This is a genomic window from Rhodosalinus halophilus (assembly GCF_003298775.1).
Classification (GTDB): Bacteria; Pseudomonadota; Alphaproteobacteria; order Rhodobacterales; family Rhodobacteraceae; genus Rhodosalinus; species Rhodosalinus halophilus.
In genome coordinates this window covers 280,091-334,867 of the sequence record NZ_QNTQ01000001.1, presented here as the reverse complement: position 1 = coordinate 334,867, position 54,777 = coordinate 280,091, and the positions used below count along the sequence as shown (strand labels likewise).

General features: G+C 70.2%; 51 protein-coding genes and 1 tRNA gene (2 of these 52 only partly in view). 24 read left to right on the top strand and 28 right to left on the bottom strand.

What is annotated here, in order from left to right; all coding sequences use genetic code 11:
• Positions 1-1,127, bottom strand: the 5' portion of a protein-coding gene (locus DRV85_RS01520) for a serine/threonine-protein kinase (RefSeq protein WP_113287653.1). It extends 340 nt beyond the left edge of the window; 1,127 of the gene's 1,467 nt are visible here — the first part of the coding sequence; its start codon is at positions 1,125-1,127; its stop codon lies off the left edge, out of view.
• A gap of 525 nt (positions 1,128-1,652) precedes the next feature.
• Between DRV85_RS01520 and DRV85_RS01515 the strand changes: the two genes are divergently transcribed.
• A complete protein-coding gene (locus DRV85_RS01515) occupies positions 1,653-2,237 on the top strand; it encodes a hypothetical protein (protein WP_113287652.1) in 585 nt (194 codons plus the stop codon).
• 225 nt (positions 2,238-2,462) lie between these two features.
• Here the strand turns inward: DRV85_RS01515 and DRV85_RS01510 are convergent.
• Positions 2,463-2,538 (bottom strand) — tRNA-Ala (locus DRV85_RS01510).
• 225 nt (positions 2,539-2,763) lie between these two features.
• Here DRV85_RS01510 and dctP point away from each other — a divergent pair.
• From dctP to DRV85_RS01500, 3 genes are all read left to right on the top strand, one after another.
• The gene (dctP, locus tag DRV85_RS01505; RefSeq protein ID WP_113287651.1) at positions 2,764-3,858 is read left to right on the top strand and encodes a TRAP transporter substrate-binding protein DctP; all 1,095 of its coding nucleotides are present in this window, start codon (positions 2,764-2,766) and stop codon (positions 3,856-3,858) included.
• 96 nt (positions 3,859-3,954) lie between these two features.
• Positions 3,955-5,268, top strand: coding sequence for a TRAP transporter small permease subunit (locus tag DRV85_RS19335; protein WP_199525752.1), 1,314 nt, complete (start codon positions 3,955-3,957; stop codon positions 5,266-5,268).
• 3 nt (positions 5,269-5,271) lie between these two features.
• The gene (locus tag DRV85_RS01500) at positions 5,272-6,627 is read left to right on the top strand and encodes a TRAP transporter large permease (RefSeq protein ID WP_199525743.1); all 1,356 of its coding nucleotides are present in this window, start codon (positions 5,272-5,274) and stop codon (positions 6,625-6,627) included.
• Positions 6,628-6,671: 44 nt separating this feature from the next.
• On the opposite strand, the gene DRV85_RS01495 is transcribed toward DRV85_RS01500, so the two are convergent.
• The 5 genes from DRV85_RS01495 to DRV85_RS01475 are packed head-to-tail and all read right to left on the bottom strand — an operon-like array spanning position 6,672 to position 11,831.
• Positions 6,672-7,526: an alpha/beta fold hydrolase gene (locus tag DRV85_RS01495; RefSeq protein WP_113287650.1), complete on the bottom strand. Its 855-nt coding sequence runs from the start codon at positions 7,524-7,526 to the stop codon at positions 6,672-6,674.
• Positions 7,523-8,971 (bottom strand): M81 family metallopeptidase, encoded by a 1,449-nt coding sequence (locus tag DRV85_RS01490; RefSeq protein WP_113287649.1) that lies wholly within the window; start codon positions 8,969-8,971, stop codon positions 7,523-7,525. Before DRV85_RS01490 ends, DRV85_RS01495 begins: the two co-directional genes overlap by 4 nt.
• Positions 8,968-9,531, bottom strand: a complete 564-nt coding sequence (locus DRV85_RS01485) for a TRAP transporter small permease (protein WP_113287648.1) — start codon at positions 9,529-9,531, stop codon at positions 8,968-8,970. The genes DRV85_RS01490 and DRV85_RS01485 overlap by 4 nt, the downstream gene beginning before the upstream one ends.
• Before the next feature lie 4 nt (positions 9,532-9,535).
• Positions 9,536-10,516, bottom strand: a complete 981-nt coding sequence (locus DRV85_RS01480; protein WP_113287647.1) for a TRAP transporter substrate-binding protein — start codon at positions 10,514-10,516, stop codon at positions 9,536-9,538.
• A 25-nt stretch (positions 10,517-10,541) separates the two neighbouring features.
• On the bottom strand, positions 10,542-11,831 hold the full coding sequence (locus DRV85_RS01475; RefSeq protein WP_113287646.1) for a TRAP transporter large permease: 1,290 nt from the start codon (positions 11,829-11,831) through the stop codon (positions 10,542-10,544).
• Positions 11,832-12,019: 188 nt separating this feature from the next.
• On the opposite strand from DRV85_RS01475, the gene DRV85_RS01470 reads away from it, so the two are divergent.
• The gene (locus tag DRV85_RS01470) at positions 12,020-12,271 is read left to right on the top strand and encodes a TFIIB-type zinc ribbon-containing protein (protein ID WP_113287771.1); all 252 of its coding nucleotides are present in this window, start codon (positions 12,020-12,022) and stop codon (positions 12,269-12,271) included.
• Positions 12,272-12,463: 192 nt separating this feature from the next.
• Here DRV85_RS01470 and DRV85_RS01465 read toward each other — a convergent pair whose 3' ends face one another.
• Complete coding sequence (locus DRV85_RS01465; protein WP_113287645.1) at positions 12,464-12,892, bottom strand: hypothetical protein; 429 nt, start codon at positions 12,890-12,892, stop codon at positions 12,464-12,466.
• Positions 12,893-13,091: 199 nt separating this feature from the next.
• Positions 13,092-15,269 carry an excinuclease ABC subunit UvrB gene (gene uvrB / locus DRV85_RS01460; RefSeq protein ID WP_113287644.1) on the bottom strand — a complete coding sequence of 726 codons (2,178 nt, stop codon included), beginning with the start codon at positions 15,267-15,269 and terminating at the stop codon, positions 13,092-13,094.
• Positions 15,270-15,568: 299 nt separating this feature from the next.
• On the opposite strand from uvrB, the gene DRV85_RS01455 reads away from it, so the two are divergent.
• Entirely contained in the window at positions 15,569-15,880 is a 312-nt protein-coding gene (locus tag DRV85_RS01455; protein WP_113287643.1) for an ETC complex I subunit, read from the top strand.
• A 90-nt stretch (positions 15,881-15,970) separates the two neighbouring features.
• Here the strand turns inward: DRV85_RS01455 and DRV85_RS01450 are convergent, their stop codons facing one another.
• Positions 15,971-16,744 (bottom strand): PRC-barrel domain-containing protein, encoded by a 774-nt coding sequence (locus tag DRV85_RS01450; protein ID WP_158540091.1) that lies wholly within the window; start codon positions 16,742-16,744, stop codon positions 15,971-15,973.
• A gap of 124 nt (positions 16,745-16,868) precedes the next feature.
• Complete coding sequence (locus tag DRV85_RS01445) at positions 16,869-18,107, bottom strand: pyridoxal-phosphate-dependent aminotransferase family protein (protein ID WP_113287641.1); 1,239 nt, start codon at positions 18,105-18,107, stop codon at positions 16,869-16,871.
• Positions 18,108-18,242: 135 nt separating this feature from the next.
• Between DRV85_RS01445 and DRV85_RS01440 the strand changes: the two genes are divergently transcribed.
• From DRV85_RS01440 to DRV85_RS01425, 4 genes are all read left to right on the top strand, one after another.
• Positions 18,243-18,938: a fused DSP-PTPase phosphatase/NAD kinase-like protein gene (locus tag DRV85_RS01440; RefSeq protein ID WP_113287640.1), complete on the top strand. Its 696-nt coding sequence runs from the start codon at positions 18,243-18,245 to the stop codon at positions 18,936-18,938.
• Positions 18,935-20,701 carry an ABC transporter ATP-binding protein gene (locus tag DRV85_RS01435; protein WP_113287639.1) on the top strand — a complete coding sequence of 589 codons (1,767 nt, stop codon included), beginning with the start codon at positions 18,935-18,937 and terminating at the stop codon, positions 20,699-20,701. The genes DRV85_RS01440 and DRV85_RS01435 overlap by 4 nt, the downstream gene beginning before the upstream one ends.
• Positions 20,698-21,174, top strand: coding sequence for a PaaI family thioesterase (locus tag DRV85_RS01430; protein WP_113287638.1), 477 nt, complete (start codon positions 20,698-20,700; stop codon positions 21,172-21,174). Before DRV85_RS01435 ends, DRV85_RS01430 begins: the two co-directional genes overlap by 4 nt.
• A gap of 95 nt (positions 21,175-21,269) precedes the next feature.
• Positions 21,270-21,749: a DUF6455 family protein gene (locus tag DRV85_RS01425; RefSeq protein ID WP_113287637.1), complete on the top strand. Its 480-nt coding sequence runs from the start codon at positions 21,270-21,272 to the stop codon at positions 21,747-21,749.
• Here the strand turns inward: DRV85_RS01425 and DRV85_RS01420 are convergent.
• Positions 21,740-24,019 (bottom strand): NADP-dependent malic enzyme, encoded by a 2,280-nt coding sequence (locus DRV85_RS01420; RefSeq protein ID WP_113287636.1) that lies wholly within the window; start codon positions 24,017-24,019, stop codon positions 21,740-21,742. The genes DRV85_RS01425 and DRV85_RS01420 overlap by 10 nt on opposite strands.
• A 279-nt stretch (positions 24,020-24,298) precedes the next feature.
• Here DRV85_RS01420 and asnB point away from each other — a divergent pair, with 279 nt between their 5' ends.
• The 5 genes from asnB (at position 24,299) to DRV85_RS01395 (ending at position 29,912) form a co-directional block, all read left to right on the top strand.
• Complete coding sequence (asnB, locus tag DRV85_RS01415; RefSeq protein WP_113287635.1) at positions 24,299-25,816, top strand: asparagine synthase (glutamine-hydrolyzing); 1,518 nt, start codon at positions 24,299-24,301, stop codon at positions 25,814-25,816.
• A 216-nt stretch (positions 25,817-26,032) separates the two neighbouring features.
• Positions 26,033-26,425, top strand: a complete 393-nt coding sequence (locus tag DRV85_RS01410) for a cytidine deaminase (RefSeq protein ID WP_113287634.1) — start codon at positions 26,033-26,035, stop codon at positions 26,423-26,425.
• A complete protein-coding gene (locus tag DRV85_RS01405; RefSeq protein WP_113287633.1) occupies positions 26,426-27,730 on the top strand; it encodes a thymidine phosphorylase in 1,305 nt (434 codons plus the stop codon).
• On the top strand, positions 27,727-28,938 hold the full coding sequence (locus DRV85_RS01400; protein WP_113287632.1) for a phosphopentomutase: 1,212 nt from the start codon (positions 27,727-27,729) through the stop codon (positions 28,936-28,938). Before DRV85_RS01405 ends, DRV85_RS01400 begins: the two co-directional genes overlap by 4 nt.
• On the top strand, positions 28,935-29,912 hold the full coding sequence (locus DRV85_RS01395; protein ID WP_113287631.1) for an adenosine deaminase: 978 nt from the start codon (positions 28,935-28,937) through the stop codon (positions 29,910-29,912). Before DRV85_RS01400 ends, DRV85_RS01395 begins: the two co-directional genes overlap by 4 nt.
• 20 nt (positions 29,913-29,932) lie before the next feature.
• Here DRV85_RS01395 and DRV85_RS01390 read toward each other — a convergent pair whose 3' ends face one another.
• Positions 29,933-30,547: a class I SAM-dependent methyltransferase gene (locus tag DRV85_RS01390; protein ID WP_113287630.1), complete on the bottom strand. Its 615-nt coding sequence runs from the start codon at positions 30,545-30,547 to the stop codon at positions 29,933-29,935.
• 129 nt (positions 30,548-30,676) lie between these two features.
• On the opposite strand from DRV85_RS01390, the gene upp reads away from it, so the two are divergent.
• On the top strand, positions 30,677-31,324 hold the full coding sequence (gene upp, locus DRV85_RS01385; protein ID WP_420820898.1) for a uracil phosphoribosyltransferase: 648 nt from the start codon (positions 30,677-30,679) through the stop codon (positions 31,322-31,324).
• 66 nt (positions 31,325-31,390) lie between these two features.
• A complete protein-coding gene (locus DRV85_RS01380; RefSeq protein ID WP_113287629.1) occupies positions 31,391-32,875 on the top strand; it encodes an SPOR domain-containing protein in 1,485 nt (494 codons plus the stop codon).
• 52 nt (positions 32,876-32,927) lie between these two features.
• On the opposite strand, the gene DRV85_RS01375 is transcribed toward DRV85_RS01380, so the two are convergent.
• Both DRV85_RS01375 and DRV85_RS01370 read right to left on the bottom strand, forming a co-directional pair.
• Positions 32,928-33,953: a hypothetical protein gene (locus tag DRV85_RS01375; protein WP_113287628.1), complete on the bottom strand. Its 1,026-nt coding sequence runs from the start codon at positions 33,951-33,953 to the stop codon at positions 32,928-32,930.
• A gap of 483 nt (positions 33,954-34,436) precedes the next feature.
• On the bottom strand, positions 34,437-36,062 hold the full coding sequence (locus DRV85_RS01370; RefSeq protein ID WP_113287627.1) for an AMP-binding protein: 1,626 nt from the start codon (positions 36,060-36,062) through the stop codon (positions 34,437-34,439).
• 76 nt (positions 36,063-36,138) lie between these two features.
• Between DRV85_RS01370 and DRV85_RS01365 the strand changes: the two genes are divergently transcribed.
• Together DRV85_RS01365 and DRV85_RS01360 are read left to right on the top strand one after the other, a co-directional pair.
• Positions 36,139-37,062 (top strand): DMT family transporter, encoded by a 924-nt coding sequence (locus tag DRV85_RS01365; RefSeq protein WP_113287626.1) that lies wholly within the window; start codon positions 36,139-36,141, stop codon positions 37,060-37,062.
• On the top strand, positions 37,059-37,703 hold the full coding sequence (locus tag DRV85_RS01360) for a sulfotransferase family 2 domain-containing protein (protein WP_113287625.1): 645 nt from the start codon (positions 37,059-37,061) through the stop codon (positions 37,701-37,703). Before DRV85_RS01365 ends, DRV85_RS01360 begins: the two co-directional genes overlap by 4 nt.
• Here DRV85_RS01360 and DRV85_RS01355 read toward each other — a convergent pair.
• The 9 genes from DRV85_RS01355 to DRV85_RS01315 all read right to left on the bottom strand — a co-directional run bounded on the left by DRV85_RS01355 (position 37,691) and on the right by DRV85_RS01315 (position 47,714).
• On the bottom strand, positions 37,691-38,512 hold the full coding sequence (locus DRV85_RS01355) for an arylamine N-acetyltransferase family protein (protein WP_113287624.1): 822 nt from the start codon (positions 38,510-38,512) through the stop codon (positions 37,691-37,693). The two genes, DRV85_RS01360 and DRV85_RS01355, sit on opposite strands and share 13 nt — an antisense overlap.
• Positions 38,513-38,682: 170 nt before the next feature.
• The gene (locus DRV85_RS01350; protein ID WP_113287623.1) at positions 38,683-40,878 is read right to left on the bottom strand and encodes a 3-hydroxyacyl-CoA dehydrogenase NAD-binding domain-containing protein; all 2,196 of its coding nucleotides are present in this window, start codon (positions 40,876-40,878) and stop codon (positions 38,683-38,685) included.
• A gap of 347 nt (positions 40,879-41,225) precedes the next feature.
• On the bottom strand, positions 41,226-42,437 hold the full coding sequence (locus DRV85_RS01345; RefSeq protein WP_113287769.1) for an acetyl-CoA C-acetyltransferase: 1,212 nt from the start codon (positions 42,435-42,437) through the stop codon (positions 41,226-41,228).
• Positions 42,438-42,450: 13 nt separating this feature from the next.
• Positions 42,451-43,086 (bottom strand): glutathione S-transferase family protein, encoded by a 636-nt coding sequence (locus DRV85_RS01340; protein ID WP_113287622.1) that lies wholly within the window; start codon positions 43,084-43,086, stop codon positions 42,451-42,453.
• Between the two features lie 348 nt (positions 43,087-43,434).
• Positions 43,435-44,586 carry an acyl-CoA dehydrogenase family protein gene (locus DRV85_RS01335; protein ID WP_113287621.1) on the bottom strand — a complete coding sequence of 384 codons (1,152 nt, stop codon included), beginning with the start codon at positions 44,584-44,586 and terminating at the stop codon, positions 43,435-43,437.
• A 26-nt stretch (positions 44,587-44,612) separates the two neighbouring features.
• Positions 44,613-44,825: a hypothetical protein gene (locus tag DRV85_RS01330; RefSeq protein WP_113287620.1), complete on the bottom strand. Its 213-nt coding sequence runs from the start codon at positions 44,823-44,825 to the stop codon at positions 44,613-44,615.
• 51 nt (positions 44,826-44,876) lie between these two features.
• The gene (locus DRV85_RS01325) at positions 44,877-46,658 is read right to left on the bottom strand and encodes an acyl-CoA dehydrogenase C-terminal domain-containing protein (RefSeq protein ID WP_113287619.1); all 1,782 of its coding nucleotides are present in this window, start codon (positions 46,656-46,658) and stop codon (positions 44,877-44,879) included.
• A gap of 34 nt (positions 46,659-46,692) precedes the next feature.
• A complete protein-coding gene (locus tag DRV85_RS01320; RefSeq protein WP_199525741.1) occupies positions 46,693-47,118 on the bottom strand; it encodes a MerR family transcriptional regulator in 426 nt (141 codons plus the stop codon).
• A gap of 218 nt (positions 47,119-47,336) precedes the next feature.
• A complete protein-coding gene (locus DRV85_RS01315; RefSeq protein ID WP_113287618.1) occupies positions 47,337-47,714 on the bottom strand; it encodes a MerR family transcriptional regulator in 378 nt (125 codons plus the stop codon).
• 125 nt (positions 47,715-47,839) lie between these two features.
• Between DRV85_RS01315 and DRV85_RS01310 the strand changes: the two genes are divergently transcribed.
• From DRV85_RS01310 to DRV85_RS01295, 4 genes are all read left to right on the top strand, one after another.
• Entirely contained in the window at positions 47,840-48,265 is a 426-nt protein-coding gene (locus DRV85_RS01310) for a PaaI family thioesterase (RefSeq protein WP_113287617.1), read from the top strand.
• The gene (locus DRV85_RS01305) at positions 48,262-48,777 is read left to right on the top strand and encodes a PaaI family thioesterase (RefSeq protein WP_113287616.1); all 516 of its coding nucleotides are present in this window, start codon (positions 48,262-48,264) and stop codon (positions 48,775-48,777) included. Before DRV85_RS01310 ends, DRV85_RS01305 begins: the two co-directional genes overlap by 4 nt.
• Positions 48,767-50,098 (top strand): MATE family efflux transporter, encoded by a 1,332-nt coding sequence (locus DRV85_RS01300; RefSeq protein ID WP_113287615.1) that lies wholly within the window; start codon positions 48,767-48,769, stop codon positions 50,096-50,098. Before DRV85_RS01305 ends, DRV85_RS01300 begins: the two co-directional genes overlap by 11 nt.
• Before the next feature lie 100 nt (positions 50,099-50,198).
• Complete coding sequence (locus tag DRV85_RS01295; RefSeq protein ID WP_113287614.1) at positions 50,199-51,032, top strand: 2OG-Fe(II) oxygenase; 834 nt, start codon at positions 50,199-50,201, stop codon at positions 51,030-51,032.
• 4 nt (positions 51,033-51,036) lie between these two features.
• Here DRV85_RS01295 and arsC read toward each other — a convergent pair whose 3' ends face one another.
• From arsC to DRV85_RS01280, 3 genes are read right to left on the bottom strand one after another with little or no spacing between them, the layout of a single operon-like run.
• Positions 51,037-51,378 (bottom strand): arsenate reductase (glutaredoxin), encoded by a 342-nt coding sequence (arsC, locus tag DRV85_RS01290; RefSeq protein WP_113287613.1) that lies wholly within the window; start codon positions 51,376-51,378, stop codon positions 51,037-51,039.
• Entirely contained in the window at positions 51,375-52,433 is a 1,059-nt protein-coding gene (locus DRV85_RS01285) for a quinone-dependent dihydroorotate dehydrogenase (RefSeq protein WP_113287612.1), read from the bottom strand. The genes arsC and DRV85_RS01285 overlap by 4 nt, the downstream gene beginning before the upstream one ends.
• Positions 52,430-52,765: a DUF952 domain-containing protein gene (locus tag DRV85_RS01280; RefSeq protein ID WP_113287611.1), complete on the bottom strand. Its 336-nt coding sequence runs from the start codon at positions 52,763-52,765 to the stop codon at positions 52,430-52,432. The genes DRV85_RS01285 and DRV85_RS01280 overlap by 4 nt, the downstream gene beginning before the upstream one ends.
• A 147-nt stretch (positions 52,766-52,912) precedes the next feature.
• Here DRV85_RS01280 and DRV85_RS01275 point away from each other — a divergent pair, with 147 nt between their 5' ends.
• Positions 52,913-54,508, top strand: a complete 1,596-nt coding sequence (locus DRV85_RS01275) for a bifunctional metallophosphatase/5'-nucleotidase (RefSeq protein WP_113287610.1) — start codon at positions 52,913-52,915, stop codon at positions 54,506-54,508.
• A 55-nt stretch (positions 54,509-54,563) separates the two neighbouring features.
• Here the strand turns inward: DRV85_RS01275 and DRV85_RS01270 are convergent, their stop codons facing one another.
• On the bottom strand, positions 54,564-54,777 hold the end of the coding sequence (locus DRV85_RS01270) for a tetratricopeptide repeat-containing sulfotransferase family protein (RefSeq protein WP_113287609.1). Its footprint extends 1,544 nt past the window's final position; only the last 214 of its 1,758 coding nucleotides appear in the window; its start codon lies off the right edge, out of view; the stop codon is at positions 54,564-54,566.

The window sequence follows — 54,777 nt, the reverse complement described above, 5'->3', positions numbered from 1 at the left end:
GCGTCGTCGAGATCGTGAAGGTCGCTCGGCGGTGCCGCGTCCGCCACCCGGCGCCGCTTCGGCGGGGCGGGCGGAATCACGGGCCGCGGCCCGTAGTGCTTCGGCATGGAGGGCGCGGGCTCCGGCTCGGGGTCGGCCTCGGCCATGTCCTTGCGCGACTGGCTGACGATCTCGGCCACCCGCCGGACCAGTTCCTTGTCGTTGCGCGCCTTCTCGAGCAGCATGCGCTGGCGGCGCTCGATGTCGATCATGTCGCGCCAGGCCTGCGCGCTCTCGAGCCGGTCCTGGGGAAAGACGCTGAGGCAGCGGTTGATCGCCTCGCAGAAATGCCTGTCGTAGCCGGCGAGCGTCTCGGGCAGCGGCGCGAGCGGATCCTCGGCGTTCTTCGCGGCCGCTGCGAGGCGCAAATGGCTGCTCGGCGGGGCGTTTCCGCTGATCAGGTGATAGAAGGTGGCCGCGAGCGCATAGAGGTCGCTGGACTGCGCCTGCCGGCTTCCCGAGATGTAGAATTCCTGCGGCGAGTAGCCGTCCTTGACCGTCATGACCTGCGACAGGACGCGGCTGACCCGACTGGCGCCTTCGCGGGCCGCGCCGAAGTCGATCAGCACGGGCGAGTCGTCCTCGGCGAGCAGGATGTTGTCCGGCGAGATGTCCCGATGCAGGATGCCGCGGTCGTGCATGTAGCTCACGGCGTCGAGAAGCTTGACCAGCAGGGCCGAAATCTCCGCAGGCCCGAGGCGCTCGGGCGTCTCCTCGATCACCTGCAGCAGATCGCGGCCTTCGACGTAGTCCATCGCCATGTAGGCCGTGCCGTTGTCGCGGAAGATCTGGTGAACGCCCACGATGTAGGGGTGGTCGAGCTCCGAAAGCGCGCGTGCCTCGCGCCCGAAGAGATCGAGGATCTTCTCGAACTCCGCCTCGTTCGAGCGCGAGCGGACATGCACCGTCCCGCTGTGCCGGCAGCACATCACGGCCGGGAAGCACTCCTTGAGCACGACCTTCCGCCCGAGGCTGTCGCGGGCGAGGTAGGTGATGCCGAAGCCGCCTGAGTTCAGGAAACACTCGATCGTGTACTGCCCCTGGCACAGCTCGGCGCCGGGGGGCAGCTCGTCCCCGTAGACCTCCACGCGGCTTTCCGCGAATTGTGTTGCCGGTTCAGACAATTCTCCACCCTGGCATCGGACAAGATTGAGGCGACAAGTGCGTTCAACCTTTGCTTGTTGATCAGAATGCGCCGAATAGTGACGGAATGAAGGCGGGAAGCGGACGATATGGCGTCATGTGCCCCCCGATCGTCTCCGGTCGGTCCCCTGCCGGGGCGAAGCGGGTGCTTCGCATCTCTCCGGCCCGCGGGCAGGGCAGTCTCCGCGCCACCGGTCCCGAGGAAGCCCCGCGGCCGGTTCCCGCACGATCGGGCGGCCGCAGCCGGCCTTTCACCGAACGCAGCATCGTGCTAGTCTGCGACAACTTGTCTCACTCCGTGCGGGCGGCGAGCTGCCGCCGCGGAGCCGATCGTCCAGGTCGCGCGACGCGTGTGCTGCTTGCGAAACAGGCGTCGTCCCCGGGCGGGCATCCGGCCGTGTCGCGGCGCGTCCATCGTCGCTTGCGGATATGTCCGGCCTCCTTCCGGACGCTGATCGAAAAGGCGCATCATGGCCACCGAACGCGACAGACCCGAGGGCCGTTTGGTCCGCATTCTCACGCCGACTCCGCATCAGGTCAGGCATCGGCTATCGGCTTTCGAGCGCAAGATCGCCGGCCGCGAGATCGATCCCTGGCACCGCGGCCTCTATTTCACTTGGATCTGGGAAGAGCTGGGCCAGAAATGGCATTGGTATGAACAGGTCTGGTTCTTCCGCGGGACGCGGGAATGGTGGCTGCTCTACGTGCCCTTCTTCTGGCGGTCGGGTTCGGAGTTCCTCGCCTTCGAGAAGCGCTTCATCGCAGAAGCGACCGAGGCGAAGGGAACGATGTCGCAGCAGGAATTCATACGCCGCGCCGAAGCTTACAAGTCCCGGCTGCAGCTCGGCGTGATACAGGGGCCGCTGGTAGGCGCGATGGCGGCGGGCGGAGGGATCGCTGCCATCGCCGGCGGGGTGCTCGACAAGATCAACACGATCGAGAGCTATCAGGACATGGTCGCGTGCGGCATGCGCGAAGAAGGCTACGAGGAAGCCTGCGTCAAGGCCGTGAACAGCGTCCTGAATAACATGGTCAAGACGAAGCTGTCCCAGTGACGGCGGCGTGCCGGACGGGCAGCCCGTCGGGGCCCGTTGCTCTGCGACACCTCTTCCCACGATCTGCGCCGCATGCCCTTGAGCGGAATGAGACGCCCGGACGGGATCAGGATGCGCCACCAGGACGGGGCGGCGGCAAGCCTCGCCGCGTCATCTGACGACAGCAGGACGCGGCAGCCTGCACGTGGCCCGGCGCGCGGATCCGGCAGATTGTCGTGGATGCGATGGTGGAGCCGAGGGGGATCGAACCCCTGACCTCGTCATTGCGAACGACGCGCTCTCCCAGCTGAGCTACGGCCCCGACGCGGCGCGGATATGCGTCGGATCGGGTGCAGGGTCAAGAGGGGCGAGAAGGCGCGGCGGCCGCGGCGGCGCGCGCCTTCGCGGCAACGACCGGGCCGGCGTCGCGCGCACGGTCCGGCGCGCTGCGGCTTTACCTGCGGGAAGCTTGGCGGTACGGTCGTGTGCGCCTTGCTTCATTGTGGGGCACAACGACCAAAAAACCGGCTCTTGGGAGGAGGACCACATGACACGACGCCCGATTTCGCGCCGGGCGGCGCTGGGCCGCGTCGCGGCCGCCGGCGCCGCCACGCTCGCCGCGCCCGCCATCGCCACCGCGCAGGGACAGACCACCACCTGGAAGATCCAGACGAGTTGGCCCGGCGGCGCCGGCCTGCAGATCTTCCGCGACTGGTGCGAGTCCATCGTCGAGAAGACGGGCGGCGAGCTCGCCTTCCAACCCTTCGGCGCCAACGACGTGGTGGGCGATTTCCAGCTCTACGACGCGGTGAAGAACGGCGTGCTCGACGCCATCAATCCCTTCACCATCTATGCGCAGGGCATCATTCCGGCGGCGGTCTTCCTGACCTCCTATCCGCTGGGCCTGCGCAACCCGCACGAGTGGGACGTCTTCTACTACAGCCTCGGCGGGCTCGACATCGCGCGCGAGCTTTTCGCCAAGCAGGGGATGCATTTCGTCGGCCCCGTCCACCACGGGCCGAACATCATCCACTCCAAGGTGCCGATCCGCTCGATCGACGACTTCCGCGGCCGCAAGATGCGCCTGCCGGGCGGCATGGTGGCGGAAGTCTTCACCGAGATCGGCGCCGAGACCACCGTGCTGCCGGGCTCCGAGATCTTCCCGGCGCTCGAGAAGGGCACCATCGACGTGGCCGACTACGTGGGTCCGGCGGTGAACTACGCGCTCGGCTTCAGCCAGGTGACCGACTACATCGTGATGGGCCCGCCGGGCTTCATGTCGCTCTACCAGCCGGTGGACCTGATGGACATCACCGTCCGGCAGGACGCCTGGGACGCGCTGTCGCCGCAGATGAAGCAGTTCGTCGAGATGGAGACGCACGTCTATTCCGACATGCACCACGCCGCGATCCAGAAGGCCGATCAGGAAGCCTGGCCAAAGTTCGAGGCCGACGGCGTCGAGATCACGCGCCTCAGTCAGGACGACGTGGAGCTGATGACCGACGTGGCCGTGCCGATCTGGTACAACTACGCGCGGCGCGATCCCGATTCCGCGCGCGTCTTCAAGATCCAGCTCGACTACATGATGTCCGGCTCGCTGGGCTACGTCGATCCGCTGATGGTGGAGGGCGAAGAGCTCTGATCGGGGCGCATCGCCCGGCCGAGGGGCCCGTGCCGGCAAGGCGCGGGCCCTTTTCGGCGGGCGCGCTCGACGCCGAGGGGCAACTGGAGGGGAGAGATGCCCGAGCTGGGTTACACATTGCCGCATTGGGCCTATTGGGTCGGTCTGATCGTCTTTCCGATCGTCGCGATGGCACTGGCCCGACGCCCGCGGCCGGAACGGCGGACCTATTCGCTGAGCCTCGGCTACATGATCCTCGTCACCGGGGGCATGCTGGGCCTGCACCGCTTCTATCTGCGCAATCTCTGGGGCTTGCTCTTCATCCCCGTCTTTCTCGCCATCCTCTTCGCCAACGCGCAGGGGCAGGACGCCCGCAGCGCCCTTTCGGACGCGAGCAACACCGTCCGGGTGGCCGAACGGACGCTCGAGCGCGAGCGCGCGCGCGTGTCCGAAGCGGAAGCCTCGCTGCCGGAGTTGCGGGCCGAGGCCGAGGCCGCCGAGGAAGGTTCCTTCGCGCTGCGCAGCGCCGAGCGGCAGCTCCAGCGCGCCGAACGCACGATCGAGCGCGGCCGCGCGACCATCGCCGAGGCCGAGGCCGAACTCGCCGAGGCGCAGCCCGTGGCCGAGGCGGCGCGCGCCGATCTCGACTACTGGGCCGGCGTGGCGCGCTGGGCCTTCTACATCCTGCTCGCGGGAATCGCGCTGGACGCGCTGCTGTTGCCCGCGATGGTCAGCAAGGCCAACGGCCGCCTCTCCACCGAGGACGAGCAAGAGGCCCAGGCGGCGCTCGAGGACGCCGAGGAGACGGCGGGCGACGCGCGCTTCGTCTCGCCCGGCTGGACTGGCTGGATCGACCGGCTGTCGCTCTTCTGCGGCGAGTTCGTGGCCTACTGGGCGGTGATCGCCGTCTTCGTCTACTACTTCGAGGTCATCAGCCGCTACGTCTTCAACAGCCCGACCAACTGGGCGCATGAGGCGATGTATCTGATGTTCGGGATGCAGTATCTCGTGGCCGGCGCCTACGCGATGCTGACCGAGAGCCACGTCCGCGTGGACGTATTCTACGCCCGGATGTCGCCACGGCGAAAGGCGATCACCGACATCCTGACCTCGGTCTTCTTCTTCATCTTCGCCTTCACGCTGCTCTTCACGTCCTGGACCTTCGCCATGGACGCGATCGCCGTGCCCTCCGGCAACGCGCTGGTCTCGGACTGGGCGCGCGGCGAGATCAGCCTGGCCGAGGTCGCGGCGAACTGGGACATGTCGCAGTGGACCGATCCCAACATCCGCTGGGGCGAGATCAGCTTCAACGAGTGGGAGATCCCGCTCTGGCCGATGAAGTGGGTGATGGTGGTGGGTGGCCTCCTGCTGGTGCTGCAGGGCGTCTCGAAGCTCGCGCAGGATCTGCGCATCGTCGTCAGGGGGTACTGAGGCATGGGTCTCGACATCGGAATCGAGCTGCTCACGCTCATCATGTTCGGCTCGCTGCTGGTGCTGCTGATGGCGGGTCTGCCGCTCGCCTTCGTCACCGGCGGGCTCGCCTGCGTCTTCCTGTTCCTGCTGGGCGACGCGCGCGCGCTCAACATCGTGCCCAGCCGCATCTTTCCGCTGATGACGAACTATCAGCTCTCGGCCATTCCGCTCTTCATCTTCATGGCGGCGATGCTGGAGCGGGCGGGCATCATCAACGAGATGTTCGACGTCATCTACAAGGTGCTGGGCAGCCTGAAGGGCGGGCTCGCGGCGGCGACGATCATTGCCTCGACGGTGCTGGCCGCGATGGTGGGCGTCATCGGCGCGGCGGTTGTGACCATGGGGATCATCGCGCTGCCCGCGATGCTCAAGCGCGCCTACGACCCCCAGATCGCCATGGGCTCGATCATGGCGGGGGGCACGCTGGGCATCCTGATCCCGCCCTCGATCCTCGCAATCATCTACGCGGTCGTGGCCGAGCAGTCGGTGGGCGAGCTCTTCATCGGGGCGGTCTTTCCGGGCCTGCTGCTGTCGGGGATGTATGTCGCCTACGTCGTGCTGCGCAGCTACATCAACCCGCGCCTCGGCCCGCCCATTCCGGTGGAAGAGCGCATCTCGGGCGGCGAGAAGATCCGCCTTCTGGGCAACATGTCGGCGCCCATCGCGCTCATCGTGATCGTGCTGGGCGTGATCTTCACCGGCATCGCCACGCCGGTCGAGGCGGCGGGCATCGGCACCTTCGGCGCCTTCATCGTGGCCGCCATCCACCGCCGGCTCGACTGGCAGACCATCCGCGAGGCCTCGCTCACCACGCTCAAGGCCTCCGCCATGGTCATCTGGATCATGTTCGGCGCGACGATCTTCGTGGGCCTCTACGTCCTCGAAGGTGGGCAGCAGTTCGTCGAGGGCGCGCTCGCGGCCACCGGCTTCGGGCCCTGGGGCATCCTGGTCGTCATGATGGTCGTGCTGGTGATCCTGGGCATGTTCCTCGACTGGGTGGGCATCCTGCTGCTCGCGGTGCCGATCTTCGTGCCGATCGTGCGCGGGCTCGGCGCGGAGTCCTTCGGGCTCGGCAGCGAGGACGACCTCGTGCTGTGGTTCGGGGTGCTCTACCTCGTGAACATGCAGATGAGCTTCCTCAGCCCGCCCTTCGGATATGCGCTGTTCTACCTGCGCGGCGTGGCTCCGCCCGAGATCCCGATGACCGACATCTTCAAGGCGGCGCTGCCCTTCCTCTTCCTGCAGATCGTGGGGCTGGGGCTCTGCATGGCCTTTCCCGGGATCATCACCTGGCTGCCGGGGATCGTCTACGGCTGAACGGAGCGCGGAGGGCAGCGCCCGGCAGACGGCGCGCGCCGCGATCAGAGTTCGCGGAGCGCGCCCCGTTGCACGCCGTCGCCCGGGTCGGCGAGGCCCAGCGTCCGCTCGATCACGCCCGTGTAGGCGAGAGGGCGCACGACGTAGGGGAAGTGCCCGCCCCAGCGAAAGCGCCATGTGACGCCGGGCCGGAGACGGGCGCGCACGCCCTCGCGCATGGGCGCGGGGATCAGCGGGTCGTCGGCGGCTTCGATGACGGTCGTCCGCGCGCCGTCGATCGCAGGCTTCCCCAGTTCGGGCGCCTGCTTGAGCGCCTTGAGGCGCATCCGGAGTTCGGGCTCCGGGATACGGCCGCCCACCTCGCCCAGCAGCAGCGCGACGAGCCCCGCCTGCTCGGGGTGCGCGGCGGCCCAGTTCTGCAGCCCGCCCGCGAAACCCTCGCGCAGCCGCTCGATCGGGGCCGCGTCGAGATCCGAGGAATAGGGCGGCCGCTGGTCGAGGCCCGCGGCCGAGGCGAGCGTGTTGGCCGCAAAGAGATGAGACACGCGGTCGGGCGCGGAATCGGCCAGCGCCTGCGCGAGATAGCCGCCGAGCGAGCTGCCGAGCACGGCGAAGGTCGCCATGCCCCGGGCGCGGGTCAGCTCCAGCAGGTCGCGCGTCCATGCGCCGATGTCGCCCGTCGCGGGATAGCTCACCGCGAGGAGGTGCAGACGGCTCTCCAGCGCCGCGATCTGCTGCCAGAAGATGTCGGCGCGGCCCAGCGTGCCGGGAATGAGCAGGAGGCCGGACGCGCCCGGCGCGCCGGCCTCGATCACGCCCCAGTCGCGGCCGCCGAGCGCGACGCGGCCCTCTGGATGCGCCGCCGCGAAGGCGTCGCGGGCCTCGATCAGGGCCGTCATCCGAGCGGGTCCGCGACGGCCGGGAAATAGTCACGCGTGCGGGTCCGGTAGGGGATCGCGGCGAAGTCCGGCGTGATGGCGCCCGGCGTTGCCACCGGCACGATGCGCGCCGCGATCGGGCGGAATCCGGCCTGGTAGTGGTTCGAGGATTTCACGCAGACGATCCGGCGGTCGGCGAGCGGGATGCCGAGGCCGGTGAAGGCCTCGGGGTGGAAGGTCTGCGTGCGGGTGTCGTTGAGCACGATGTCGATGCCGTCGGCCTCAATCCAGGCGGCCTGGCCCAGGGAGACGGGCAGTTCCCCGAAGCGCTGCGTGAGACCCGAGGCGAGCTTGCGGACCGTCACGCGCAGGTCGAGCGGGTCGCCCGACATCGGTCCGCACTTGCCGCCGAGGCGCAGATCGAGCGTCGCGCCTTCGCCCGCCTCGCGGCACATCCGCAGCGCGACCGGATCCCAGAAGATGCCCGTGGCGACGTTGCTGAGCCCCCGCTCGAGGATGGCCCGCAGCAGGAAGGTGGCGTCCGAGGGCGCCCCGCCGCCGGGGTTGTCGGACATGTCGGCCAGCACCACCGGCCCGTCGGGCGCCTGCAGGGCGAGTTCGAGCGCCTGCGCGATGTCGGCCTGCGGCTGGTGGAGCGCGTGACGCAGGCCATAGAGGTCCATCCCCACCTCGCGCGCGGTGCGCGCCGCCAGCTCCGCGTCACCGTCGGCCACGGCGAAGGCGCGCGTGCCGGTCCGCGGATGATCGCCCCAAGGGAAGCCATGGGCGAGCGAGACGGACAGCAGGCCCGGCCGCGCCTCGCGCTCGAAGAGCCGGTCCACGAAGTCGCGCATCGGCCCCTCGGGCGTGGGATAGGCGAGGATCATGCGGCAGTCGAACTCCGCCATGACGGGGTGCGTCCGCCCCTCCGCGGCATCCGCGCAGATCGCGAAGAGATCGTCGGCGCGGGCGGGGATGTCGACATGCGGGTATTCCTTGAAGGCGACGAGCGCCGTGGCGTTCTCCAGCATCGCCTCGGTCAGATGGCAGTGCGGATCCAGCGTGGCGCCGATCACCGCCTCGGGCAGCAGCGCGCGCAGGCGCGCGATCAGGTCGCCCTCGCAGTCGGGGTAGCCGTCCGCGATCATCGCGCCGTGCAGCGAGAGCAGCACGATGTCGGGCTGCGCGGTCTCTGCGTCCCGCAGGATCTCGTCGCGGTAGCCCTCGTAGACCGGCCGCACCGTGGGCCCCGCCGGCTGCGCCGCGGCGGCGAGGCTCTCGGCCACGACCCAGCCGCGCGTCTCGGCGGCCTCGCGCCAACGATGCAGCGCGCCGGTCTGGTAGCTTACCGGGTGCCGCGTCGCGTCGCCGTGAAAGACGCCCGATTCCTCGAAGGCGATGCGCCCTGTCGGCAGCGGCGAGAAGCTGTTGGTCTCGGTGATCAGCGCGGCGATCAGGACTTTCATTCGGCAGGCTCCGTGGCGGCGGGATCGGCCGGCTGCGCCGGATGGCCGTGCTGGCCGGTGGCGCGCAGCGCGAGATCCGCGGCGAGGTGGATCAGGATGAGCGTGAAGGCGAGGGGCACGGCCGAGGTGAACCATATCATGGAGACGGGGATCATCTCGGCCGTGCGGTCCAGGCTGCGGCCCAGAAAGCCGCGCGCGGGGTTCATGTTCGGGCCGTAGAGGCTGAACCAGATCACCGGCGCGGCGAAGAGGACGACGCCCAGGCCGCGCACCGTGGCCAGCGCGAGGCCCGGGCCCCCGCCGATCTCGCGCATGGCGGGAAAGAGCGTGGGATCGCTGCGCGCGCGGAAGGCGGCCGAGGCCCCAAGCATCCCCGCCCAGACCATCGCGCGGCGCGCGGCCTCCTCGGTCCAGACGGGCGGGCTGTCTAGGATGTAGCGGGCGACGACCTGCCACGCCGCCGCGCCGACCATCACGGCCACGGCCAGCACCGCGCCCCAGAGCGCGATGCCGTTGAGCATCGCCGACAGCCGGTCGAGCGCGCGCGCCGCCGCCCGCATGGCCTCAGTTCCCCGACTTGGCGGCTTCCCAGGCGTCGATCTGCTCCGCCGAGAGCGGCCAGCTGTCGTAGGCCGTGGCCGAGGCCTCGCGGAACTCGGCGCGCGCGGCCTCCGACAGCTCCGTGACCTCGACGCCCGCCTCGCGCAGCTTGCCGATCACCGCGGCCTGGGTGCCCAGCCATTCGCGGTTCGCCTCGGTCGCCGCCTCGACAGCGGCGTCCACCGTGGCGCGGTCCTCCTCGCTCAGGCCCTGATACCAGTCCTCCGACGCGATGGTGATGCGCAGGGAGGGCGCGATGCGGGCGTCGGTGAAATACCTGATGAAGTCGGTGTGCCCGAAGAGGAGCGGGACGAAGGCGGGATTTAGATAACCGTCGGCCACGCCGGTCTGCAGCGCATTGGGCACCTCGGCCCAGCTCACGATGGTGCCGGTCGCGCCCCAGGCCTGGTAGAGCTCGATCTGGCTTTCGTCGAGGGCGCGCATCCGCAGCCCCTCCATGTCGGCCACCGAGTTGACCGGCTTTTTCGTGTTGAAGATGCCGGTCGCCTCGCCGACCACATTGACCGACAGCACGCGCACGCCCGCGTCGGTGGTCGCCGCGTTGATCCGCTCGAGCATGCCGCCCTCTTCGAGCGCGCGGTCCACCTCTTCCATGTCCTTGAAGAAGTAGGGCAGCCGCAGCCCGAAGATCAGCTTGTCGATCGAGCCGACGATGTTGAGCGGCGACATGGAGACTTCCAGCAGCCCCTGGCTCACCTGGTCGAAGAGCTCGTCGTCGCCGCCCAGCGCGCCGCGCGCGAACTCCTCGGCCTCCATCCCGTTCTCGTTCAGGTAATTGACGAAGCTGTGCGCCCAGACATAGCTGCCCGACCCCTCGAGGTCCGGCGGGCTGTCGAGCGCGACCTTGACCTGGGCCTGCGCGGCCGGCGCGAGCGTCAGCGCCGCCGCGACCGTGGCGCCCTTCAGCAGATTGACGTGTCTCATCTCTCTCTCCCTTGGTTGGACTTCGCTAACCGCCTCCCGCGAGCCCGAAGGCCCGCGGCAGCCAGAGGCTGATCTCGGGCACCCCGACCAGCACCGCCAGCACCCCGATCTGCACCGCCACGAAGGGCAGCACCGCGGCGGCCAGCCGCCAGTAGTTCACGCCCGTCACCGCCGAGATCACCAGCAGACAGCCGCCGAGCGGCGGCGAGACCAGCCCGATGCAGAGGTTGAAACAGAGCACGATCCCGAGGTGCACGGGATCCGCCCCCTGCGCGAGCGCCACGGGCGCCAGCAGCGGCACCAGCAGCGCCAGCGCCACGGGGATGTCGAGCACCATGCCGGCGAGGAGGAAGAGCACGTTGAGCGCGATCATGTATTCGACCGGCCCCAGCCCCATGTCGGCCACCCATTGGCCCAGCATGTCCGGGATGCGCTCCAGCGCGGCGAGATAGCCCAGCGCGGCCGCCGCCGAGATGATGATGAAGATCGAGCCCGACAGCATCGCCGCCCGGCGCAGCGCTTCCAGCACCTCGGAGGCCGGCAGCCCGCCGTAGAAGCGACCCGCGCCCAGCGCCACCAGCACGGCCACCGCCGCGGCCTCGGTCGGCGTCATCCAGCCGAAGACGATCCCGCCCAGGATGACGAGGGGCAGCGACAGCGCTGGCAGGGCGCGCAGCAGCGTGCGCCCCGCGGGCGGCACCTCGTCCCGCTCCAGCCGCGGATGCCCCGCGGCCTGCGCCCAGACGGCGTTGACGACCATGAGCGCGCCCGCCAGCAGCAGCCCCGGGAGGATGCCGGCGAGAAAGAGCGCGGTCACCGAGGTCTGCATCAGTGCGCCGTAGAAGATCAGGATGATCGAGGGCGGCACGATCGGCCCGATGATCGAGGAGCCCGCGGTGATCGCGCCCGCGTAGGGCAGCGAATAGCCCCGCTCGCGCATCGCCGGCACCAGCGTGTTCGACAGCGCCGCCGAATCCGCCACCGCCGAGCCCGAGATGCCCGCGAAGAACACCGAGGTCAGGATGTTGACGTGGCCCAACCCGCCGCGCACCCGGCCCACAAGAACCATCGCCGCGTCGATCAGCACGCGGGTGACGCCGCCGCGGTTCATCAGCTCGCCCGCAAGGATGAAGAGCGGCATCGCCATCAGCGCGAAGACGTCGATCTTCGAGAAGATCTGCTGCGGCAGGATGGCGAGGTAGCGCCCCTGGTCGAGCGCGAGAAAGGCCAGCACCGCCGAACCGCCGATCACGTAGGCGAGGGCCAGCCCCGAGGCCAGCAGAAGCAGCGCCACGACCGGGACAAGCTGAATCATCCCCGGCGCCCCGCGCGCTGGTCTCCGGCCTCTGCCCTCGGCGCCTGCATCGCCCGTCCTCCCCGCGGGCAGGCTAGCACCCGGGCTGACGGTGCGGAAGCCCGCGCCGGCCGCGCCGCCGGCCCGCCTTGCCCGGACGGGGCGCGAGACCCATCTTGAGGGCGGACGCGATGATCAAGGAGAGCCCCATGCAGTGCCCGATCGACGGAACCGAACTGGTGATGACCGAGCGCAGCGGGGTCGAGATCGACTATTGCCCGCAGTGCCGCGGCGTCTGGCTCGACCGCGGCGAACTCGACAAGATCATCGAGCGCAGCGCCGCGCAGATGGCCCCGCAGGCGCAAGCCGCCCGTCCGGTCTATGACGAGGACCACCGCGACAGCGGCTATCGCAAGAAGAAGAAACGCGGCGGCTTCCTCGACGAATTGTTCGATTTCTGAGCGGCCCGCGCCGTAGGGTGCGTGATCTCACGCACCGAAACGCCGGCCAGACCCCGTAGGGTGCGTGATATCACGCACCCTACGGGAACCGCCCGCGTTGCGTGGCGAGCAGACCCCCGGGGGCGCTCCGCACGATCCCTCTCCCGGCCGCCTGATGCCGAGTCTGGCGGGGAGGCCCTGCGCGCAGGACGCTCAGGCGACGGGCGCGGCGGCGCAGGCGCGGAACCGCGCGACCGGCTCCGCCGCACCTTCGAGGGGGAAGGGCACCGCCGCGCCGCCGAGGAGTGCGGTGGCGGTGTCGTTGAACTGAAGCCCGTCGAGCACATTGCCGAAGCCGCGATCGGTGACGGTGAGCGCGCGCCCGCCCGCGCCCAGGCTGTGGCGCGTGGTGGAGATCGTGAGGCCGTGCGGCCCGTCGAAGCGGATGGCGAAGACCGGCCCCTCGGGCCAGGGCGCGCCCGCCCGGGTGATGGTGATGGCGTATTCGGGAATGGCGGGATCGTGGGTCACGACCACCGCCGCCTCCTCCGTCGCGTGGGAGAGGGTGCAGAGGGGATCGGCCGAGAACTCCCAGGCGTGGAGCGGGCCGGCGAGGAGGCAGAGAGCGAGGGCGAGGCGCATGATTGGGAGATAGGACGGGCGTGCGCCCCGGCCATGGGGCCGGGCGTAGGGTGCGTGATCGCACGCACCCGTGGTGGTCCATCGGACGGAGGCATGCCGCGCTCCGGTGAGGCGCTGCCCGGCTGCGGCGGACGTGTAGGGTGCGTGATCTCACGCACCTTTTCCGGGAATGGCGCGGGGTGCGTGGCGAGCACGCACCCTACCTCCCCCGCCGCTTCACGTTCCCCCCTCGCTGCCCCGCACGCCCTGCCGTTGACCGCCCGCTCTTCCCCACGGCCTCGTCGCTGGCCTTCTCCACCGCCTGCTGCCGGGCCAGCGGGTCGTCGTGGACGGCGAGGTCCACGGCCTCCAGCCGCTTGATCTCGTCGCGCAAGCGCGCGGCTTCCTCGAACTCCAGGTTCTCGGCGGCCTTGCGCATGTCCGTTCTCAGCCCGTCGAGGTGGGCCTGAAGGTTGGCGCCGACCAGCGGCTTGTCGATCTTCGCCGTCACGCGGTTCATGTCCACGTCGCCCTTGTAGAGCCCGGCGAGGATGTCCTCGACGTTCTTCTTCACGGTGGCGGGGGTGATCCCGTGTTCCTCGTTGTAGGCGAGCTGCTTGGCGCGGCGGCGGTCGGTCTCGGCGATGGCGCGCTCCATGCTTCCCGTCACGCGGTCGGCATACATGATCACCTTGCCCTCGGCGTTGCGCGCCGCCCGCCCGATGGTCTGGATCAGCGAGGTCTCGGACCGCAGGAAGCCCTCCTTGTCCGCGTCCAGGATCGCCACCAGCCCGCATTCGGGGATGTCCAGCCCCTCGCGCAGCAGGTTGATGCCCACCAGCACGTCGAAGGCGCCCAGCCGCAGGTCGCGCAGGATCTCGATGCGCTCGATGGTGTCGATGTCGGAGTGCATGTAGCGGACCTTGATCCCTTGCTCGTGCAGGTATTCGGTCAGATCCTCCGCCATGCGCTTGGTCAGCGTGGTGCAGAGCGTGCGGTAGCCGCGGGCGGCGACCTTGCGCACCTCGTCGAGCAGGTCGTCCACCTGCATCTCCACCGGGCGGATCTCCACCGGCGGGTCGAGAAGGCCCGTGGGGCGGATCACCTGTTCGGTGAAGACCCCGCCGGTCTGCTCCATCTCCCACGGCCCCGGCGTGGCGGAGACGAAGACCGACTGCGGGCGCATGGCGTCCCATTCCTCGAACTTGAGGGGGCGGTTGTCCATGCAGGAGGGCAGGCGGAAGCCGTGCTCGGCCAGGGTGAACTTGCGCCGGTAGTCGCCGCGGTACATTCCGCCGATCTGCGGCACGGTCACGTGGCTCTCGTCGGCGAAGACGATCGCCGTGTCGGGGATGAACTCGAAGAGGGTGGGGGGCGGCTCGCCCGGCGCGCGGCCGGTGAGGTAGCGCGAGTAGTTCTCGATCCCGTTGCAGACGCCCGTGGCCTCCAGCATCTCGAGGTCGAAGTTTGTGCGCTGCTCCAGCCGCTGGGCTTCCAGCAGCTTGCCCTCGTTCACCAGCTGGTCGAGCCGCTGGCGCAGTTCCTTGCGGATGTTGACGATGGCCTGTTGCAGCGTGGGCTTGGGCGTGACGTAGTGCGAGTTGGCGTAGACGCGGATCTGCTCGAAGGTGCCCGTGCGCTCGCCCGTCAGCGGGTCGAACTCGGTGATCGATTCGAGCTCCTCGCCGAAGAAGCTCAGCCGCCAGGCGCGATCCTCGAGGTGCGCCGGCCAGAGCTCGAGCACGTCGCCCCGCACGCGGAAGCAGCCGCGGTAGAAGGCCGCGTCGTTGCGCTTGTACTGCTGGGCGACGAGGTCGGCGATGATGGCGCGCTGGTCGTAGGACTCGCCCGCCTTCAGGTCCTGGGTCATCGCGCCGTAGGTCTCCACCGAGCCGATGCCGTAGATGCAGGAGACGGAGGCCACGATGATCACGTCGTCCCGTTCCAAGAGCGCCCGGGTGGCCGAGTGGCGCATCCGGTCGATCTGTTCGTTGATCTGGCTTTCCTTCTCGATGTAGGTGTCGCTGCGCGGGACGTAGGCCTCGGGCTGGTAGTAGTCGTAGTAGCTGACGAAGTATTCCACCGCGTTGTCGGGGAAGAAGCCCTTGAATTCGCCGTAAAGCTGCGCGGCCAGCGTCTTGTTGGGGGCGAGGATGATCGCCGGCCTCTGCGTCTCCTCGATCACCTTGGCCATGGTGTAGGTCTTGCCGGTGCCGGTGGCGCCCAGCAGCACCTGGTCGCGCTCGCCGCTCTCGACGCCTTCGGACAGCTCCGCGATGGCGGTGGGCTGGTCGCCCGCGGGCGCGAAATCGGTGTGCATGACGAAGCGCTTGCCGCCCTCCAGCTTGGGGCGGGCGCGCACGTCGGGGGCGGGGGCGTGCAGGGCGGCGTCGGTCATGGGCGGGCTCCTTGTGCAGACCTCAAGCTGGGGCCTGGCGGGCGGCGTTCAAGCCTGCGCGAAATTCGCGCGGAACAGCCGATTCTGTTTGCCTGAAGTGACACCGAAGATGTATGATTTTCCGGCAAGCAGCTCCTTGGCCGTTCGGCCGATCGCATTTTACCCACCCCTCGCTCCCCGCGAAAGGCCGGATGGCCAAGGTCTGCGTGCCGGCCCGGTCGCGGCGCCGCGGCGGCCCTTGTCCGCGGGGCCGCCTTGGTCCATATCTCGCAGGCGTTCTGGACAACAGAGAGGCCCCCATGCCCGCGCGCATCTATCAGCCCGCCCGGTCCGCCACCTCCTCCGGCACGGCCAAGACCAGGCACTGGGTGCTGGAGTATGCCCCCGATCAGCCGCGCGAGGTCGATCCGCTGATGGGCTGGACGTCCTCGGCGGACACCCAGGCGCAGGTGCGGCTGACCTTCGACACCAAGGAGGCCGCGATCGATTACGCGCGCGAGCACGGCATCGACGCGCAGGTTTTCGAGCCGCACAAGCGCCGGACCAACATCCGCCCGCGCGGCTACGGCGAGAACTTCGCCACCGACCGGCGGGGTATGTGGACGCATTGAGCGTGGACCATCGCTGCGCCCGAATTGCGGCAGGGCAGAGAAAAGGCCCCGCGCGTCGCGCACGGGGCCTTTCGCGTCGGGGATGCGCCCTCAGCTCGTGAAGTCGCCGTAGTCGAAGCGCTGCATGTCCTCCACGTCCTGTTCGCGGTAGGGCATGTCGTAGTAGGGGCTTCCGGCCGTCCAGCCGGCGCCGTCCGCGTAGCCGTAGTAGGGATAGGCGCGGTAGCCGACACCGCCGTAGGCGCCGGTCGGCTGCACCACCACGGCCTCGACCTGGCCTTCGCTCAGCACCAGGTCGCTGACGTAGCCGTAATTCATGAAGGTGTCGCCGTCGCGGAGCCTTGCGTAGTCGCCGATCAGCTCGCTCGCGCGCCAGGCGCGCGGCGCGAACATGGCGTCGTCGACGCCGGGCATGGTCTCGTCCGACATTGCCTGCGGGTCGAAGGTGTCGGCGGCGAAATCGTAGTCCTCGACGGTCTCCTCGGTCACCGGCACGGTGATGCCCTCGCCGTCGTCGGTCATCTCGACCTCCTCGAAGGGCACGCTGACATGGGTGTCGCCGATGTCCCAGAAGCCGCCGACCTCGGCGACGATCGCGATCACGTCGCCCTCCGGGCTCAGGATGATATCCTCCATGTCGCCGATCTCTTCGCCGTTCGGGCTGTAGACCTCCATGTCGTCGATGAAGGCCTCGGCGCTCACGCCCTCGGCATAGAGGTCGTCGTAGGTCCACTGCGTGAGCGGCACAACCTCCGCATCCTGGATCGGCGCGGTCATGTCCGCCTGCTCGTCCTGCGCGGCAAGGGGCGCAGCGGTCAGCGCCGTGGCGGCGAAGAGCGCCGCAGTCGTCGTGAACTTCGTCATGTCCTCCTCCTTCGGTCTGCGCCGGGCGCGGCGCGCCGGCATCGGGATGGTCGCCCGGTCGGCCGGGCGCGCGGTTCGGAAGAGCAACGGAAGGGGAGGGGCCGGGGTTCCCGGTCCGGCGCGCTCAGGCCGTCGAACGCTGCGCTGTTTCGGCGCCCGCGGTCTCGGCCGGCCGTGCCACGACCTCGGCGGCGGCGGCCGCGCCGCCGGCCGCGAAGGGGATCGACAGCGCGCGCATCCCGGCCTCGAGCGAGGCCAGCAGCCCCAGAACCATGTGCGCGTTCACATGGCCCATGTGACCGATGCGGAAGAAGCCGCCGGCCTCCGGCGTGCCGGGCTCGGCCATGCCGAGGCCGATGCCGAGCGTCACGCCCGCTTCCTCGGCCATCCAGCGGCGCAGCCGCTCGCCGTGCGGCGCGCCGATGCGCAGCGCGGTCACCGCATGGCTGCGCAGTCCGGGATCGGCGATGTTGAGCTCGAGCGGTCCGCCTGCGCCCCAGCGCGTGCACGCGGCCCAGATCGCGCGGGCGAGCGTGGCGTGCCGTGCGAGCACGTGCTCAAGGCCTTCCTCGGCGATCATGTCGAGCGCCGCGCGCAGGCCGAAGAGGTGATGCGTGGGCGCGGTCCCGCCGAAATACTGGTAGAAATGCTCGGGCGCGGCGCGCGGCGCCCAGTCCCAGTAGCGGCTCACGCGCGGCAGCCGCGCCCGCGCGGCCGCTGCGCGGGCGTTGAAGAAGACGAAGGCCATGCCGGGCGGAACCATCAGGCCCTTCTGGCTGCCGGCCACCATCACGTCCACGCCCCAGGCGTCCATCTCGAAGCGGTCGCAGGCCAGCGAGGCGATGCAATCGGCCATGAGAAGCGCGCCGTGCGCGGTCTCGTCGAGCACCCGCCGCAGCAGCGCGACGTCGTTGCGCACCGAACTCGCCGTGTCGACATGGGTGACCAGCACCGCCCGGATCCGGCCGCCCCGGTCGGCGCGCAAGGCCTCCCGCAGGCGGTCGGGATCGACCGCGGCGCGCTTGCCGAAGTCGAGCAGCTCCACCTCGAGCCCCAGGCCCTCGGCCATCTGCGCCCAGCCCTCGCCGAAGCGGCCTGTGGCCAGCGCGAGAACCTTGTCGCCCGGCGCCAGCGTGTTCGCGAGCGCCGCCTCCCAGGCGCCGTGGCCGTTGGCGGCGTACATCGCCACCTCGCCCTCGGTGCGGGCCACGGCGCGCAGATCGCGCGCGATGCCGGCGGTCATCTCGATGAGGTCGCCCTCGTAGATGTTGGGCGCGGCCCGGTGCATCGCCCCGAGTACCCTGTCCGGCACCACCGAAGGGCCCGGAATGGCGAGATAGGGTCGGCCTTGCGAAAGCGTCATGAACTGCGACTCCGGTGGCGGCCGCGCGACACTACCCGGCGCCCGGCCGGCGTCAACGCCCCGGCGCGGGCGCCGCGCTTGCCAGCGCCGGCCCGAGCCTCTAAACGGCGGGCAGCGATGACAGGCGCCCTCCCGATGCTGACGAAAATCTGGAGCTGGCTGGACGACCGGGAACGCATGCTGCGAAGGTCCTTCGGCACGGACATCTCGACGCCCGGCCAGCGCCGTCTCGCCTGGCTGCACTACCACATGTTCGACCACGCCGCGCTGCGCACGGTCTGGACGAACTTCTTCGAGGTGGCGCCGGGCGTCTACCGCTCGAACCAGCCCACGCATGCGCGCTTCGCGCGCTACCGCGACATGGGGGTGCGCACCGTCATCAACCTGCGCGGCGAGGACAAGCACGCGCAGTATCTCTTCGAGAAGGAGAGCTGCGAGGCGCTCGGCCTGACGCTGGTCAACGCCAAGCTCTGGGCGCGACAGACCGCATCGCGCGCGCGCATCCAGGCGGTGATCGACGCCATGCGCGCCGCGGAACGCCCCTTTCTGTTCCACTGCAAGTCCGGCGCCGACCGGGCGGGCTTCGCCGCCGCGGTCTATCTCATGGTCTTCGAGGGCGTGCCGGTGGAAGAGGCCAAGGCGCAGCTCGGCCTGAAGTACATCCACTTCAAGGGCACCCGGACGGGCGTTCAGGACTATATCCTCGACGTTTACGCGGCGCGGCTCGGGCGCGGCGCGATCCCCTTCGAGGACTGGATCGCCCGCGAATACGACCACAAGGCCATCCAGGCCGGCTTCGACGCGCGCCGCCCGCCGCAGGACCTGGCATGACCGATGACGACGCCCCGCATCCGCGCGGCCTCTTCGCGTGGCTCTGGCGCCGTTATCTCTGGCCGCGCTGGCCGCTTCTGGCCGCCGCCATGGTGTTCATGGTCATCGAGGGCAGCACGCTCGGTCTGCTGAGCTGGATGATGAAGCCGATGTTCGACCGGATCTTCGTCGGCGGCGAGGCCGAGGCGATCCCCTGGGTCGCGCTCGCCTTCTTCGGCATCTTCGCGGTCCGCGGCCTGGCCAGCGTCGCGCATCGCGTGCTGCTCACGCGCCTGTCGGAACTGTCCGCCGCGCAGATCCGGGCCGATCTCGTCGGCCACCTCATGCGCCTGGACGGCAGCTTTCACCAGAGCCACCCGCCGGGCTACCTGATGCAGCGGATCGAGGGCGACGTGAACTCGATCAACAAGGTCTGGCGCACGATCCTGACCGGCGCCGGCCGCGACCTCGTCGCGGTGGTGGCGCTGTTTTCGGTGGCGCTCGGGGTCGACTGGGTCTGGACGCTGATCGCCTGCGTCGGCGCGCCGATCCTGCTCGCGCCGCTCATCCTGCTGCAGCGCTACGTGCGCCGTCAGGCGCGGCGCGCGCGCGACGTGGCGGCGGGGCTCTCGACGCGGCTCAACGAGATCTTCCTCGGCATCGTGCCGGTCAAGCTCAACACGCTCGAGGAGTACCAGGCGGCCCGCTATGCGCGGCTCACGCGCGAGCGGGTCCGCACCCAGACCCGCTCCGCCGCCGGACAGGCGATGATCCCCGGGCTCATCGACATCATGTCGGGGCTGGGTTTCATGGGGGTGCTCTTCTACGGCGGCGCCGAGATCATCGCGGGCGAGAAGACGGTGGGCGATTTCATGTCGTTCTTCGCCGCGATGGGGCTCGCCTTCGATCCCGTGCGCCGGCTGGGCAACATCAGCGGCGTCTGGCAGGTGGCCGCGGCCGGAATCGAGCGCATCAAGGAGCTGCTGTCGACCGAGCCTGCGCTCACCTCGCCCGCCCATCCCGCGCAGCGCCCGCAGGGCGTGCCCGAGATCGTTCTGGAGGAGGTGTATCTCGACTACGGCGACGCCGCCGCGTTGCGCGGGGCGAGCTTCACCGCCGAGGCCGGCAGGAAGACCGCCCTCGTCGGGCCGTCGGGCGCGGGCAAGTCCTCGGTCTTCAATCTGCTCACGCGGCTCGCCGACCCGCAATCGGGCCGCGTCACCGTGGGCGGCGTGCCGGTGCAGGATCTCGATCTGGGCGATCTGCGGCGCCTCTTCTCGGTCGTCAGCCAGGACGCGCTGCTCTTCGACGAGACGCTGCGCGAGAACATCCTGCTCGGCCGGAAGGACGTGGCGGACGACCGCCTGCAGGAGGTGCTCGACGCCGCGCATGTCACCGACTTCCTGCCGCGGCTGTCGCGCGGGCTCGACACGCCGGTGGGGCCGCGCGGCTCGAACCTGTCGGGCGGGCAGCGGCAGCGCGTGGCGATCGCCCGGGCGCTGCTGCGGGACACGCCGGTGCTGCTGCTCGACGAGGCCACCTCGGCGCTCGACACCCAGTCGGAGCGCATGGTGCAGGAGGCGCTCGAGCGGCTGAGCGAGGGGCGCACGACCCTCGTGATCGCGCATCGTCTCTCCACGGTGCGCGACGCCGACCGGATCGTGGTCATGGACGAGGGGCGCGTGGTCGAGACCGGGCGGCACGAGGATCTGCTCGCGCGCGGCGGGGTCTATGCCGATCTGCACCGCCTGCAGATCGAGGATCCCGAGGGCGGCCCGGCATGAGCGCGGCGCCCCGGCGCACCGGCCTGCTGCCGCCCGAGGAACTGCAGGCCATGAGCGGACTCGACTTCCTGCGCGGCTGCATCGCGGGCACCGTTCCCTATCCGCCGGTGGCCGGGCACCTGGGGATGGAGCTGCTCGACGCCGAGGAGGGCGCTGTGCGCTGGCGCGTCAGCCCGCCCGAGTGGTTCCTCAACCCCGCCGGCGTGGTGCATGGCGGCTTCGCCATGACGGTGCTCGACACCGCGATGGCCTGCGCGGTGGACAGCGCCCGGCCCGCCGGGCGCGCCTCGACCACGCTCGAGGCCAAGATAAACCTCACGCGCGCGATCCGGCCCGGCGCAGGCCCGCTCGCGGCGGAGGGTCGGCTCGTCACCATCGGCCAGCGCACCGGAACGGCGGAAGGGCGGCTTCTGGATGCGGCGGGCCGGACGCTCGCCTTCGCCACCACGACCTGCCTGATCTTCGATCCCTGAACCCCGCCGCGCGGACGCGCGTTTGCGTCCGCGCAGGGACCGGGGCCGGCAGGCGGCGCAGGCTCGCACGGCAATCCGTGAACAGGGAGGCGAGGATGGCGACCCTCATGCACGCGCCGCGGCTGTTTTCCGCGATCGCCCGCTGGCTCGACCGGCGCAGCCGGTTTTTCGGCGACATGAGCCGGACCACCGGGGCGGATCTCGACCGGCTGGGGCACGGCTGCGGCGCGGCCGCGCTGCGCCGCGCCGTGATCCGCTGCCAGAGCTGCCGCGTCACCGAGGCTTGCGAGGCCTGGCTCGCCGGGGCGCGGCCCGGCGCCGCGCCGCCCGGCTTCTGCCCCAACGCCGGACTGTTCCGCGAATGGCGCCCGCGCCCGGAACAGCCGCTGGCCGCGGGGCCGTCGGCCGGGCGGACCCGGCGGCTGCCTGCGCGGGCGCTGGCCGCGCTGCGCGACGGCTACGACAGCTATCGCGCGCTTCTGCGCCTCACCGACATGAGCGACGACGAACTCGCCGATCTCGGTCTGCGCGCGAGGACGTGCCGCGCGCCGCCCGAGCGGCCGCCTCAGCCGTAGTGCGCCACCGGCGTGCCGGCGATGGCGGCCATGTTGAGCAGCCCGCGCGCGGTGATCGCGGGGCTCACGATATGCGCGCGGTTGCCCATGCCCATCAGGATCGGCCCCACCTCGAGCCCGTTCGCGCGCATCTTGAGGATGTTGCGCACGCCCGAGGCCGCATCGGCATGGGCGAAGATCAGCACGTTCGCCACGCCCTGCATCCGGTTCTCTGGAAAGACACGGGCGCGCAGCTCGGGGTCGAGGGCCGCGTCGATGTTCATCTCGCCCTCGTAGGCGAAATCGGCCTCCTGCGCGTCGAGGATCTCGAGCGCGGCGCGGATGCGCGCGCCGGTGCCCTCGGCCATCGAGCCGAACTGAGACTGCGAACAGAGCGCGATGTTGGGCGTCAGCCCGAAGCGCCGGACGTGCCGCGCCGCGCCGATCGCCACCTCGGCGATCTGCTCGGGCGCCGGGTCGGCATGGACATGGGTATCGGCTATGAAGAGCGGCCCGTCCTCGAGAATCATCATCGAGAGCGCGCCGTGCGGGCGAAATCCACCGCGCCCAAGCACTTGCGTGACGTAATTCAGGTGCCAGCGATATTCGCCGAAGGTGCCGCAGATCAGGCTGTCGGCTTCCTCGCGGTGCACCATGACCGCGCCGATCGCGGTGGTGTTGGTGCGCATGATCGCGCGGGCGATGTCGGGCGTCGCGCCGCGCCGCGCCATGAGCTCGTGATAGGTCTGCCAGTAGTCGCGATAGCGCGGGTCGTTCTCGGGATTCACGATCTCGACGTCCCGGCCCGGGCGGATCTGGAGCCCGTAGCGTTCGGCCCGCCGCTCGACCACCTCCGGGCGGCCGATCAGGATCGGCGTCTCGGTCGTCTCTTCAAGGATCGCCTGGGCCGCGCGCAGCACGCGCTCGTCCTCGCCTTCCGCGAAGACGATGCGCCGCCGGGCCGTCGCCGCGGCCTCGAAGACTGGCCGCATCAGCAGCGCGGAGCGGAAGACGCTGGCCTCCAGCCGCCGCTTGTAGGCGTCGAGGTCGTCGATGGGGCGCGCGGCGACGCCGCTGTCCATCGCCGCCTTCGCCACCGCCGTGGCCACCACGCCCGAGAGCCGCGGGTCGAAGGGCTTGGGGATCAGGTAGTCGCGCCCGAAGGTCAGCGCCTCGCCACGGTAGGCGGCGGCGGTTTCCGCGCTGGTGGTCTGGCGCGCGATCTCGGCGATGCCCTCGATGCAGGCGATCTGCATGGCGTCGTTGATCTCGGTCGCGCCGGCATCCAGCGCGCCGCGGAAGATGAAGGGAAAGCAGAGGACGTTGTTGACCTGATTGGGGTAGTCGCTGCGCCCCGTCGCGATGATCGCGTCGGGGGCCACGGCGCGCGCCTCCTCCGGCATGATCTCGGGCTCGGGGTTGGCGAGCGCGAAGAGGATCGGCGGGTCGGCCATGCGCGCCACGTCCTCGGGTGTCAGGACCCTTGGTCCCGAGAGCCCCAGGAAGAGGTCCGCGCCCTCGATCACCTCGGACAGGGTCCGCTTTTCGCTGGCCTGCGCGAAGGCGGCCTTTTCGGGGTTCATGTCCACGTCGCGGCCTTCGTGGACGAGCCCGTGGATGTCGCAGAGCCAGACGTTCTCGCGCTTCACGCCGAGCTTCAGCAGCATGTTCAGGCAGGCGATGCCGGCCGCGCCGCCGCCGGTCGAAACCACCTTGATGTCCTCGAACCGCTTGCCCGCCACGCGCAGCGCGTTCGTCGCCGCCGCGCCCACGACGATCGCTGTGCCGTGCTGGTCGTCGTGAAAGACCGGGATGTTCATCCGCTCGCGGCAGAGGCGTTCGACGATGAAGCAGTCGGGCGCCTTGATGTCCTCGAGGTTGATCGCCCCGAAGGTCGGCTCCAGCGCGCAGACGATATCGGCGAGCCGCTCGGGGTCGGACTCCTTCACCTCGATGTCGAAGCAGTCGATGCCGGCGAACTTCTTGAAGAGCACCGCCTTGCCCTCCATCACCGGCTTGGAGGCCAGCGCGCCGATGTCGCCCAGCCCCAGCACCGCCGAGCCGTTGGTGACCACCGCCACGAGGTTGCCGCGCGTAGTGTAGCGCGCCGCGGCCGTCTCGTCGCCCGCGATCTCGAGGCAGGCCTCGGCCACGCCCGGGGAATAGGCCCGCGCCAGGTCGCGGCCGTTGGCCAGCGGTTTGGTCGCGCGGATCTCGAGTTTTCCGGGCTTCGGCTCGGCGTGATAGGCCAGCGCCGCGGCGCGCAGCGCCTCGCGCGTGCTGTCGGTCATGGGCGGGCTCCTCCCTCTGGCGGAGGCACTGTCGTCCAGTTCCCGAAACGGTGCAACGGGCGCGCGCTGTCCGGCAGTGGCGCAGAGGCGCACCCCGCGAAAGGTCGAAAAGCGACATTTCGTGACGGGAATCCGTCGCCTGCGCCCTTGTGCGGGGGGCGGGAGCCCTTACCCTAGGAGGCACGAACAGCCCCAGCCCCATATCGACCCGCCGTCCGGCCGGGCGCTTTCGCGCCCGGCGGCGGTGGCGTCGGCGGGGCGCAGCGAGAGAGCGGAGCGATGTGCGGATTCGTGTGCCTGTGGAAGATCGGCGACGAGGATCTGGCCCAGAGGATGGTGCGCAGGATCGCCCATCGCGGCCCCGACGCGGTCGAGGTGGTGCGCGGGCAGGGGGCGCCGGTCGTCATGGCGCATTGTCGCCTCTCGATCATCGGGCCCCAGGACGGGCGCCAGCCGATCTGGGACAAGGGCGACCTGCTGGTCGCCAACGGCGAGATCTACAACCACGCCGACCTGCGCGCGATCCTGGGCGAATCGGCCTTCGAGACCGAGAGCGACAGCGAGTCGATCCTGCATCTCTTCCGCACCGGCGAGCTGCGCTGGATCGCGAAGCTCGACGGCATGTTCGCCTTCGTGCTGGCGACGCGGAACCGGATCATCGCCGCGCGCGATCCGCTCGGCATCAAGCCGCTCTACATGGCGCGCATCGGCGAGGGTGTGGCTTTCGCCAGCGAACTCAAGGCCTTCGACGGGATCGAGGTGGACCACGTCGAGTCGATCCCGCCGGGCATGCTCTACGACAGCCACGACGGGATGCGGCAATGGTATCGCACGCCCCACGGCGCGGCCGAGGAGGAGCCGGGGCTCGACATCGAGGCGGTCGCGGGCGAATTGCGGCTGGTGCTGGAAGAGGCGGTGGCGAAGTGGATGGTCGCCGACGTGGAGGTGGGCAGCTTCCTCTCCGGCGGGCTCGACAGCTCGATCATCGCGGCGCTGGCCGCGCGGCTTTCTCCTTACCGGCTCAAGACCTTCGCGGTGGGGACCGAGGGCAGCGACGACCTGCGCGCCGCCCGCGAGGTGGCCGCGCACATCGGCTCGGACCATTACGAGGAGGTCTTCACGGCAGAGGACGTTGCCCGCGTGCTGCCGCATGTGATCTACCACCTCGAAAGCGCCGACGTGGACCTCGTGCGCTCCGCGGTGCCGACGCATTTCGCCGCCCGCCTCGCCGCGCGCCACGTCAAGGCGGTGCTGACGGGCGAGGGGGCGGACGAGCTCTTCGCCGGTTACACCTACCACCACGGGTATGCCGACCACCCCCACGAGCTCGCGCAGGAGCTCACCCGCTCGCTCAACGCGATGCACAACATCAACCTGCAGCGCGTGGACCGGGTGACCATGGCCGAGAGCCTGGAGGCGCGCACGCCCTTCCTCGACCGCGACCTGATCGACTTCGCGCAGTCGATCCCCGCCACGCTGAAGATGCGGCGCACCGACCCGGAGGCGGTCGAGAGCACGGGCGAGACGACGGAGAAATGGATCCTGCGCAAGGCGGTGGCCGACCTGCTGCCCGAGAGCCTCGTCTGGCGCAAGAAGGCGCAGTTCGACGAGGGCTCGGGCACCGTGGCCGCGCTGGAGGAGGCGCTGCGGATCGTCTCCGGCGAGGAGGCGCCGCTCGACCGCGCGTCGGAGGGCGCGCTCTACGAGCGGCTTCTGCGCGAGGCCTTCGAGACGCCCGAGCGCATCCTCGAGAACGCCGGCACCTGGGAGAGCGCGGCGCGGGTCACCGCGGCGTGAGCCAAGCGGCGCGGCCTTGCGGCCGCACGTCTTCTGGCACTTCGTGCGGTGGGGGCGCTGCCCCCGTCGCGCGGGACGCGCGACTCCCCCGGGATATTTGACGCAAGGAGAAGACCGGGGGCGGGCGCGCGATTGCTGACCGCGTCCCCGGAGGCGCTTGCAACGCGCCTCTACCCGCCGCAAGACTGTGGGTCCGGGTGTGACAGGGAGGCTGTGATGGATCTTCGCGAGGCGGCGCTGGCGGTGCGTGCGCGGGCGCACGCACCCTACTCGGGCTTCGCGGTCGGTGCTGCCTTGCGCGGCGCGGGCGGCGGTTTGCATGTGGGCTGCAACGTCGAGAACGTGTCCTACCCGGAGGGCACCTGCGCCGAGGCGGGGGCGATCGCGGCCATGGTGGCGGCGGGTGAGACCCGGATCGCGGAGGTCTATGTCGTGGCCGACAGTCCGCAGCCGGTCTCGCCCTGCGGCGGCTGCCGGCAGCGTCTGGCCGAGTTCGCGGCGTCCGACGTGGTGGTGGTCATGGCGACGACCGCCGGTGCGGAGCGGCGGATGACGCTGGGCGCGTTGCTGCCCGGCGCCTTCGGGACCGCGCACATGGCCACCGACTGAATGGAGGCGCGCGCGCTTCTCTCGGCGCTCCGCAGGGGCGAGGCGCCGGCGCCCGAGGCGCTGGCCTGGGCCGCGGCGGCGCTGGCCGACGGGCGGATGTCCGACGCGCAGGCGGGCGCCTTCGCCATGGGGGTCTGCCGCGCGCCGCTCTCGCCGGAGGCCCGCACGGCGCTGACGCTGGCGATGCGCGACAGCGGGCGGGTGCTGGCCTGGGATCTCGACGGGCCGGTCGTCGACAAGCATTCGACGGGCGGTGTGGGCGACTGCGTGAGCCTCGTTCTGGCGCCTGCGCTCGCGGCCTGCGGCGTCTTCGTGCCGATGATCTCGGGGCGGGGGCTGGGGCATACCGGCGGCACGCTCGACAAGATGGAGGCGATTCCGGGGCTGCGCGTGGATCTGGAGGAGCGCCAGCTCCGCCAGGTGGTCGCCCGCGCGGGTTGCGCCATCGCCGCGGCGAGCGCCGAGCTCGCGCCGGCCGACCGGCGGCTCTACGCCGTGCGCGACGTGACCGGCACGGTGGAGAGCCTCGACCTGATTACCGCCTCGATCCTGTCGAAGAAACTCGCGGCCGGGCTCGACGCGCTGGTGCTCGACGTCAAGCTGGGCTCGGGCGCCTTCATGAAAACGCGCGAGGCGGCAGAGGCGCTGGCCGCGGCGCTCGTCGCGACGGCCAACGCCGCCGGCTGCCGGACCTCGGCGCTGGTTACCGACATGAGCCAGCCGCTCGCGCCGGCACTGGGCAACGCGCTCGAGGTGGAGGAGGCGCTTAAGGTGCTCACCGGTGCGGCCCGGGGGCGGCTGCATGATCTGACCGTCGCGCTGGGCGGCGAGGCGCTGGCGCGCGCCGGCGGGGCGGGCGAGGCGGCCGAGGGCGCGGGCCGCATCGCCGAGGCGATCGCCTCGGGCGCGGCGGCGGAGCGCTTCGGCCGGATGGTGGCGGCGATGGGCGGGCCCGTGGCCTTCGTCGAGGACTGGCGGCGCTTCCTGCCCGAGGCGCCGGTGATCCGTGAGGTTCCCGCGACCGGGGCGGGGCATGTCGCCGCGATCGACGGCGAGGCGCTGGGTCTCGCCGTCGTGGATCTGGGCGGCGGGCGCAAGGTCGAGAGCGACCGCGTGGACCCGGCGGTGGGGTTGTCGGAGGTCGTGGCCCTGGGCGCGCGCGTGGACAAGGGGCAGCCCCTCGCCCGCGTCCATGCCGCGCGCGAGGGCCAGGCGGAGGCCGCCGTGCGCGCGGTGCGCGCGGCGATCCGGCTGGGGGCGGCCGGGGAAGCGCCGCCGCTTGTGGCGGAGCGTGTGGCGCCGTGACGCGCGCCTTTCTGGTCGTGATGGACAGCCTCGGGATCGGCGGCGCGCCGGATGCGCATCGCTTCTTCAATGCGGGTCGCCCGGACACCGGCGCCAATACCGTCGCGCATATCGCGCAGGCCTGCGCGCGCGGGCAGGCCGAGGAGGGCCGCAGCGGGCCGCTGCACCTTCCGGTGCTGGACGGGCTGGGGCTGGGCGCCGCCGTGCGGCTCGCCAGCGGCGAGGAGGCGCCGGGCCTCGGGGGCGCATCGGAGGGTCTGTGGGGCGCGGCGACCGAGGCGAGCGCGGGCAAGGACACGCCCTCGGGGCACTGGGAGCTCGCGGGCCTGCCGGTGCCGTGGGAATGGACCCATTTCCCGGACACCGTGCCCGCGTTTCCCGACGATCTGGTGGCCGAGGTCTGCCGGCTGGCGGGCACGGAAGGCATCCTCGGCAACTGCCACGCCTCGGGCACCGAGATCCTCGCGCGTCTCGGCGCGGAGCATCTGCGCACGGGCTGGCCGATCTGCTACACCTCGGCCGACAGCGTCTTTCAGATCGCGGCGCACGAAGAGGCCTTCGGCCTCGACCGGCTGCTGGCGCTGTGCGAGGCGCTCGCCCCGCGGCTGCACGCGATTCGGGTGGGCCGCGTGATCGCGCGGCCCTTCTTGGGCGATCCCGGGGGCGGGTTCACCCGCACGGGCAACCGTCGCGACTACGCCATGGCGCCGCCGGCGCCGGTGCTGACCAACTGGGTGCAGCAGGCCGGGGGACGGGTGATCGGCCTGGGCAAGATCGGCGACATCTTCTCGATGTCGGGCATCGACGCGCTGCGGAAGGGGACCGATGCCGAGCTGATGGCCCATCTCGGCGACTGCGTCGACGGGGCGCCCGAGGGCAGCCTGACCTTCGCCAATTTCGTCGAGTTCGACAGCCTCTGGGGGCATCGGCGCAACGTGTCGGGTTATGCTCGCGCGCTGGAGTGGTTCGACGGGGCGCTTGGGCGGCTGCTGCCGCGGCTGCGCGAGGGCGACCTCTTGCTCCTGACCGCGGATCACGGCAACGACCCCACCTGGACGGGCACCGACCACACGCGGGAACGGGTGCCGGTGCTCTGCGCGGGGGTCGGGAAGGGCAGCCTCGGGTGCGTCGCCTTCGCCGATGTGGCCGCGAGCGTGGCCGCGCATCTGGGCGTGCCCGCGCAGGGACCGGGAAGGAGCTTTCTGTGACGCTGGCCGAGCTGCCGAAGATCGAGCTGCACCTGCACATCGAAGGCGCTGCGCCGCCGGAGTTCGTGCGCCGGCTCGCGGCCGAGAAACATGTCGATCTCTCGGGGATCTTCCGCCCCGACGGCGCCTATGCCTTCCACGGCTTCAAGCATTTCCTCGAGGTCTACGAGGCGGCCACCAGCGTCCTGCGCACGCCGGAGGACTACGCGCGCCTCACGCGCGCCGTGCTCGAACGCAGCGCCGAGGCAGGGGTGATCTATACCGAGGCCTTCCTCAGCCCCGATTTCTGCGGCGGCGGCGAGGTGGCCGCCTGGCGCGACTACGTCGCGGCTATTGCGGAGGCCGCGGCGCAGGCGGACGCGGCGCGAGGAGTCGCGATGCGCGGGGTCGTCACCTGCATCCGGCATTTCGGCCCCGAGCGCGCGAAGGCGGCAGCCCTCTGCGCCGCCGAGACGGCGGGCGAGTTCGTCACCGGCTTCGGCATGGGCGGCGACGAGCGCATGGGCCGGCAGAGCGATTTCGCCTGGGCCTTCGACTGCGCCCGCGAGGCAGGGCTGGGGCTGACCACGCATGCCGGCGAATGGGCAGGGCCCGAGTCGGTCGCCGAGGCGCTCGAACTGGGCGTCGCGCGCATCGGCCACGGCGTGCGCGCGGTCGAGGATCCGGCGCTCGTTGACCGGCTGGCCGAGCGCGGCGTGGTGCTCGAGGTCTGCCCGGGGTCGAACCTGGCGCTCGGGCTCTATCCGGCGCCGGAGGCGCATCCGATCGACCGGCTGCGCGCGGCGGGCGTCCCGGTCACGGTGTCGACCGACGATCCCCCCTTCTTCCACACCGACATGGTACGCGAATACGCGCTGCTCAACCGCGCCTTCGGCTGGGAGGAGGACGTCTTCGCCGAGCTCAACCGGACCGCGGCGCGCGCGGCCTTCTGCGACGAGGCGCTGCGCGCGCGGTTGCTCGAGCGGATCGGCTGACCGGGGCAGGCGCCTTTCGCTCAGCCGGGCCGGCGCGCGATGACGAATTCCGCCGCGCCCGGCGTCGGCTGCCAGCGGTGCTCCAGCTCGAAGCCCGCCGCCTCCATCGCGCCGGTCAGCTCTTCGGCGGTGAACCATTGCAGCGGGGGGAACAGGCCCAGCGGAGCGAGGGCCCGCACGACGGGGCGCAGCGCCCGGACGCGCCCGCCGAGACAGAAGGTGGTCGAGAAGAAGCGTCCGCCGGGGCGGAGCGCCGCATGGACGCGCGCGATGGTATCGCGCCAGTCGGGCAGCAGATGCAGCAGGCTGTGCGCGAGAATCGCGTCGGCGCCGGGGGTGGCCAGCGCCGCCTCCGTGTCGCCGACTTGGAAGGCGACGTTCTCCACCCCCGCGCCCCTTTCCCGGGCGATGCCGATCATGGCGGGCGAGATGTCCCAGGCCTCGATGCGCGCCACATGCGGCGCGAGCGCCAGCGCCGTCGTGCCGGTCCCGCAGCCCAGCTCGACGATGCGATCTTCGGGGGCGAGCCGCACGCGGGCGAGTCGCAGCTTTTCGGCATGGGCGGCCTTGTCCGACAGCGGGCGGCGCGCATAGCGCCGCGCGATCATGTTCCAGAAGCGGGGATCGCCGGACATCGGTGCCTCCGTGGGGATCAGCGGGTGGAGTCTCGCACGGATCCGGCAGGACGGCGAGGCGCGAAGCGGGTTGCGCCGCCGTGTCGCGGCCTTACGAAGGGGGGAGGCCCCAGCAAGGACGACCCGCCGATGACAGACCGCACGATTCCCGACCAGCTCACCATCGTCGATCACCCGCTCGTGCAGCACAAGCTCACGCACATGCGGGAGAAGACCACCTCCACCGCCGGCTTTCGCCGCCTCCTGCGCGAGATCAGCCAGCTTCTGGCCTACGAGGTCACGCGCCACCTGCCGCTGACCACGCAGCTGATCGAGACGCCGCTCGCGGAGATGGAGGCGCCGGTGCTCGCGGGCAAGAAGCTCGCGCTCATCTCGATCCTGCGCGCGGGCAACGGGCTGCTGGACGGCGTTCTGGAACTCGTGCCCTCGGCGCGGGTGGGCTTCATCGGGCTCTATCGCGACGAGGCCACGCTGAAGCCCGTTCAGTATTACTTCAAGGTGCCCGACGGGCTCGACGGGCGGCTGGTCATCGTCGTCGATCCGATGCTCGCGACGGGCAATTCCTCGGTCAAGGCGATCGAGCTGCTCAAGGAGCGCGGCGCGCGCGACATCCGCTTTCTCTGCCTGCTCGCCGCGCCGGAGGGTGTCGCGCGGATGGCCGAGGCGCATCCGGACGTGCCCATCGTGACCGCCGCGCTCGACGAGCGGCTCAACGACAAGGGCTATATCCTGCCCGGGCTGGGCGACGCCGGAGATCGCATGTTCGGCACAAAATGAAGCACAGCAACGCTTTACTCGCAGCATGTCCTGCGGCATGCTTTCCAGGCATCTGTGGGGGATGACATGACGCTGAAGACAGTGATTTCGCGCGGTGCGCTGGGCGCGTGTCTGGTCGCGCTGGCCGTGCCCGGCCTGGCGCAGACGCTCGACACGGCGGGTCCGCCGGCGGAGTTTCCGCCCGAGTCCTACGAGGGGCGGCAGTATGTGGACAGCCGCGGCTGCGTCTATATCCGCGCAGGCGTCGACGGCGACGTGACTTGGGTGCCGCGGGTGAACCGCGACCGCGAGCAGCTCTGCGGCTTCCAGCCGACCTTCGCCGAGGCGCCGGAGCCGACCTCGCAGGAACCCGCCGCCCCGCAGGAGCCCGAGGTCGCCGAGAGCACGCCTGCCGAGGCCGAGCCCGAGCGCCCCGAGCCGCAGCAGGAGGCGACCCCCGCGCCGACGGAGACCGCCGCGGCGCCGCAGCGCACCGAACCGCGCGCAGAACCGCCCGCCCAGCGCCCCGCGCGCACGCGGATCCAGGTTCCGCGGCGCGCACCGCAACCCGCCCCGCGGGCGACCGCCGACCCGATCGAGACCGTCGCCTCGCTGCCGGCCGGGCAGGCGCAGCCTTCGCAACGCCCGGCGCGGTCCGGTGTGGTGGCCGCGCCGCAGGCAGCCGCGGACGCGGGGTGTCCGGGCGGAAGCGCGCTGTCCCGGGGCTACCTCGTGGCGCGCGAGGGGGAGCGGCTGCGCTGCGGGCCGCAGGCCCGCCCGCCCTACAGCTTCCGCATCATCGCCGCCTCGGAGGTCGAGTCGTTGCCGGAGGGCGCGCGCGTCTATCGCTACCAGGGCACGCGCGCAGATGGCGGCATGGTCTACCGCAGCGTCTCGGGCCGCCCGGTTTCCGGCGAGGCGCGGGTCTTGCCGCGCCATCTCTGGCAGCCGCCCGAGCCCGCCTCGGCGCAGGTCGAGGTGCCTGAGGGCTACGAGCCCGCCTGGAAGGACGGCCGCCTCAACCCGCGCCGCGCCGAACAGACGCTCGACGGGCGCGCGGAGATGCTTCTGATCTGGACGAACACCACGCCGCGCCGCCTCGTCGACCGGGCGAGCGGAGAGGACGTGACCGCGCAGCACCCGCGGCTCTTCTATCCCTTCACGGACCTGGCGACGCAGAACGCCTACCTCGCCGCGAAGGACGAACTGCAGGTCAGGGTGGCCAGCGACGGCCGCGTGCGGCTGGTGCCGAAGCCCGAGGCACGCGAGACGCAGGTCGCCGCCCGCCCGACGCCCGCGGCGCAGCAGGCGGCGCCCACGCGTGCGCCCGAGGCGACCGGACCCGCCCACCGTTTCGTGCAGGTGGGCACCTTCGGCGTGCCGTCGAACGCAAGGCGCACGGCGGCGCGGCTTCAGTCGATGGGGCTTCCGGTGCGGCTGGCGCCGATGACCCGGGGCGGCAAGCGCTATCAGGTCGTGCTGGCCGGCCCCTTCGACAACCGGTCGCAGGTGCAGGGGGCGCTCGGTCGGGCGCGGCAGGCCGGGTTCCACGATGCCTTCCCGCGCAACTGACCTCTGAGCAGGCTATGCCCGGACAGCGCCGGGTGCGGCCCGTTCGGGCGCGTCACGCGCCGCAGATCCCCTGAAGCCGCAGCCAGTCCGCATCGCTCAGAACGGGGCGGGGCGGTTCCTGTGCGAAGGGATCGGCCTCGATCAGGCTGAGCACCGTCTCGCCGGTGACGTCGCGCGCATAGGCGTAGGGCCTGGCGCTGAGCGCCGCAGCCTCGAAGCCGGCCAGCAAGGTCTCGTCTGGCAGCGCGGCCGGCGGCTCGGTGAGCAGCGCGCGGGCATGGGCCCGCAGCAGATCCTGGGGCAGCGTGCCCGAGGTGAGCAGGCGAAAGCTCGCCGCGACGCCGCCCGCGCGCACCAGCGCGTCGAGCGGGTCCGTCGCGGCCTGACGCAGGGCTTCGGCCAGCACGAAGCCCGCCGGCACGTCGGGTTCCTGCGGATCCTCGACCAGCCCGCGCGCGAGCAGGATCCGCCCGTCCGGCAGGCTGGCCGTGGGCGAAGGGCCCTCGCGGAGCACGACGAGCCGCCCGCCGGCCTCCGCGCCCAGCACGCGGCGCGCCAGCGCGTCGAGCGCCGCCTCGCCTTCGGGTGTCTGGCAAGGGCGCCCTGACAGCGCCTGGATCTCGGTCATCAGGGCTTCGGAGATCTCGGTGCGCTTGGCCGGCGGCAGGATCCGCAATGCGTGATCGCGCATCGCGCCCGGCAGCCACAGCACCGCGACCGCTCCGATCAGCGCGAGCGCCGCCAGAACGCCGGCAAGACGCAGCCGGCCCGGGCGCGGGCGGCGCCGCTCGACCGCCTGGCGCACGCGCTCGATCGCGACGATCATGTCCTCGGCCTCTTCCCCGAGCTCGAGCTGCTCGCCGGTGTCGCCGTCGGGATGATAGAGCGCCGGCATCTCGCCGGGGTTCAGACGCGCGACGGCTGCGAGCGACCAATGGGCGAGTGCGCGGTCCTGCATGTCCGCGATCGTCAGGCTCGCCTCGCCGAGCGAGACCACGACGTCCTGCCGCTGCGCGTCGGGCGACGCGCGCCACAGGCCCGTCGCCTCCAGCCGGGCGTAGTCCTCGAGGGCGGTCATGTGGGGGTTCTGCTCTGCCTCTCGCTATTCGATGCACAAGCTATCATGGCGATGTCGCACGCGGCAATCCGACGCCACGTCGCGCCTCGGGAAGCGGCACGGTCCACCGCACCAGCGCGCGGCACCCGGAGCCTGAACGCAGCCGTCACGGTCGGGGGCTGGCGTCCGGGCCGTTCAGGCCTGCACGAGAATTGCGAGGGCAAGGAACGCTGCGCCGGGCCAAATCGTTCCATCCCAGGCAGGTCGCAGCGCGTGGCTCGTCGCGCTGATCGATCAGTGCAAGCGCGTAAGTCGCTTCGGGTGCCTCCTTCGCGCGGACGAAGGCCCGAGAGCTTTGTGGCTGCGCGCGCCGCGCGGCGATGGCGCGACCGCGACTCCGAGGGCCGCTTGGTGCAGCGGGCCGGACGACGGGCCTCCTGCGGCCTGCGCAGGGGCCGAACGTCCTCGGCAACGGGAAGCGGCCGGTGCGACGGCGCGGGGCGCTCAGAGCGTTCGCGCCACGTTGCGCAGCTCGAACTTCTGGATCTTGCCGGTCGAGGTCTTCGGCAGTTCCTGGAACACGACCTTTTTCGGCGTCTTGAAGCCCGCGAGCCGCTCGCGGGCGTAGGCGATGAGCGTGGCCTCGTCGGCCTCGGCACCGTCCTTGAGCTCGACGAAGGCGCAGGGCACTTCGCCCCATTTCTCGTCCGGCTTGGCCACCACCGCGCAGAGGAGCACGGCCGGGTGCGCCATCAGCACGCCCTCGACCTCGACGGAACTGATGTTCTCGCCGCCCGAGATGATGATGTCCTTGGCCCGGTCCTGGATGCAGACGTAGGTATCCGGATCCTGCACCGCGATGTCCCCGGAGTGATAGACGCCGCCCTTGAACGCCTCGGCCGTCGCCTCGGGGTTCTTCAGATAGCCCTTCATCACGCCGTTGCCGCGAAAGACGATCTCGCCCTGCGTTTTCCCGTCCATGGGCACCTGCCGGCCCGCCTCGTCCACCACGCCGACATGCTCCATGAAGGGCATGGCGACGCCCTGCCGCGCCTTCTTCGCCGCGCGCGCGTCGCCCTGCAGATCCTCCCACTGAGGCCCCCAGGTGCATTCGGTGGCCGGGCCGTAGGTCTCGGTCAGGCCGTAGACATGGGTGATGTTGAACCCCATGGGCTCGATCGCGGCGAGGGTGGCGGGGGCGGGCGGCGCGCCGGCGGTGAAGACCTCGACCACGTGGTCGAAGTCCCGCCGCTCTTCGGGCTTGGCGTTGATCAGCGTGTTGAGCACGATGGGCGCGCCGCCGAAATGGGTGACCTTTTCATCCGCGATGGCGTCGAAGATCGGCTTCGCCGCGATGTCGCGGCAGCAGACGACCGTGCCGCCCACCGCCGGCATCATCCAGGTGTGGCACCAGCCGTTGCAGTGAAAGAGCGGCACGATTGTGAGATACCGGGGATAGAGCACCATGCGCCAGCTCAGCACCTGTCCCATCGCGTTCAGATAGGCGCCGCGGTGGTGGTAGACGACACCCTTGGGCCGCCCGGTCGTGCCGGAGGTGTAGTTGAGCGCGATGCTCTCCCACTCGTCGCCGGGCATGATCCAGTCGAACGCCGGATCGCCCGAGGCCAGAAGCTCCTCGTACTCCGGATACTCGCCCAGATGATGCACGCCCGCGTGATCGTCGGCCACCTCGACCACCGCGGGCGCCGGCCCCTCCATCCGCTCGATCGCCTCTGCCGCGAGGGGGACGAACTGCGGATCGACCAGCAGCACCCGCGCCTGGCCGTGATCGAGGATGTAGGCGACGGTGTCAGCGTCGAGGCGCACGTTGATGGTGTTGAGGATGGCGCCGCAGGCGGGCACGCCGAAATGCGCCTCGGCCTGGGGCGGCACGTTGGGCAGGAGCGTGGCCACCACGTCGCCGGGCTTCACACCGATCGCCATCAGCGCCGAGGCCAGCCGGCTCACCCGCTCGGCATATTCGCGATAGGTCCGGCGGATGGGGCCGTAGACCACCGCCTCGTGCTCGGGAAAGACCGTGGCCGCGCGCCTGAGAAACGACAGCGGCGTGAGCGGCACGAAGTTCGCCGCGTTCTTGTCGAGTCCCGTCTCGTCCGCGAGCCAGCCCATCGCCGTGATCCTCCCTTTTCCCTTCGGGGGCGACGGTATAGGGAAAGAATGTTGCGCCGCAAGACGGGGTCTCCTCATGACTGTTGCCGAAACCGCCCGCAGCGGGACCGCCGCCGGCGCGCTCTCGATGCTCGCGGCGATGGCGGTGATCGGGCTGATCGACAACGTGGTCGCCCTGATCGCGCGGGATGTGGGGCTGTGGCAGTTCCAGCTCGTGCGGGGCGTGATCTGTCTGCCGCTCCTGCTGGCCGCCTCCGTCGCGCTGCGCCAGCCGATCCGCCCCGTCTCGCTGCGCGCCGTGGCGCTGCGCAGCGCCGTCGTGACGGTCGCCATGGCGCTCTATTTCGGGGCGCTCGCCTTTCTCCCCATCGAGCAGGCGCTCGCTGGGCTCTTCACCTCGCCCATCTGGATCCTCGTGATCACGGCGCTCGTGCTGGGGCGCGGCGTGGGCTGGGGACGTGCGGGGGCCGTGGCGCTGGGCTTTCTGGGGCTGATCGTGGTGCTGGACCCCGATCCCGCGCATCTGTCGCCGGTGATCCTGATGCCGGTGGCGGGCGGCGTCTTCTACGCCATCGGCATGATCGCGACGAACACGATCTGCGCGCGCGAGACCGCGCTCACGCTGCTCAGCGGGATCATCCTGTGCCAGATGGCGGTGAGCGCGGTGGCGCTCCTGCTGATCGGTCTCGCGCAGCCGGCGGCCGCGCCGGGCGCCGAGGGTTTCCTGCTGCGCGGCTGGAGCTGGGCGATGGGGGAGGTCGCGCCCTGGATCCTGCTGCAGGCGGTCGGCTCGCTGATCGGGGTGGGGCTCATCATCCGCGCCTATCAGCTGGGCGAGCCCAGCTACATCGCCCCCTTCGAATACGCCGCCTTCATCTCCGCCCCCGTCTTCGCCTGGCTGCTTTTCGGGCATGTCCCGGGCCTGCAGCAGGTCGCGGGAATCGTCATGATCGCCGCGGCGGGGACGCTGGTGGCGCTGCGCCTGCGAGAGCCGCGATGATCGTCTCCCGCGGGCGGCGCTACATCTTCGTCCACATCCCCAAGACCGGGGGGACGGCGCTGGCGCTTGCGCTCGAGGCGCGGGCGATGGCCGACGACCTGCTGATCGGCGACACGCCCAAGGCGCGGCGGCGACGCGGCCGGCTGAAGGGGCTCGCGCCGCGCGGGCGCCTGTGGAAGCATTCGACGCTCGCGGACATCGAGGGGGTCGTGGACGCGGAAGAGCTCGAGGATTTCTTCACCGTGACGCTGGTGCGTAACCCCTGGGACCGCATGGTGAGCTACTACCACTGGCTGCGCGCGCAGCGTTTCGACCACCCGGCGGTCCGGCTCGCCGCAAGGCTGAGCTTCGCCGACTTCCTGGCCCATCCGCAGACCGAGGCGAGCCTGCGTGCGCAGCCCTATGCGGCGCACATGACCGACGCGCGGGGGCGCGAGCGCGCCTCGCTCTATATCCGGCTCGAGGCCTTCGGGACGGATGCGGAGCCCTTCTTCGACCATCTGGGGTTCCGCCTGACGCTGCCGCGGGCAAATCCCTCTGCGCGCGACCCGGACTGGCGGCGCTACTACGACGCGGACTCCGCCGCGCGGGTGGCGCGGCTCTGCGCCGAGGATATCGCGCGGTTCGGCTATACCTTCTGAGCGGCCTTGGCGCCCGCCAGCCGTGCCCAGGCCTGGTCGAGCGCGGCCTCCGGCGCGGCGATGCCCAGCCGGTCGCGCAGAAGCGCCGCGAACTCGGCCCGGTCGCGAAGCTCGCGCTTTTCGCTGCCGCCGGGGCGTTCCACCGTCGCCGCCCGGTCGAACAGACCGATCCGCAGGTCGCCGCGATAGCCGCCCGCCATCAGATGCCTGGCGAAGGGCAGGCCGGGCCAGGTCGCGCAGACGTGGTTCGCGGCGTCGATGTCGGCATCGGTCACATGCGCCCCGTCGAAGCCGTAGAGCTGGAACCAGCCCCGCGGCGTCAGTTGCTCCACCACCGTCTCGCCCGTCGTCGGATCGTGCGTGAGCCGGTAGCGGCCGTTGGGGGCGGCCTGCTCGCCCTCGTCGTCGAGGGCGAGCGGCACGAGCGGGGCAGGCCCGCCGAAGCCCGCGTCCGCCAGCCACGGGCGCCCGCCCGCCTCGGTCAGGATCGCCAGATGCGTGCGCGGCCCCGGCTCCGGCCGCCCCTTGCGCACCCGCCCCAGCACCCGCCGCACGGGAAAGCCGAGCGCGGCCATGGCCGCGCCGAGAAGCGCGTTGAGCTCGAAGCAATAGCCACCACGTCTGCGCGCCAGAACCTTCTCCGAGATCCGGTCGAGGCGCAGATCCGGCGTGATGCCGAGAAAGGGGTCGAGGCTCTCGAAGGGCAGGGCGGTCAGCTGCGCCCGCTGCAGCGCGGCCAGGCCCGCCGGCGTCACGGGCACCGTATCGAGCCCCAGGCGGCGCAGATAGGCGTCGAGGTCGAAATCCATGCGCGCGAGCTTCCCCGATCGCGGGCCTGCCTGCAACCGCGCCCCGCCGACCAATCGGCGAGGAGTGACGGCGGTGATCTCAGCACGCCACCGCCGGAAGGGGCGGCAGGCCGGCCGCCGGAAGCCGCGCCACGATCGTCCACGGGATCGGGCGCGGCTCTGCGTGCATGTCAGGCGGCCTGCGCCTCGGGACCGAAGCGGCCGTAGAAGCTCTGCCCCTTGGCCGCCATCTCGCGCAGCAGCGCGGGACAGGCGAAGCGCTCGCCGTGTTCTGCCGCGAGTTCGTCGCAAAGCTCGGCCGCGCGCGAGGCGCCCAGCATGTCGAGCCAGCTGAACGGCCCGCCCGACCAGGGCGCGAAGCCCCAGCCGAGGATCGCGCCCACGTCGCCCTCGCGGATGTCCTCCAGCACGCCGTCTTCCAGCGCGCGCACCGCTTCCAGCACCTGGGCGAACATCAGGCGATGCTGCACCTGCGTGAGGTCGGGCTGGTCGTCCTTCGGCGGGTATTTCGCAGCCAGCCCCTCCCACAGGCCGGTGCGCTTGCCCGCCTCGTCGTAGGCGTAGAAGCCGGCGTTGGCCTTGCGCCCGAGCCGGCCCTCCTCGGCCATCCAGAAGATCACCTCGTCCACCGCGTCGTCGGGATAGGCATCGCCCATCGCGGCCCTGGTCGCCTTGGCGATCTTCACGCCGAGGTCGATCGAGGTCTCGTCCACGAGCTGCAGGGGCCCCACGGGGAAGCCCAGCTGCCGCGCCGCGTTCTCGATCAAGGCGGGCGTCACGCCTTCGCCCACCATGCGGATGCCCTCGTTGATGTAGGGGATGATGCAGCGGTTGGCGTAGAAGAAGCGCGCGTCGTTCACCGCGATCGGCGTCTTGCGGATCTGGCGCACGTAGTCGAGCGCCTTGGCCACCGCGCGGTCGCCCGTCTCGCGGCCCTTGATGATCTCCACCAGCAGCATCTTCTCGACGGGCGAGAAAAAGTGGATGCCGATGAACTGCTCCGGCCGGGCGCTGGCCTTCGCCAGATCGCTGATCGGCAGGGTGGAGGTGTTGGTGGCGAAGATCGCGTCCTCGGGCAGATGCGCCTCGGCCTTTCGCGTCACCTCGGCCTTGATCTTCGGATCCTCGAAGACCGCCTCGATCACCAGGTCGCAGCCCTCGAGCGCGGCGTAGTCGGTCGTCGGCGTGATGCGCGCGAGCGTCTCCTGCGCCTTCTCGGGGGTGGTCTTGCCGCGCTTTTGGCCCTTTTCCAGATAGCTCTCGGTATAGGCCTTGCCCTTCTCGGCGGCTTCCTGGGCCTGGTCGATGAGCACCACCTCGATGCCCGCCTGCGCCGAGACGAGGGCGATGCCCGCCCCCATCATGCCCGCGCCGAGAACGCCCAGCTTCTGCACCCTCTGGTCGGGCGCCTCGGGGCGGTTCGCGCCCTTCTCCAGCGCCTCCTTGTTGACGAAGAGCGAGCGAATCATCGCCGCCGAGGAGGGGTCCATAAGGATATGCGTGAACCAGCGCGCCTCGATCCGGAGCGCCGTGTCGAAGGGCACGAGCGCACCCTCATAAACCGCGGACAAGAGCGCCTTCGCCGCCGGGAAGGCGCCGTAGGTCTGCGCGTTCACCATGGCCGAGGCGCCGACGAAGGTCATGAAGCCAGAGGGGTGATAGGGCGTGCCGCCCGGCATCTTGTAGCCCTTCTGGTCCCAGGGCTTGACGATGTCGGCGTCCTTGGCGTTCAGCACCCATTCCTTCGCCGCGGCGAGCGGGTCCTCGGCCACCTCGTCGATGAGGCCGGCGGATTTGGCCTTCGCCGGATCGACCGTCTTGCCCTCGAGAAGGTAGGGCGAAGCCGCCATCGCGCCCAGCTTGCGCACGAGCCGCGTGGTGCCGCCCGCGCCGGGGAAGATGCCCACCATGATCTCCGGCAGGCCGATCTTGGCCTTGGGGTTGTCGGCGGCGAAGATGCGGTGCGTGGCGAGCGGGATCTCCAGCCCGATGCCCACAGCCGTGCCGGGCAGGGCCGAGGCGATCGGCTTGCCGCCCTTGTTGGTCTTGGGGTCCATTCCCGCGCGCTCGATCTTTCGCAGGATCCCATGCATCCGCATGATGCCGTCAAACAGGCCTTTCGCCGGGTCGTCGCCCGCCGCGTCCCGCATCCGGGCGAGGATGTTGAGGTCCATGCCCCCGGCGAAATCCTTCTTGGCCGAGGTGATGACGACGCCCTTCACCGCGTCGTCGGCGAGCGCCGCGTCGATCAGCGCATCGAGTTCGCCCAGCGCGTCGAGGCTGAGCACGTTCATCGACTTGCCCGGCACGTCCCAGGTGATCACGGCGACTCCGTCGGCGCCCTTGTCCATGGTGAATTCGGTCATGTCAGTTTCCTCAGTTGGCTAGGTAGCCCTAGCGCTCTGTTTCCTGTCCGGGAACGTCTTGAACGGACACGCAATCGAATGTCCCGGCCCGGCTTCGAGGGTGTGAAAGCGCCTCGGCCAACTCGTAGCAGGCCGCGCCATTGTCCGCGTATCCAAAGACGACAGCCACAGGGCTTCGGATTGTCTCGCGCTTGACCAAAAAGAATGCCGCGTTCTCCTGGTCCCACTGCAAGCCGCGTGCGGCCTCTGCCATTCGCGAGAGGTTGTCGCCCGAAATGGCTTGCCCGGCACTTACCGAGACTAACAATACGGGCAAAACGAGAGCGCCCTTCATTAGTCGGCTTCCCTCACACGCGTTCCAGAATGGTGGCCGCGCCCATGCCCGAGCCGATGCAGAGCGTGGCGAGGCCGGTCTCGCGGTCCGTGCGCTCCATCTCGTCCAGCAGCGTGCCCAGGATCATCGCGCCGGTGGCGCCCAGCGGATGGCCCATGGCGATGGCGCCGCCGTTCACGTTGACGCGGGATTGGTCCACGTCGAAGGCCTGCATGAAGCGCATGACCACCGCCGCGAAGGCCTCGTTCACCTCGAAAAGGTCGATGTCGCCGATCTCCATCCCGCTCTCGCGCAGGATCTTCTGCGTCACCGGCACGGGGCCGGTCAGCATGATGGTTGGGTCGGTGCCGATCTTGGCCGTCGCGCGGATGCGCGCGCGGGGCGTCAGCCCGTGCGCCTCGCCCCATTCCTTCGAGCCGATCAGCACGGCCGAGGCGCCGTCCACGATGCCCGAGGAATTGCCGGCGTGGTGGATGTGCTCGATCCGCTCGAGGTGCGGATACTTCAGCATCGCCACCTTGTCGAAGCCGGGCATCACCTCGCCCTGCTCCTTGAAGGAGGGCTTGAGGGCACCGAGGCTCTGCATGTCCGTCTCGGGGCGCATGTGTTCGTCGCGGTCGAGGATCGTCAGCCCGTTCACGTCGCGCACCGGCACCACCGACTTCGCGAAACGCCCGTCGTCCCAGGCCGCCTTGGCGCGGCGCTGCGACTCGACGGCCAGTTCGTCCGCCTGGTCGCGGGTGAAGCCGTACTGCGTGGCGATGATGTCCGCGCCGATGCCCTGCGGCACGAAATACATGTCCATCGCCACCGAGGGGTCCGCGGCGATGGCGCCGCCGTCCGAGCCCATGGGCACGCGGCTCATGCTCTCCACGCCGCCGGCGATATAGGCGCCGCCCGCGCCGCCGCGCACCTGGTTGGCGGCCATGTTCACGGCCTCCAGCCCGCTTGCGCAGAAGCGGTTGATCGAGACGCCGGGGATCGACTCGTCCAGATCCGAGGCCAGCACGGCGGTCCGCGCGAGACAGGCGCCCTGTTCGCCAACCTGCGTGACGTTGCCCCAGATCACGTCCTCGACCGCGTGGCCGTCGAGCCCGTTGCGGTCCTTGAGCGCATTGAGCGCAGTGGTCGAGAGACGCACCGCGGTCACCTCGTGCAGGCTGCCGTCCTTGCGGCCCTTGCCCCGTGGGGTGCGCACGGCATCATAGATATAGGCGTCGGTCATCATCTGCCTCCGTTCAGGCCCGGTCCGAGGGATGGCCGGGCATCAGGTCATAGGGGTGTTTCCAGCCCGGCAGCGCCGCGAGGCGCGCCAGCCAGGCGTCGATGGCGGGCCACTCGGCCCGGTCGAACCCGAAGGGCTCGGGATAGAAGAGATAGCCGCAGCAGGAGAAATCGGCGTTCGTCGGCCCGTCGCCCACGATCCAGTCGCGGCTTTCGAGATGCCGGTCGAGCACCGCATAGGCGGCCTTCAGCCGCCCCTGCAGGAAGCCGATCACCTCCTCGGGGCGCTTCTCCTCGGGCAGGAAATTCATCAGGAAGCGCGTCATGCCCGCCTGGCTCGAGAGCTTGTGGTTGTCCCAGAGCACCCAGCGCAGGATCTCGCGCCGCTCGCGCGCATCGCGTCCGCCGAACCTCCCGGACTTCTCCGAGACGTAGTCCTGGATCGCACCCGACTGGGTGAGGGTATAGTCCCCGTCCACCATCACCGGCGCCTCGCCCATCGGGTTGAGGGCGCGAAACGCGTCGCTGCGCCCCTCGCCGCCGAAAAAGTCGAGCTTCACCGGCTCCCAGTCGAGGCCCGAAAGCTCGAGGGGCAACGCGGCCTTGTAGGAGTTGCCGCTCTCTCCGAAGCAGTAGAGTCGGATCGTCATGCTGCGCTCCTTGCCAAGGTGGGCGACGCGGGGGTTTCACACCCCCGCACCCCCGTGGGGTATTTCGAGCAAGAGGAAGACACGGACCTGTTCACCTTGCCTTAACCCTGTTCGGTATAGACACGACCCGTGGCACAGGCTGGGGAGCCGATGGCCATGCAAGGGGAAGCCCTGCCGCTGCGCCGACGCCGCGTCTGAGCGTCGTCGTGGCGGCGGGGTGGACCGGGTGCTGCCCGCCCGTCTCCGAGGGTTCGATGAACGGTCCTTCCTCTTGCAAGAAATACCCCGCGGGGGTGTGGGGGCGCGAAGCCCCCACCTGCGGCGGCGCAGACGGCGCAGGCACCGGGGTCATTTCCCCCCCGCGAAGCTGCGCGCGATGAGTTCCTTCATGATCTCGTTGGTGCCGCCGTAGATCCGCTGCACTCGGGCGTCCGCCCACATTTCGGCGACCGCGTATTCCTGCATGAAGCCGTAGCCCCCGTGCAGTTGCACGCACTCGTCCAGAACCTCTCCTTGCGTGTCGGTCAGCCAGTATTTCGCCATGGCGGCCTTCTCGACGGTGAGCTTGCCCCCGAGATGCTCGGCGATGCATTCGTCGAGGAAGGCGCGGGCGACCTTCGTCTTGGTCAGGCACTCGGCCAGCTTGAAGCGGGTGTTCTGGAACTGCATGATGGGGCCGCCGAAGGCTTGCCGCTCCTGGCAGTATTGAATCGTGCGCGCGACCGCGCCCTCCATCGCGCCCACTGCGCCGCAGCCGATGATCAGCCGCTCCTGCGGGAGCTGTTCCATCATCTGGTAGAAGCCGCGGCCCTCCTCGCCGCCCAAGATGTTCTCGGGGGGCACCGGCACATCGTCGAAGAAGAGTTCCGAGGTGTCGGCGGCATGCGCGCCGATCTTCTCGAGGTTGCGGCCGCGGCTGAAGCCCTCGGCGCCCTCGGTCTCGACCACGACGAGCGAGGTGCCCTTCGCGCGCGCCGAGGGGTCCGTCTTGGCGGCGACCACGATCAGGTTGGCGTGCTGGCCGTTGGTGATGAAGGTCTTCTGCCCGCTCACGCGGTAGACGTTGCCGTCGCGCACCGCGCGGGTGCGGATGGCCTGCACGTCCGAGCCGCCGGAGGGTTCGGTCATGGCGAGCGCGCCCACCATCTCTCCGCTCACCATCTTGGGCAGCCAGCGCATCTTCTGCTCCTCGGTGCCGTAGGCGAGGATGTAATGCGCGACGATGCCGGAATGGATGCCGTGGCCCCAGCTGGCGAGGTTGGCGCGCGAGCCTTCCATCAGGATCACCGCCTCGTGGCCGAAGTCGCCGCCGGCGCCGCCGTATTCCTCGGGGATCGAGGGGCAGAGCAGGCCGAGTTCGCCCGCCTGGGCCCAGGTCTCGCGGTCCATCTCGCCCTGTTTGCGCCAGCGGTCGTAGTGCTGGACCCAGTTTTCCTCGATGAAGCGCCGGGTCATCTCGGCGAGCATCCGGTGCTCTTCGGTCATCCAGGTGGATGGCATCGCGGTTTCTCCTCCCCTTGAACCCTCTATCTCTTGCGCGCGTCCAGTTCCGAGTTGAAGAGCCTCAGCCGGTGGGTGAGGTTGTCCTCGTCCGTCACGCTGTCGAAATGTTCGAAGAGAAAGGACAGCGCCTCGCCCTCGTCGAGACCGGCCTCGGCCGCGAACTTGCGGAGGCGGCGGTAGCCGTCCTCCGTCATCGCGACCTGGAAGCGCCGTGTGGTGCGGAAGCGTTTCGGCATGGCTCCTCCCTCTGCGCCGCCGTAGGGTGCGTGCTCGGCACGCACCCTACGTCAGAAATTCGCCGCCTCCAGCGCCATCACCGGCTCCGCGCCGCTCTCGATGCGCTTGAGGTGCATGCCCGTCGCCGGCAGCTGGCGCGCCATGTAGTAGCGTCCCGTGGCGAGCTTCGCCGCGAGGAAGGCGGGATCGCCGCGGCCCTCCTCCAGCGCCGCCTTCGCGGCGAGGGCCATCTTCGACCACATGAGGCCGAGGCAGACGTGCCCGAAGAGGTGCATGAAGTCGTAGCTGCCCGAGAGCGCCGCCTGCGGGTTCTTCATGCCCTGCTGCATGAAGAACATCCCCGCCGCCTGCAGATCCTTGGAGGCCTGCTTGAGGGGGTCGAGGAAGTCGCGGTCGATCGTCTCGTCCTGGCCCGCGTTCGCCTTGGCGAAGGACTTGACCATGTCGAAGAAGGCCATGATCGCCTTGCCGCCGTCCTGGCCGAGCTTGCGGCCCACGAGGTCGAGCGACTGGATGCCGTTCGTGCCCTCGTAGATCATGGTGATCCGCGAGTCGCGCACGAATTGCTCGAGACCCCATTCCTTCGTGAAGCCCGAGCCGCCCAGCGTCTGCTGCGCGAGCACGGTCGTCTCGAAGCCCTTGTCGGTCAGGAAACCCTTGATGACCGGGGTCAGCAGCGAGATCATCGCCTCCGCCTCGTCGTCGCCGTTCCGGTGGGCGCGGTCGATCATCTGCGCGCCCCAGAAGGTGAAGGCGCGCGCGCCCTCGACGAAGCTTTTCTGGTGCAGGAGGTTCCGGCGCACGTCGGGGTGCACGATGATCGGGTCGGCGGGGCCCTCGGGGTTGGCGGGGCCGGTGACGTCGCGGCCCTGCAGCCGGTCCTGCGCGAAGGCCAGCGCGTTCTGGTAGGCCACCACTCCTTGCGCGTAGCCCTGAAGCCCGACGCCGATGCGCGCCTCGTTCATCATGGTGAACATCGCGCGCATGCCCTTGTGGAGCTCGCCCACGAGATAGCCGGTCGCGCCGTCGTAGTTCATCACGCAGGTGGCGTTGCCGTGGATTCCCATCTTGGCCTCGAGCCCGCCGCAGGTGACGGCGTTGCGCGCGCCGAGCGAGCCGTCTTCGTTGACGAGGAACTTGGGCACGATGAAGAGCGAGATGCCCTTCGTCCCCTCGCCGCCGCCCGGCGCCTTGGCGAGCACGAGGTGGATGATGTTCTCGGAAAGGTCGTGCTCGCCGGCCGAGATCCAGATCTTCTGCCCGGTAATCCGGTAGGTGCCGTCGTCGGCCGGCTCGGCCTTCGTCCGGATGAGCCCGAGGTCGGTGCCGCAGTGCGGCTCGGTCAGGTTCATGGTGCCCGACCAGATGCCGTCTACGAGGTTCGGCAGATAGGTGCGCTTCTGCTCCTCGGAGCCGTGGGCGTGGATCGCGGAATAGGCGCCGTGGGTCAGACCCTGATACATGTTGAAGGCCATGTTGGCGGAGACGAACATCTCGCCCACCGCCGAGCCGATCAGGTAGGGCATCCCCTGGCCGCCATACTCCGGGTCTGCGTCGAGGCCCATCCAGCCGCCCGCGCGCATCTGCTCGTAGGCGTCCTTGAAGCCATCGGGCGTGCGCACCACGCCGTTCTCGAGGGTGCAGCCCTGCGCGTCGCCCACCGGGTTCAGCGGCGCGAGCACGTTCTCCGAGAGCTTCCCCGCCTCCTCGAGGATCGCGGCGGTCGTCTCGCGGTCGAGTTCCTCGTAGCCGGGGATGTCGGCCTCTGAGACGTTGAGAACGTCATGCAGGACGAACTGCATGTCGCGGGTCGGCGCTTCGTAGATCGGCATCTGTCACTCCCTCAAAGCCGTCGCTGCGCGGCGCTCACTCCGCCGCGGTCTTGTTCATCGAGGCGAGCATCTTCTCGCCCCAGTCCAGCTGTTCCCGGAGTTCTTCGATCGCGTCGTCGAGCTCGGCGCGCTGGCGCTCCATCTCCGCCAGCCGCTCCTTGGCCAGCTCGTAGGTGCGCAGAAGCTGGGTCCGCTGCTGGTCGTCCTCGTAGTAGAGGTCGAGCAGCTGGCGGATCTCCTCCAGGCTGAAGCCGAAGCGCTTGCCGCGCAGGATGAGCTTCAGCCGCGCGCGGTCCCGCCGGGTGAAGAGCCGCTTCTGCCCCTCGCGGATCGGGAACAGCAACTCCTTGGATTCGTAGAAGCGCAGGGTCCGGGGCGTCACGCCGAAGGCGTCGCACATCTGCCGGATCGTCATCGTCGCGTCAGTGTCGTGGTCCGTGTCGACTCGCGTCGCGGTCATCGTCTTGGTCCTTGTCGGTCTTGTCTTGACGCAGAGGAGATGCTCGCTTCCGCGTCTGGTTACAACAGCATGTGACGTTGACGTAACCAGGACGCCGCGTCACTTCAGCGCCCTGGCAAGCTTTCGTCGCGACAGGCTTCGCGCGCGCAAGGATGTTGCCCACCTGCATGGCGTTCCTGCGCATGTCGGCCGGGGGCTCGCGCCGGGAGTTCGGCCGTTCAGGCGCCGCCGCCCAGCGTCGCGCGGGTCTCGTCGCGCATGCGCCGCAACTCGTCCATCGCTTCCTCGAGCTGCGCCTTCTGGCGGGCGAGTTCCTCCAGCTGGGCGTCGGCCGCCTCGACGAAGGTGCGCATCTGCGCCGCGGTGCCTTCCTTCTCGTAGATCAGCAACCACTGGCGGATTTCCTCGAGCTGGAAGCCGTAGCGCCGCCCGCGCAGGATCAGCGTCATGCGCGCCAGCTCGCGCGGGCCGTAGAAGCGCTGGCGTCCGACCCGTTCGGGCTGGAGCAGTTCGATGTATTCGTAATAGCGCAGCGTCCGCGGCGTCACCTCGAACCGCGCGCACATCTCCTTGAACGAAAGGCGTGTCTCGGACATCGGCAGGGCTCCCTGGAGCAAACCTAGGTTCGCCATGACGCGGGGGCAACCGACGCGACGCGCGGCCTTGCGCTCGACGCGGTGGCAGGCTAATAGTGTGCCGCGACCGAGAAGGACCGCTGCGCATGACCCCGGACAAGGCGAAAATGGCGCGCCAGTTCACCGAGGCGATCCCGCATGTCAAGGCGCTGGGCATGGAGTTCACGCGCCTGGGCGAAGGCGAGGCCTCGATGACGATGCCCTGGGACGCGCGCTTCGTGGGCGACCCGGAGACGGGCGTGATCCACGGCGGCGCGGTCTCGGCGCTGATGGACACCTGCTGCGGCGCCGCGGTGATGAGCCACCCGGCCGCGCCCGGCACCACGGCGACGCTGGATCTGCGCATCGACTACATGCGCCCCGCGACTCCGGGCCAGGCGATCCGCACGACCGCCACCTGCTACCGGCTGACACGCACGGTGGCCTTCGTGCGCGCCACGGCCTGGGACGACGACGACGCGCGGCCCGTCGCCACCGCGACCGGCGCCTTCACCGTCGAGGGGGTGAAATGAGCGGCAGACGCCCCGAGCCCGTGCAGGTCGTCAAGCAGCGCCGCGATGCCGCGCTCGCCGCGCTGGTGCATGGCGTGCCCTACATCAAGTATCTGGGCATCGAGTTCGAGCGCCGCGGCGACGAGCTGACCGCGGTGCTGCCCTTCGACGAGAAACTGATCGGCAACCCGATCCTGCCCGCGATCCATGGCGGCGTCACGGCGGCCTTTCTCGAGACCGCGGCGATCATCGAGCTCAGCTGGCAGATGCTCTGGCCCGAGATCGAGTCGGGCACCCTCGACCCCGACAAGCTGGCGGCGGGCGAATTGCCCCGCCTGCCCAAGACCATCGACTTCACGGTGGACTACCTGCGCTCCGGCCTGCCGCGCGACGCCTATGCGCGGGCGCGGGTCAACCGCTCGGGCCGCCGCTACGCCTCGGTGCACGTCGAGGCGTGGCAGGACAACCGCGCGCGGCTCTTCGCGCAGGCGACGGGCCATTTCCTGATGCCGCCGCGCGACGATGACGGCTGAGGCGGCCCCGCGCAGCCCGCGCGCCGTCACCCACGCCCGCGTCCTGAAGATCGCCGTCCCCATCGTGATCTCCAATGCGACCGTGCCGCTGCTGGGCGCGGTGGACACCGGTGTGGTTGGACAGATGGGCGCGGCCGCGCCCATTGGCGCCGTGGGTATCGGCGCCATCATCATCACCGCGATCTACTGGGTCTTCGGCTTCCTGCGGATGGGCACCACGGGCCTTGCCGCGCAGGCCGAGGGCGCGGGCGAGGGCGCCGAGGTCGCCGCCCTGCTGACCCGCGTGCTGCTGATCGGGCTTGCGGCGGGGGCCGCGCTGATCGCGCTGCAATGGCCGCTCTTCGCCGCGGCCTTCGTACTGGCCCCCGCGAGCGCCGAGGTCGAGGGGCTGGCGCAGGGCTATCTCGCCATCCGGGTGTGGAGCGCGCCGGCCGCCATCGCGATCTACGGGCTCACCGGCTGGCTCATCGCGCTGGAGCGCACGCGCGCGGTGCTGGTGCTGCAGGTCTGGATGAACGGGGTCAACATCCTGCTCGACCTGTGGTTCGTCCTGGGCCTGGGCTGGGGGGTGGAAGGCGTGGCCTTCGCCACCTTCCTCGCCGAATGGTCCGCGCTGGCGCTTGGCCTCTGGCTCTGCCGCGACGCCTTTCGCCGGCCCGAATGGCGCGACTGGGCGCGGGTGATGGACGGCGAACGCCTGCGCCGCATGGCGGTGGTCAACACCGACATCCTGATCCGCTCGCTGCTGCTGCAGGCGGTCTTCGTCTCCTTTCTCTTCATCGGCTCCGACTTCGGCGACGTGACGCTCGCCGCCAACCAGGTGCTGATGCAGTTCCTGCAGATCACGGCCTACGCTCTCGATGGCTTCGCCTTCGCCGCCGAGGCCATCGTGGGCCAGGCGATGGGCGCGAAAAGCCGCGCGACCCTGCGCCGGGGCGCTTCGATCTCGAGCCTCTGGGGCGGGCTGTCGTCGCTCGGGATGGCGGCGGCCTTCGCGCTCGCCGGGCCCGCGATCATCGACCTGATGGCCACCGCGCCCGAGGTGCGGGCCGAGGCGCGCGTCTTCCTGCCCTGGATGGTTGCCGCGCCGATCCTCGGGCTGGCGAGCTGGATGCTCGACGGGATCTTCATCGGCGCCACGCGCACCGCGGACATGCGCAACATGATGGCGGTGAGCTTCGCCGTCTACGTGGCGGCCGCCCTCGCGCTGGTGCCGGCTCTGGGCAATCACGGCCTCTGGGCCGCGCTGCTCGTCTCCTTCGTGGCGCGCGGCGTCACGCTGGGGCTGCGCTACCCGGCGCTGGAGCGTGCGGCGAGCTGATCACGCCGTGCAGCCGAAACGCAGTGTTAATCTCGCAGGCGTTTCGCGGGCGCGCAGCTTGGGTTAGGCTTTCCAGAAACGTGCAACAGGGTAACAGGTCATGGCAGTTCTTTCCTTCGATACCGACTCGCTGATGATGCCGGTCGACGAGGCGCGCTCGGTCGCTCGATCGCTGCATGACCGATATACTTCCGCCGAGCCGTATCCGCACATCTGCCTTGACGACTTCTTGCCGGCCGAGATCCCAGAGCGGGTGCTGCACGAGCTCGAGCAACTTCCCGAGGCGCAGCACAGCTACAGCCGACCGCAGGAAAACCTGAAATCCAACTACAGCCCCGAGCGGCTGCCGCTCTATACCCGGCGCGTCATCCAGATGCTCAACTCGCGCGCCTTTCTTCTCTTTCTGGAGGACATGACCGGCATCAAGGGTCTGATTCCCGATCCCTACCATGCCGGCGGCGGTGTCCATGTCGTCTCGAATGGCGGGCATCTCGATATCCACGCCGATTTCAACTATCACGAGAAGCTCAACCTCGAGCGGCGGCTCAACGTGCTGGTCTATCTCAACAAGGATTGGCAGCCCGAGTGGGGCGGCTCCTTCGAGATCTGGGACAGGGAGATGACCCACAAGGTCGAAAGCTTCACGCCGGTCTTCAACCGGATGGTCTGCTTCTCGACCTCGTCGGACAGCTGGCACGGCAATCCCGAGCCGGTGAATCATCCCGAGGGGCAGTCACGCAAGTCGATTGCGCTCTATTACTACACGGCGACCTGGGACGGCACCCGCCGCAAGCACACCACGCTGTTCCGACCACGGCCCGGCACCGCCGACAAGCCCGACAAGGAGATCGCCCGCTGGGAGTTCATAGAGGACGTGCTGCCGCCCATCGTCTTCCGCCGCGTGGCCGGCCCGTTGCGGCGCCTCGGCCTCTGATCGGTCAGAGAAGGTCGAGCACCCGCTCCGGCGGGCGGCCGATCACGGCGCGGTCGCCCCGCATGGCGACTGGCCGCTCGATCAGGATCGGATGCGCCGCCATCGCCGCGATCAGCCGGTCCTCGGGGTCGGTTTCCGACAGACCCGCCTCGGCGAAGGTTCTTTCCTTCCGGCGCATGAGATCCTTCGCGCCGGTGCCGAGCATGCGGAGGAGATGGTGCAGCTCCTCGGCCGTGGGCGGATCGTCGAGATAGCGGCGGACCGTCACCTCCGCGCCATGTTCTTCGAGCAGCTTGAGCGCCGCGCGCGACTTGGCGCAACGCGGATTGTGCCAGAACGTGATCATTCCCAGTCTCCCCTCGCGGTGCCGACGGCCTCCGCCACACTGGCGAAGCCGTCCTTGGCAAGCAACGCATCCAGCCCTTCGGCGATCCGGGCGCCCAGCGAAAGCCCCTCGTAGACAAGGCCGGTATAAAGCTGCACCGCGGAGGCGCCCGCGCGGATCTTGGCGTAGGCGTCCTCGGCGCCGAAGATCCCGCCCACGCCGATCAGCGGCATCGCGCCGCCGGTGAGCCGCGAGAGCCGCGCCAGCACCTGCGTCGAGCGACGGAAGAGCGGGCGGCCGGACAGCCCGCCCGCCTCGCCCGCATGGACCGAGCGCAGCCCGTCGCGCGCGAGCGTCGTGTTGGTCGCCACGATGCCGTCGATCCCGGCCTCGCGCGCCACGGCGGCGACGTCGGCCAGCTCCGCCTCGGTGAGGTCCGGCGCGATCTTGAGAAAGAGGGGCAGGGGCCGGCCGAGCCCCGCGCGCGCCTCCGTGACGCGCGCCAGAAGCGCGGCCAGCGCCTCGGCCCCCTGCAGGTCGCGCAGCCGCTCGGTGTTGGGGGAACTGACATTGACGGTGGCGAAGTCCAGCCAGCGCCCGCAGCGCGCCAGCACCGCGGCGAAGTCGCCCGCGCGGTCGGCGCTGTCCTTGTTGGCGCCGAGGTTGAGGCCCAGCACCATGTCGCGCGGGCGGCGCTCCAGGCGCGCCGCGACTGCCTCCATCCCGTCGTTGTTGAAGCCGAAGCGGTTGATGACGCCCGCGTCCTCCGGCAGGCGAAAGAGCCGCGGGCGCGGGTTGCCGGGCTGCGGGCGCGGCGTGACCGCCCCCACCTCGACGAAACCGAAGCCCGCACGCGAGAGCGGATGGAGCGCCACCGCGTTCTTGTCGAAACCCGCGGCCAGCCCCACCGGGTTGGCAAGGCGCAGGCCCCCGACCTCGCAGCGCAGCCGCTCGGAGGTGACGAGGCCGGGCAGCGGGGCCGCCCCGGCCATCAGCCCGCGCAGCGCCCAGGCGTGCGCCGTCTCCGGCTCCAGCCCGCGCAGGAGCGCCAGCCCAAGGCGCTCGACGAGGCTCACAGCAGCCCCGAGAAGTCGTGCGTCCCGCCCTTGAGGGGCAGCGGCGCGTGCCAGACCACGTCCTCGCGGCGCAATTCGCGGTAGAGATGCGGAAAGAGATCCCCGCCGCGCGAGACTTCCCATTTCAGCGCGCCGCCCAGCGTGTCGGTCTCGACCGCCAGCAGATGCAGCCCGTCCTCGCGGGCGAAATGCCGCGCTGCGGTCTCGCGGACCTGATCGCCCGTCGAGAGATGGACGTAGCCGTCGGCGAGATCGACGGGCGCGCCCTGCGTGGCGCCCTGTTCGAGAAGCTCCGCGAGTTCGTCCGAGCGGAATATCTTGTAGATCAGCATGGCGGCACTCCTGCCGCGCGGGCAGGCGGCGGTCAAGCGCGCCCGCCCTTCAGGCCGTTGTCGTATTGGCGTGGCATCGAATAGCCGTTGCTTCGCGTTCCGCCGCGCGGCACCGTTCGGAACGGACTCCAACACCGAGGGCACAAGATGCTTCCCAGACTGTTTCGCGGCGCCGCGGCGCTCGCGCTCGTCCCCGGGATGGCGGCAGCGGACTACACGCTGCACATCCTGCATATCAACGATCTGCACAGCCGGCTGGAGCCGATCAGCCGCTTCGATTCCACCTGTTCGCCCGAGGACGACGCCGCGGGCGAATGCTTTGGCGGCGTGGCCCGGCTCAAGACCCTGATCGACGCCAGGCGCGCAGAGCTCGAGGGCGAGAACCTGCTGGTGCTCGACGCGGGCGACCAGTTCCAGGGCTCGCTGTTCTTCACCACCTACCAGGGGCAGGCGGCGGCCGAATTCATGGCGATGATCGGCTTCGACGCGATGGCGCTGGGCAACCACGAATTCAACCTCGGCCCCGCAAAACTGGCCGACTTCGTGGACGCGCTGCCCTTCCCGGTGATCTCGGGCAGCCTCGACCTGTCGCAATCCGAAGAGCTGGGCGGCAAGGTCGGCCGCACGCTGGTGCTCGAGGTTGGGGGCGAGCGGATCGGCCTCGTCTCCGCCGTGGCCGCGGATACGCCGGAGCTGTCCTCGCCCGGCCCGGACGTGATCTTCATGGACGAGATCGACTCGATCGCCGCGCAGGTCGAGGTGCTGGAAGCCCGGGGCGTGGACAAGATCGTCGCGCTCACCCACGTGGGCCTTACGCACGACATCCGCATCGCCGAGGCGGTCGAGGGGATCGACGCCATCGTGGGCGGTCATTCGCATACCTATCTCTCGGCCTCCGATCCCGATCGCGCGGGCGCCTATCCGACCTATGCCACGGCACCGGACGGCACGATGGTTCCCATCGTGCAGGCCTACGCCTATTCGAAATACCTGGGCCACCTGACGCTGACCTTCGACGATGCGGGTAACGTCACGCTGGCCGAGGGCGACACCATTCTCGTGGGCCCCGACATCGCCAAGGACGAGGCGGTGGCAGACCGCGTGGCCGCGCTTGCCGAACCGATCCGCGAGAAGATGCAGGAGGTGGTGGCCGAGACCACGGCGCCCATCGACGGCGCGCGGGAAAGCTGCCGCGCGCGGGAATGCGAGATGGGCAACCTCGTGGCCGACGCGATGCTCGACCGGGTGCGCGACCAGGGCATCCAGATCGCGATCCAGAACGGCGGTGGCCTGCGCGCCTCGATCGACGCGGGCGAGGTCTCGATGGGCGAGGTGCTCACCGTTCTGCCCTTCCAGAACACGCTCGCCACCTTCCAGCTCGAGGGCGAGGACGTCCTCGCCGCGCTCGAAAACGGCGTGAGCCAGATCGAGGAGGGCGCCGGCCGCTTCCCGCAGGTCGCCGGGCTGAAATACACCTTCGACGCCTCGGCGGAACCAGGTTCGCGCGTGAGCGACGTGATGGTGATGATGGAGGGCGACTGGCAGCCGCTCGACCCGGAGGCGACCTATGGCGTCGTGTCCAACAACTTCATGCGCAAGGGCGGCGATGGTTACTCGATGTTCGCCGCGGACGCGATGAACGCCTATGACTTCGGCCCCGGGCTCGAGCAGGTCGTCGCCGACTACCTGGCCGAGAATTCGCCCTACACGCCCTACACCGACGGGCGGATCACCGCGAAGTGACGATGCGCGCCGGCCCCCTGCGGGGCCGGCGCCTCCGCCCAGTGGCACGGACGGTTCAGCCTGCGTCCAGATCCGGCCAGAGCGCCGGGTCGAGCGCCGCGACGAAGGGCGCCAGCGCCTCGGCGTGCTTGCGCCATGCGCCGACCGAGCGGGAGTGCACCCCCTGCCGCACCTGGTTCACGCTGGCGGTGCGCACGGCGCCCGGGTTCTTCTCCGGCGCGGCCATCTCGGGCACCCAGTCGAGGCCGCAGTGTTCGGCGAGGCGCCGG

Coding starts and splice junctions, on each gene's coding strand:
- DRV85_RS01365 (WP_113287626.1), top strand. CDS start 36,139: ATGACTGTTGCCGAAACCGCCCGCAGCGGGACCGCCGCCGGCGCGCTC.
- DRV85_RS01425 (WP_113287637.1), top strand. CDS start 21,270: ATGGCGACCCTCATGCACGCGCCGCGGCTGTTTTCCGCGATCGCCCGC.
- DRV85_RS01420 (WP_113287636.1), bottom strand. CDS start 24,019: ATGACCGACAGCACGCGCGAGGCGCTGCGCGCCGCGGCGCTGGCCTAT.
- DRV85_RS01475 (WP_113287646.1), bottom strand. CDS start 11,831: ATGATTCAGCTTGTCCCGGTCGTGGCGCTGCTTCTGCTGGCCTCGGGG.
- DRV85_RS01515 (WP_113287652.1), top strand. CDS start 1,653: ATGGCCACCGAACGCGACAGACCCGAGGGCCGTTTGGTCCGCATTCTC.
- DRV85_RS01360 (WP_113287625.1), top strand. CDS start 37,059: ATGATCGTCTCCCGCGGGCGGCGCTACATCTTCGTCCACATCCCCAAG.
- DRV85_RS01480 (WP_113287647.1), bottom strand. CDS start 10,516: ATGAGACACGTCAATCTGCTGAAGGGCGCCACGGTCGCGGCGGCGCTG.
- DRV85_RS01350 (WP_113287623.1), bottom strand. CDS start 40,878: ATGACCGAATTCACCATGGACAAGGGCGCCGACGGAGTCGCCGTGATC.
- DRV85_RS01280 (WP_113287611.1), bottom strand. CDS start 52,765: ATGCTGATCTACAAGATATTCCGCTCGGACGAACTCGCGGAGCTTCTC.
- DRV85_RS01445 (WP_113287641.1), bottom strand. CDS start 18,107: ATGACGCTTTCGCAAGGCCGACCCTATCTCGCCATTCCGGGCCCTTCG.
- DRV85_RS01295 (WP_113287614.1), top strand. CDS start 50,199: ATGGCAGTTCTTTCCTTCGATACCGACTCGCTGATGATGCCGGTCGAC.
- DRV85_RS01320 (WP_199525741.1), bottom strand. CDS start 47,118: ATGACCGCGACGCGAGTCGACACGGACCACGACACTGACGCGACGATG.
- DRV85_RS01485 (WP_113287648.1), bottom strand. CDS start 9,531: ATGCGGGCGGCGGCGCGCGCGCTCGACCGGCTGTCGGCGATGCTCAAC.
- DRV85_RS01470 (WP_113287771.1), top strand. CDS start 12,020: ATGCAGTGCCCGATCGACGGAACCGAACTGGTGATGACCGAGCGCAGC.
- DRV85_RS01315 (WP_113287618.1), bottom strand. CDS start 47,714: ATGTCCGAGACACGCCTTTCGTTCAAGGAGATGTGCGCGCGGTTCGAG.
- DRV85_RS01435 (WP_113287639.1), top strand. CDS start 18,935: ATGACCGATGACGACGCCCCGCATCCGCGCGGCCTCTTCGCGTGGCTC.
- uvrB (WP_113287644.1), bottom strand. CDS start 15,269: ATGACCGACGCCGCCCTGCACGCCCCCGCCCCCGACGTGCGCGCCCGC.
- DRV85_RS01450 (WP_158540091.1), bottom strand. CDS start 16,744: ATGACGAAGTTCACGACGACTGCGGCGCTCTTCGCCGCCACGGCGCTG.
- DRV85_RS01340 (WP_113287622.1), bottom strand. CDS start 43,086: ATGACGATCCGACTCTACTGCTTCGGAGAGAGCGGCAACTCCTACAAG.
- DRV85_RS01455 (WP_113287643.1), top strand. CDS start 15,569: ATGCCCGCGCGCATCTATCAGCCCGCCCGGTCCGCCACCTCCTCCGGC.
- DRV85_RS01500 (WP_199525743.1), top strand. CDS start 5,272: ATGGGTCTCGACATCGGAATCGAGCTGCTCACGCTCATCATGTTCGGC.
- dctP (WP_113287651.1), top strand. CDS start 2,764: ATGACACGACGCCCGATTTCGCGCCGGGCGGCGCTGGGCCGCGTCGCG.
- DRV85_RS01335 (WP_113287621.1), bottom strand. CDS start 44,586: ATGCCATCCACCTGGATGACCGAAGAGCACCGGATGCTCGCCGAGATG.
- DRV85_RS01405 (WP_113287633.1), top strand. CDS start 26,426: ATGGAGGCGCGCGCGCTTCTCTCGGCGCTCCGCAGGGGCGAGGCGCCG.
- DRV85_RS01275 (WP_113287610.1), top strand. CDS start 52,913: ATGCTTCCCAGACTGTTTCGCGGCGCCGCGGCGCTCGCGCTCGTCCCC.
- DRV85_RS01410 (WP_113287634.1), top strand. CDS start 26,033: ATGGATCTTCGCGAGGCGGCGCTGGCGGTGCGTGCGCGGGCGCACGCA.
- DRV85_RS01495 (WP_113287650.1), bottom strand. CDS start 7,526: ATGACGGCCCTGATCGAGGCCCGCGACGCCTTCGCGGCGGCGCATCCA.
- DRV85_RS01490 (WP_113287649.1), bottom strand. CDS start 8,971: ATGAAAGTCCTGATCGCCGCGCTGATCACCGAGACCAACAGCTTCTCG.
- upp (WP_420820898.1), top strand. CDS start 30,677: ATGACAGACCGCACGATTCCCGACCAGCTCACCATCGTCGATCACCCG.
- DRV85_RS01370 (WP_113287627.1), bottom strand. CDS start 36,062: ATGGGCTGGCTCGCGGACGAGACGGGACTCGACAAGAACGCGGCGAAC.
- arsC (WP_113287613.1), bottom strand. CDS start 51,378: ATGATCACGTTCTGGCACAATCCGCGTTGCGCCAAGTCGCGCGCGGCG.
- DRV85_RS01355 (WP_113287624.1), bottom strand. CDS start 38,512: ATGGATTTCGACCTCGACGCCTATCTGCGCCGCCTGGGGCTCGATACG.
- DRV85_RS01305 (WP_113287616.1), top strand. CDS start 48,262: ATGAGCGGCAGACGCCCCGAGCCCGTGCAGGTCGTCAAGCAGCGCCGC.
- DRV85_RS01330 (WP_113287620.1), bottom strand. CDS start 44,825: ATGCCGAAACGCTTCCGCACCACACGGCGCTTCCAGGTCGCGATGACG.
- DRV85_RS01380 (WP_113287629.1), top strand. CDS start 31,391: ATGACGCTGAAGACAGTGATTTCGCGCGGTGCGCTGGGCGCGTGTCTG.
- DRV85_RS01310 (WP_113287617.1), top strand. CDS start 47,840: ATGACCCCGGACAAGGCGAAAATGGCGCGCCAGTTCACCGAGGCGATC.
- DRV85_RS19335 (WP_199525752.1), top strand. CDS start 3,955: ATGCCCGAGCTGGGTTACACATTGCCGCATTGGGCCTATTGGGTCGGT.
- DRV85_RS01300 (WP_113287615.1), top strand. CDS start 48,767: ATGACGGCTGAGGCGGCCCCGCGCAGCCCGCGCGCCGTCACCCACGCC.
- DRV85_RS01375 (WP_113287628.1), bottom strand. CDS start 33,953: ATGACCGCCCTCGAGGACTACGCCCGGCTGGAGGCGACGGGCCTGTGG.
- DRV85_RS01465 (WP_113287645.1), bottom strand. CDS start 12,892: ATGCGCCTCGCCCTCGCTCTCTGCCTCCTCGCCGGCCCGCTCCACGCC.
- DRV85_RS01325 (WP_113287619.1), bottom strand. CDS start 46,658: ATGCCGATCTACGAAGCGCCGACCCGCGACATGCAGTTCGTCCTGCAT.
- DRV85_RS01430 (WP_113287638.1), top strand. CDS start 20,698: ATGAGCGCGGCGCCCCGGCGCACCGGCCTGCTGCCGCCCGAGGAACTG.
- DRV85_RS01345 (WP_113287769.1), bottom strand. CDS start 42,437: ATGACCGACGCCTATATCTATGATGCCGTGCGCACCCCACGGGGCAAG.
- asnB (WP_113287635.1), top strand. CDS start 24,299: ATGTGCGGATTCGTGTGCCTGTGGAAGATCGGCGACGAGGATCTGGCC.
- DRV85_RS01390 (WP_113287630.1), bottom strand. CDS start 30,547: ATGTCCGGCGATCCCCGCTTCTGGAACATGATCGCGCGGCGCTATGCG.
- DRV85_RS01440 (WP_113287640.1), top strand. CDS start 18,243: ATGCTGACGAAAATCTGGAGCTGGCTGGACGACCGGGAACGCATGCTG.